This is a genomic window from Pedobacter foliorum, from assembly GCF_013266735.1.
Lineage (GTDB): Bacteria > Bacteroidota > Bacteroidia > Sphingobacteriales > Sphingobacteriaceae > Pedobacter > Pedobacter foliorum.
Map to the genome: position 1 here is coordinate 115,344 of NZ_JABSNU010000009.1, position 57,671 is coordinate 173,014.

At 37.5% G+C, this 57,671-nt stretch carries 41 protein-coding genes and 2 tRNA genes (2 of these 43 cut by a window edge); 18 read left to right on the forward strand and 25 right to left on the reverse strand.

All coding sequences use genetic code 11. From position 1 onward, the window contains the following. The 6 genes from HQN83_RS17630 to HQN83_RS17655 all read right to left on the reverse strand — a co-directional run. Nucleotides 1–1,264: the 5' portion of a glycoside hydrolase family 127 protein gene (locus HQN83_RS17630; RefSeq protein ID WP_246254538.1), read on the reverse strand. The gene continues 656 nt to the left of window position 1, outside the view; the window shows 1,264 of its 1,920 coding nt (coding positions 1–1,264); the start codon lies at nt 1,262–1,264; the stop codon falls past the left edge of the window. A gap of 96 nt (nt 1,265–1,360) precedes the next feature. After that, nucleotides 1,361–1,903, reverse strand: coding sequence for a carboxymuconolactone decarboxylase family protein (locus HQN83_RS17635; RefSeq protein ID WP_173091805.1), 543 nt, complete (start codon nt 1,901–1,903; stop codon nt 1,361–1,363). A gap of 6 nt (nt 1,904–1,909) precedes the next feature. Beyond that, complete coding sequence (locus tag HQN83_RS17640; protein ID WP_173091807.1) at nt 1,910–2,458, reverse strand: carboxymuconolactone decarboxylase family protein; 549 nt, start codon at nt 2,456–2,458, stop codon at nt 1,910–1,912. 25 nt (nt 2,459–2,483) lie between these two features. Beyond that, a complete protein-coding gene (locus HQN83_RS17645) occupies nt 2,484–3,734 on the reverse strand; it encodes an MFS transporter (protein WP_173091809.1) in 1,251 nt (416 codons plus the stop codon). Between the two features lie 28 nt (nt 3,735–3,762). After that, the gene (locus HQN83_RS17650) at nt 3,763–6,528 is read right to left on the reverse strand and encodes a TonB-dependent receptor (RefSeq protein ID WP_173091811.1); all 2,766 of its coding nucleotides are present in this window, start codon (nt 6,526–6,528) and stop codon (nt 3,763–3,765) included. 35 nt (nt 6,529–6,563) lie between these two features. After that, on the reverse strand, nt 6,564–7,124 hold the full coding sequence (locus HQN83_RS17655; RefSeq protein WP_173091812.1) for a carboxymuconolactone decarboxylase family protein: 561 nt from the start codon (nt 7,122–7,124) through the stop codon (nt 6,564–6,566). 372 nt (nt 7,125–7,496) lie between these two features. Between HQN83_RS17655 and HQN83_RS17660 the strand changes: the two genes are divergently transcribed. From HQN83_RS17660 to HQN83_RS17675, 4 genes are all read left to right on the forward strand, one after another. After that, a complete protein-coding gene (locus tag HQN83_RS17660) occupies nt 7,497–7,901 on the forward strand; it encodes a hypothetical protein (RefSeq protein WP_173091814.1) in 405 nt (134 codons plus the stop codon). Nucleotides 7,902–8,079: 178 nt separating this feature from the next. After that, nucleotides 8,080–9,165 (forward strand): efflux RND transporter periplasmic adaptor subunit, encoded by a 1,086-nt coding sequence (locus HQN83_RS17665; protein WP_173091816.1) that lies wholly within the window; start codon nt 8,080–8,082, stop codon nt 9,163–9,165. Nucleotides 9,166–9,192: 27 nt separating this feature from the next. Further along, the gene (locus tag HQN83_RS17670; RefSeq protein ID WP_173091818.1) at nt 9,193–12,360 is read left to right on the forward strand and encodes an efflux RND transporter permease subunit; all 3,168 of its coding nucleotides are present in this window, start codon (nt 9,193–9,195) and stop codon (nt 12,358–12,360) included. Further along, nucleotides 12,353–13,786 carry a TolC family protein gene (locus HQN83_RS17675; RefSeq protein ID WP_173091820.1) on the forward strand — a complete coding sequence of 478 codons (1,434 nt, stop codon included), beginning with the start codon at nt 12,353–12,355 and terminating at the stop codon, nt 13,784–13,786. The genes HQN83_RS17670 and HQN83_RS17675 overlap by 8 nt, the downstream gene beginning before the upstream one ends. Nucleotides 13,787–13,860: 74 nt before the next feature. Here the strand turns inward: HQN83_RS17675 and HQN83_RS17680 are convergent, their stop codons facing one another. The 9 genes from HQN83_RS17680 to HQN83_RS17720 all read right to left on the reverse strand — a co-directional run bounded on the left by HQN83_RS17680 (nt 13,861) and on the right by HQN83_RS17720 (nt 27,353). Next, nucleotides 13,861–15,171 (reverse strand): vanadium-dependent haloperoxidase, encoded by a 1,311-nt coding sequence (locus tag HQN83_RS17680; RefSeq protein ID WP_173091822.1) that lies wholly within the window; start codon nt 15,169–15,171, stop codon nt 13,861–13,863. Nucleotides 15,172–15,181: 10 nt separating this feature from the next. Further along, entirely contained in the window at nt 15,182–18,532 is a 3,351-nt protein-coding gene (locus tag HQN83_RS17685; RefSeq protein WP_217277420.1) for a VCBS repeat-containing protein, read from the reverse strand. A 54-nt stretch (nt 18,533–18,586) separates the two neighbouring features. After that, entirely contained in the window at nt 18,587–19,921 is a 1,335-nt protein-coding gene (locus HQN83_RS17690; protein WP_173091824.1) for a cytochrome c, read from the reverse strand. Further along, nucleotides 19,921–20,499 (reverse strand): redoxin domain-containing protein, encoded by a 579-nt coding sequence (locus tag HQN83_RS17695; protein WP_173091826.1) that lies wholly within the window; start codon nt 20,497–20,499, stop codon nt 19,921–19,923. Before HQN83_RS17695 ends, HQN83_RS17690 begins: the two co-directional genes overlap by 1 nt. 63 nt (nt 20,500–20,562) lie before the next feature. Next, nucleotides 20,563–22,164: a SusD/RagB family nutrient-binding outer membrane lipoprotein gene (locus HQN83_RS17700; RefSeq protein ID WP_173091828.1), complete on the reverse strand. Its 1,602-nt coding sequence runs from the start codon at nt 22,162–22,164 to the stop codon at nt 20,563–20,565. A gap of 19 nt (nt 22,165–22,183) precedes the next feature. Next, nucleotides 22,184–25,540: a SusC/RagA family TonB-linked outer membrane protein gene (locus HQN83_RS17705; RefSeq protein WP_217277421.1), complete on the reverse strand. Its 3,357-nt coding sequence runs from the start codon at nt 25,538–25,540 to the stop codon at nt 22,184–22,186. A 117-nt stretch (nt 25,541–25,657) separates the two neighbouring features. Further along, on the reverse strand, nt 25,658–26,845 hold the full coding sequence (locus HQN83_RS17710; RefSeq protein WP_173091830.1) for an ROK family protein: 1,188 nt from the start codon (nt 26,843–26,845) through the stop codon (nt 25,658–25,660). 256 nt (nt 26,846–27,101) lie between these two features. Beyond that, a tRNA-Tyr gene (locus tag HQN83_RS17715) sits at nt 27,102–27,184 on the reverse strand. A gap of 95 nt (nt 27,185–27,279) precedes the next feature. Further along, nucleotides 27,280–27,353: transfer RNA gene (locus HQN83_RS17720), tRNA-Ala, on the reverse strand. A 102-nt stretch (nt 27,354–27,455) separates the two neighbouring features. Here HQN83_RS17720 and HQN83_RS17725 point away from each other — a divergent pair. From HQN83_RS17725 to HQN83_RS17745, 5 genes are read left to right on the forward strand one after another with little or no spacing between them, the layout of a single operon-like run. Beyond that, nucleotides 27,456–27,677: a hypothetical protein gene (locus tag HQN83_RS17725; RefSeq protein ID WP_173091832.1), complete on the forward strand. Its 222-nt coding sequence runs from the start codon at nt 27,456–27,458 to the stop codon at nt 27,675–27,677. Nucleotides 27,678–27,721: 44 nt separating this feature from the next. Beyond that, the gene (locus HQN83_RS17730) at nt 27,722–28,429 is read left to right on the forward strand and encodes a DUF2490 domain-containing protein (RefSeq protein WP_173091834.1); all 708 of its coding nucleotides are present in this window, start codon (nt 27,722–27,724) and stop codon (nt 28,427–28,429) included. Between the two features lie 45 nt (nt 28,430–28,474). After that, nucleotides 28,475–29,215 carry a head GIN domain-containing protein gene (locus tag HQN83_RS17735; RefSeq protein ID WP_173091836.1) on the forward strand — a complete coding sequence of 247 codons (741 nt, stop codon included), beginning with the start codon at nt 28,475–28,477 and terminating at the stop codon, nt 29,213–29,215. After that, nucleotides 29,215–30,312: a serine hydrolase domain-containing protein gene (locus HQN83_RS17740; protein ID WP_173091838.1), complete on the forward strand. Its 1,098-nt coding sequence runs from the start codon at nt 29,215–29,217 to the stop codon at nt 30,310–30,312. The genes HQN83_RS17735 and HQN83_RS17740 overlap by 1 nt, the downstream gene beginning before the upstream one ends. Before the next feature lie 24 nt (nt 30,313–30,336). Then, a complete protein-coding gene (locus HQN83_RS17745) occupies nt 30,337–32,751 on the forward strand; it encodes an outer membrane beta-barrel family protein (RefSeq protein WP_173091840.1) in 2,415 nt (804 codons plus the stop codon). 13 nt (nt 32,752–32,764) lie between these two features. Here the strand turns inward: HQN83_RS17745 and HQN83_RS17750 are convergent, their stop codons facing one another. Then, on the reverse strand, nt 32,765–33,880 hold the full coding sequence (locus tag HQN83_RS17750) for a twin-arginine translocation signal domain-containing protein (protein WP_173091842.1): 1,116 nt from the start codon (nt 33,878–33,880) through the stop codon (nt 32,765–32,767). Between the two features lie 263 nt (nt 33,881–34,143). Here HQN83_RS17750 and HQN83_RS17755 point away from each other — a divergent pair, with 263 nt between their 5' ends. Then, nucleotides 34,144–35,334: an ROK family protein gene (locus HQN83_RS17755; protein ID WP_173091844.1), complete on the forward strand. Its 1,191-nt coding sequence runs from the start codon at nt 34,144–34,146 to the stop codon at nt 35,332–35,334. Between the two features lie 305 nt (nt 35,335–35,639). On the opposite strand, the gene HQN83_RS17760 is transcribed toward HQN83_RS17755, so the two are convergent. From HQN83_RS17760 to surE, 7 genes are all read right to left on the reverse strand, one after another. Then, nucleotides 35,640–37,055, reverse strand: a complete 1,416-nt coding sequence (locus tag HQN83_RS17760; protein WP_173091846.1) for a glycoside hydrolase family 125 protein — start codon at nt 37,053–37,055, stop codon at nt 35,640–35,642. Between the two features lie 4 nt (nt 37,056–37,059). Next, entirely contained in the window at nt 37,060–39,321 is a 2,262-nt protein-coding gene (locus HQN83_RS17765) for a GH92 family glycosyl hydrolase (RefSeq protein ID WP_173091848.1), read from the reverse strand. A gap of 166 nt (nt 39,322–39,487) precedes the next feature. Then, nucleotides 39,488–41,140 carry a RagB/SusD family nutrient uptake outer membrane protein gene (locus HQN83_RS17770; protein WP_173091850.1) on the reverse strand — a complete coding sequence of 551 codons (1,653 nt, stop codon included), beginning with the start codon at nt 41,138–41,140 and terminating at the stop codon, nt 39,488–39,490. A gap of 11 nt (nt 41,141–41,151) precedes the next feature. Next, the gene (locus HQN83_RS17775; RefSeq protein WP_246254539.1) at nt 41,152–44,214 is read right to left on the reverse strand and encodes a SusC/RagA family TonB-linked outer membrane protein; all 3,063 of its coding nucleotides are present in this window, start codon (nt 44,212–44,214) and stop codon (nt 41,152–41,154) included. A 608-nt stretch (nt 44,215–44,822) separates the two neighbouring features. Further along, nucleotides 44,823–45,935: a lipid-A-disaccharide synthase gene (lpxB, locus tag HQN83_RS17780; RefSeq protein WP_173091852.1), complete on the reverse strand. Its 1,113-nt coding sequence runs from the start codon at nt 45,933–45,935 to the stop codon at nt 44,823–44,825. Beyond that, nucleotides 45,935–46,201 (reverse strand): stationary phase survival protein SurE, encoded by a 267-nt coding sequence (locus HQN83_RS17785; RefSeq protein WP_173091854.1) that lies wholly within the window; start codon nt 46,199–46,201, stop codon nt 45,935–45,937. The genes lpxB and HQN83_RS17785 overlap by 1 nt, the downstream gene beginning before the upstream one ends. Further along, on the reverse strand, nt 46,194–46,973 hold the full coding sequence (gene surE, locus HQN83_RS17790) for a 5'/3'-nucleotidase SurE (protein WP_173091857.1): 780 nt from the start codon (nt 46,971–46,973) through the stop codon (nt 46,194–46,196). Before surE ends, HQN83_RS17785 begins: the two co-directional genes overlap by 8 nt. A 251-nt stretch (nt 46,974–47,224) precedes the next feature. On the opposite strand from surE, the gene HQN83_RS17795 reads away from it, so the two are divergent. After that, a complete protein-coding gene (locus HQN83_RS17795; protein ID WP_173091859.1) occupies nt 47,225–50,158 on the forward strand; it encodes a M16 family metallopeptidase in 2,934 nt (977 codons plus the stop codon). Between the two features lie 69 nt (nt 50,159–50,227). Here HQN83_RS17795 and HQN83_RS17800 read toward each other — a convergent pair whose 3' ends face one another. Then, a complete protein-coding gene (locus HQN83_RS17800; RefSeq protein WP_048903769.1) occupies nt 50,228–50,413 on the reverse strand; it encodes a CsbD family protein in 186 nt (61 codons plus the stop codon). A 67-nt stretch (nt 50,414–50,480) separates the two neighbouring features. Continuing rightward, nucleotides 50,481–52,373, reverse strand: coding sequence for an acetate--CoA ligase (gene acs / locus HQN83_RS17805; protein ID WP_173091861.1), 1,893 nt, complete (start codon nt 52,371–52,373; stop codon nt 50,481–50,483). 374 nt (nt 52,374–52,747) lie between these two features. Here acs and rpmB point away from each other — a divergent pair, with 374 nt between their 5' ends. The 7 genes from rpmB to HQN83_RS17840 all read left to right on the forward strand — a co-directional run. Beyond that, nucleotides 52,748–52,981, forward strand: a complete 234-nt coding sequence (rpmB, locus tag HQN83_RS17810; protein ID WP_039866682.1) for a 50S ribosomal protein L28 — start codon at nt 52,748–52,750, stop codon at nt 52,979–52,981. A 40-nt stretch (nt 52,982–53,021) separates the two neighbouring features. Further along, the gene (gene rpmG, locus HQN83_RS17815) at nt 53,022–53,204 is read left to right on the forward strand and encodes a 50S ribosomal protein L33 (protein ID WP_108207548.1); all 183 of its coding nucleotides are present in this window, start codon (nt 53,022–53,024) and stop codon (nt 53,202–53,204) included. Between the two features lie 38 nt (nt 53,205–53,242). Beyond that, nucleotides 53,243–53,401 carry a DUF4295 domain-containing protein gene (locus tag HQN83_RS17820; protein ID WP_108207550.1) on the forward strand — a complete coding sequence of 53 codons (159 nt, stop codon included), beginning with the start codon at nt 53,243–53,245 and terminating at the stop codon, nt 53,399–53,401. 72 nt (nt 53,402–53,473) lie between these two features. Next, on the forward strand, nt 53,474–54,436 hold the full coding sequence (ftsY, locus tag HQN83_RS17825; protein ID WP_108207552.1) for a signal recognition particle-docking protein FtsY: 963 nt from the start codon (nt 53,474–53,476) through the stop codon (nt 54,434–54,436). 127 nt (nt 54,437–54,563) lie between these two features. Next, nucleotides 54,564–55,898, forward strand: coding sequence for a 30S ribosomal protein S12 methylthiotransferase RimO (gene rimO / locus HQN83_RS17830; RefSeq protein WP_173091863.1), 1,335 nt, complete (start codon nt 54,564–54,566; stop codon nt 55,896–55,898). Nucleotides 55,899–55,944: 46 nt separating this feature from the next. Continuing rightward, nucleotides 55,945–57,531, forward strand: a complete 1,587-nt coding sequence (gene bshC, locus HQN83_RS17835) for a bacillithiol biosynthesis cysteine-adding enzyme BshC (RefSeq protein ID WP_173091865.1) — start codon at nt 55,945–55,947, stop codon at nt 57,529–57,531. Nucleotides 57,532–57,539: 8 nt separating this feature from the next. After that, nucleotides 57,540–57,671: the 5' end (the start) of an Ldh family oxidoreductase gene (locus HQN83_RS17840; RefSeq protein WP_173091867.1), read on the forward strand. Its footprint extends 951 nt past the window's final position; only the first 132 of its 1,083 coding nucleotides appear in the window; it begins with the start codon at nt 57,540–57,542; the stop codon falls past the right edge of the window.

Below are 57,671 nucleotides of genomic sequence, written 5' to 3' on the forward strand. Positions count from 1 at the left end.
TATAATTACCTAGCGATTCGACTAATCTGGCAATATTTGAAGGGCAACAAGCTGTTCCGAACCATTCACTGCGACCGTACCCTCCTTTTGATGCCAATGGATTACCGTAGAAAAATCTATCACCGCTAAGTGATAATCCAGCCAAGGCTCCATTGTATAAACTTCTTTCCAGCACATCTATGTATTTCGCGTCATTGGTTAATAAGTTCATACGTTCGTTCCACAGAACCATACCAACGGATGCACAAGTCTCACAATACGCATTTTCATTTGGGAGATCATAATCCACTGAAAAACCCTCGTTACTCCCAGATGAACCTATGCCGCCAGTGATGTACATATTCCTGTAAACTACATCTTCCCATACTGTTTTCATAGATTTCATATACCCGAGATCATTTTTTGCAGCACCTACATCGGCTGCGCCAGTATAAAGATACATGGCTCTTACAGCATGTCCTTCTATCTGTTTCTGCTCTTTAACAGGCACATCATCCTGACAATATTTCTTTCCCATATGAGGATTAGTCCAAATGGCACCTTTACCGTGGTCATGCCCACGTTGCTGTAAAAACCAATCGGCCAGATCCAAGTATTTTTCTTTACCTGTTGCTTTGTAGAGTTTTACTAGGGCAAGCTCTATTTCCTGATGTCCGGTTACCCAATTACGATTCTTAAGTCTAAATGTGTTATCTATATGATCAGCAAAACGGGTAGCGACATCAAGGAGTTTCTTTTTTCCCGTTGTATTATAGTATGCTACAGCAGCCTCCATTAAATGCCCGGCACAATAATCTTCGTGCTTTTCCATATCAGTCCACCTTTGATCGAGCCCAGTAAGTGTATAGTAGGTATTTACATAACCATCAGGTAACTGCGCCGCAGCTATTTTGTTAATCCAATCGTCAGCTTTTGCTTCTAGCTTCGAGTCAGGATGGTTTTTTAGTGAATAAGCTATGGCCTCGAGAGCTTTGTAAACATCAGAGTCATCATAATAAATTCCCTCATGCTTTTCACCCTGCTTACGAGCTACCTTTTCAAAATTTCTGATTCGAGGTGTTTTAACCTCTGTCTGATCGATACATACGGGAATGGTTACCTCACTTACAGTTTTAATTTTAGGTGCCCAAAAATTATCAGTGATATTAACCTTTGAAAAATTAACGGATGAGATTTTAGAACTTGATTGCTGAGCGAAAGTCGGCTCAGACAATAAGCCCAGCAAAACACAAAAACCAAAACCACATTTCATTAAATTTCTCATATTACTTTGATTAAAACAATTAACATCTTCTGCCTTTCGACAAATCGATTAAGTTAAATCTAGTGTTTAAAAGGAAAAGTTTAAGTAAAATGTTTATTATCTTAAAATAAGATAGCCATCTTCTGCCCGCTGTGGTGCCCGGTTTATGTAAAACTGTCGGTCTAATGGAGCAGTTGTTCCCAAACCGTCAACATAACGATTGAACATACAAAATGCCGCTGCAATTAGCACCGTATCATGAATTTCTTTGTCTGTAGCATCTTCTAATTTTGCTACCAAAATTTGCTCCTCACTTACCATTTTACCACCTTTTTGTACACTTGCAGCAATAGCAAGCAGACTTTTCATCTTAGATGAAAGGTCTGCTGTATTAAAATCATTTTTAATCTTATCTATCTGATTGATGTCACAGTTTAAATAATGTCCGGCCAATGCCCCATGTACATTCTGGCAAAAGAAACAATCATTTAGATACGAAACATAAGTTCCTATCAATTCACGTTCGCCGCGAGACAAAGTGTTATCAACATTTCTTAGTAGCATCTCTGCAAGTGCATTTAAAGGATTAGCCGTTTCAGGACGATACTCCATTAATCCCCTGATGCCGGGTAAGTCATTATTTAAATTAATATGTGCCATCTTATTTTATGATTGTTGTTGTACTGGTAAATTATATCCCTGAACCATTCTCTTTCCCATTTCCTTATACGCTTCAGGATCTGTTGGTGTAAAGCTGGCTAAGCCATCTACATAACGATTAAACATACAAAACGCAGCTGCAATGAGCACTGTATCATGCAGTTCTTTATCAGTAGCACCCTCATCTTTGGCCAGTTCTATATCTGCAGAGCTTACCTCTTTACCAAGAATCTGTACTTTACCTGCAATATTCAGAAGTGCTTTCATCTTGCTACTTATGTTAGCTGCCTCCATATCATTCAAAACATCATCTACAATTTCCTCATCATCATTGTACAAACATCTTGCTGCTGCTGCATGACTACTCATACAGAAAAAACAATCGTTTCGTTTTGAAACATATGCGGCAATCAATTCCCTTTCTGCTTGTGATAAGGGCGACTCTCCTCGCAACAATTCCTCAGCGAGGTCATAAAGGTATTTTCCTGTTTCAGGTCTGAACATAACCAGAGATCTTATTCCTGGAACTCCTTCAGGTACGTTAATATGCGCCATTTCTTATAAGTTTTAAAATTTCAAATTATCCGGCAGTAGACTCTAATGGAGTAACCGCTATTACTTCTTCTTTCTTTTCTTTTATAGATAACACGACTACAAAACCAACTACGAATACAGTTGAGAACATAAAAATTGCGTTACCATATCCGCCAAGTGATACTACAAGAACCCCTATAAACAAAACCGCAGTTGCGGTAAACAACCTACCAATATTAAAGCAGAACCCTGTAGCTGTGGCCCTTATACCGGTATGGAACAATTGCGGAATATAGGACGATAAAACACCCTGACTAGCCCCGAAGAACAAAGCCAGCACAGCAATTTCTATAAAAATCAAAGGAGAAAAAGTGGTATTCAGTTTAAACAGCACGAAGGACATAATGGAGCAAACGGCAAAACACAGCATCATTGATTTTTTTAAACCAAGTAGATTGACTAAGTAACCTGAGAAAAATCCTCCGACCAGTCCACCCATTCCCATGCACATCATACTCAGACCGCGTTCTTTTTGTCCGTCACCACTGATTAGACTTTGCACCCATGTAGGCAGCCATGAAAATATGGCCCATAATCCAATGAGCATAGTACCAAACATCAGGGAACCAACTATCAGTTCTCTACGGTTTTCGGCAGAATACCACAGGGATAGTTTTTGGGTTACCGCCTTTTGCTCCCGATGCTCCAGCCATTTATCCGACTCTTTAATCACAATGATCCCAATAAGTGCCAGGATAATAGGGATGGCTCCTACAAAAAAGGCTTCTCGCCAAGAGGAAACCACAAAGTTGATGAGGCCTGCTGAAAATATCCCTACGGGGAAAGCAATAGAAATAATCCCCGTAACTACAGCTTTACTTTTCTGAGGCCATACTTCACTAAGCAAGGTGAAGGAAACAACCAATACGCCCCCTACCCCAAATCCACTCATGAACCTGCATGCTACCAGACCAATCCATGTCGGCATGAGGCCTGTTAACAGGGTAAATATGCCATAACAGGCGATAGCAGACAATAAAGCTTTCCTACGTCCGATCCTGTCGCTAATTAGTCCCCAGGTAAAGCCGCCAAACGCCCAGCCAAAAATGAACAGCGCGTTGACAAAACCGCTTATAGAATTCAGTTCTTCAGCACCCAGATCTCCCTGCAGGTCTTTAACTACTACCGGGAGATACACTGACATGAGCGTAGAAACTGTTCCACCGAATGCGCTACTCAAAAAGCAGAGAATGAACAGTAAAGTCAGGTAGGTATTACTTAATTTTATTGCACTCATAATTTTTACTTTTAAGGGTGAATACCAATTATTTTAAAGGGTTATCAAATACCAATGATACATAATAAATTGCCCCTACAGCAGGAGAACCATATGATTGCGAAACGTATTTATTCAGGATGTTACTACCTCCCAGTTTAATCGTGGTGTTTACAGAAGGAATTTTTTTATTAATCTGAGCATCCACCATTGAATAAGCTTTGATGCGCCCTGGTCTTACTCCATTAAAAGTTCCATACCAGTCGAACGCACTCTGCCAGTGCCACGCAACATTAAATCCAAAATCACCACCTAGGTTTGCATTACCAAATGTTGCATTGGTACTGTACTTAGGTGTATTAAACTGGGCAATGTTATTGATGTTTGCACTGCCAAGGTTGAAATCGGACCAGGTTGCATTGCCTCCAAGGACATAACCACCGTTAAGCAGGTAGGTTAGACCAAAACTTACACCTTGTGCTGAAACCTTATCCTGTGCGTTGGTATACAATTGAAAGGCACTTACTGTGCGTGCTGCTACTTCAGCTGCTGCTGCAGGATTAATTTTACCATCGGCTCCAAGTACCGGGCTTGTTGGCCTTAATACTACGGTATTGAGTATAAAATCTGTGTATGAGCTATAATAATAGTTTAGGTCTACCAGTAGTTTTTCGTTAATCAAACCTTTATAGCCAACCTCAAATGCTTTTTGCTGCTCTGGTTTTATATAGGCAACATTAGACTTAACCAAAAGGTCTTTATTCTGGTTGATTGCAACTGGTGGAGGTGTTCCGCCACCAATAGCCGCACCTACAGCAGGGCCGAATACATTTACTGAAGCTGCAGTGAACGAATTCTCATATACATTTAATCCGGCGCTGTTATTTGGAGCTCCTCCCAATATGGTAATAGGGCCAACGTTGAGGTGGATAAACTGATCTACAGGGGTAGGATTTCTAAAGCCTGTCTGATAAGAAGCCCTGAAATTATGAGATTTCGCAACGGTATATACCCCTGAAAAACGAGGAGTAAAATTGCCGTCGAAATTTTCGTTCTTATCATATCTTACAGACGCGGTTAACTTCAGCTTTTCATCGAAGAATTTTTTACCTATCTGTGTAAATGCTCCGTATTCTTTGATCCCGATTTTATTTGTCTTGTCATCGAACAAGCTTCCATTGGTAAACATTTTATAATTACGGAAGCTACCCCCGGCAAGTAGTTCAAATACCTTTATTGCACTGGAGAAATCGTACTGACCATCAGTATGATAAAACTTACTGTTGCTAAAAACGCCGGCACCGCTTAAGCCATAATTATGAATAGAGGCATCCTTTGATTTGTCAAATGCTTCTGAACCCGGCAGGAATCTACCCTGATCAGCAAAAGTACGTGCGGCGGTATGACTATTTCCAGTAACACCAGCCTGGGTACCATTAAAAGCGGCTGCATATCTTGTGAACCAGGTATCATCAGCCACATTAGGCGCTACAACTTTTCCGCTAAGATCCTGTACCCAGTCTCTACTAATAAATTGAGCAAGGGAACGGGTATTGTAAGAATCGTGAGAATTTTCAGTTACCACATAACTGCGCAAAAAGAAATTGCTTCCTTTTAGTTCTGCACGGTGTGTCTGAAGCACAAAATTATTCAGATCAAAGCGGCTGCTTCCGGTATAGCTGGCAGTACCTACGCCATAATTGTATTGGTAAATGGCTTCAAGACCGTTCGTGATACGATAATGCAAAGCACCGTTCAATTTCAAACTATACACATCATAATTCATCAGGTTCTTTTCCTCATAACCAGTACGGGATACGACTCCAATACCCGTTAAGTTTCGGGAAACCTCATCACCATAAATATTTAAAGCATCGCGTGCCGGATTGTTGGGGCCACGCTGATCTAATGGAGTGCTGGCACTGACATCAGTATAATCGTTAGCATACCAATCGACCCCTTTTAAATAAGAAACATTGATTTTAAAGGCCAAACGGTCATTAAATGCATGGGCAAACCTGAGTGCAACATCATTCATTTCTTTTGAGCCTGTTGCCGGATCATTAATGTGATTTATTCCGGTTTTTACCTGAAAAGACAGACCCTGATAAGCGAATGGATCTTTGGAATGGATGTACAACAGGCCATTAAAAGCCACTGGTCCGTAGAGCGCCGACGCTGCTCCGGGGATAACCTCTGCCGATTCAACGTCCAGATCAGATGCACCAAACAAGTTACCTACTGCGAAGTTAAGGCCTGGTGTCTGATTGTCAACTCCGTCGACAAGTTGAAGGAAACGGGAGTTACCGGTGGTATTAAAGCCACGGGTGTTTACCTGTTTGTAAGTGATGCTGCTGGTAACAGCCTCCATTCCTTTCAAACTCTGGAGGCCATCATAAAAAGTATAAGATGGATTTTCCTTAATAGTTTTGAGCGACATTTTTTCAATACTGACAGGTGATTGCAGGATATTTTGACTTACCCGGGAGGCGGCAGTTACCACCTCATTAAGCATAATAGTTTTGGCAGAAAGTAAAACACGGATATCCTGACTTTCAGAGGTAACCTGAATTTCCTGGGACTCATATCCGATAGCGGAAACAACGATAACAATTGGTAATTTACCTTTATAATTTAAGGTGAAACTTCCTTTTACATTTGTTGTGGTGCCAGTGACCTTGTTTTTAATATTGACACTTGCATTGCTTAAGGCAAGATTGGTATCTGTGGCGGATACATCACCTCTTATTTTCAGTTCCTGTCCGAACAAGTTAACAGCATAGAGCAATAATACTATTAGTAAGTTTCTCTTCATTTTGGTTTGGTTTATTTTGGTTTATTTTGGTTGGTTTATTTCTTAAGGTGATCATACCCATTGGGGAGACGGGTATACCCATGGTTAACAAGTCTGTCGGCCAGGGTGAGGTAATACGCAGGGTTTTCAGGGAGTGCAGTTCCTAGTCCGTCCACATAACGATTATATAAACAGAATAAGGAGGCAATCAATACCGTATCATGAATCTCCACATCAGTTGCGCCAGCAACCTTTGCTTCTTCAATGTGTTCTGCCGTTACGCTTTTTCCACTTTGCCTGGTTAGGGCCGCAATGGTTAATAACGCTTTCATTTTTTGACTAACAGGAGCTGTACTAATATTTTCTTTTACTTTTTGCGCCGTTTGCGTTTCTCCGGCTAACAAATCCGCAGCAGCAGTATGCGCTGTTGTACAAAAAACACATTCATTTCCGTGTGACACAACAGTAGCAATTAATTCCCTTTCGGCTTCAGTTAAAGAAGATGGTCCACGGAGCAAAAACTGTGTTAGTTCCCGAATAGGCTGAGCTGTTTCTTTACTATACTCTAGTAATCCGGTAATTCCAGGCAAGTGGCTTTCTAATGAGATATGAGGCATTTAAATATTGTTTAAAATATAAAGTTCTAAGCCGCAAATTGTAACAATACTATATAAACAACTTCTATTCCAGAAGCCGACCGATCAGCAAGAAAACACACTTACCGCTATATATCAGTATTTAAATACAAAAAACAGCTATTAATTAAATATTACTCCTTTACCCACAGATAGAATGTAACTATAAGTTTACAAACTTTATTCGTTACAACAAAATAAAAATGCTAAAAGGTTTTAAAATAAATTTTTAAGCCCATTCAGATCTAAAACTGAAGTATTCCTTAAAGATCAAGAACTATTGACAATATTCTGACAGTTTAAAAAGATTAACCAGCGTTAACTCTCACAGCTAATACTATTTTTGTGGCGAATATGAAAGCGGTTATTCTATTCTTACTTTCTCTGTGTTTCCTTCTATTAGGCAGGTATGACCATGCTTATGCAGAAGCTAATCACAATCCCTCTTCCTATTCATCTACTCAGAATATTGAGAAACTGCAGCAAGCAAAACTCATCGGCACAAATCAAGAGCTGCCAGTAATTAAGAATAATTGCTTCAGTGAACAAAGGGAAGATTTCATCTCTGTTGAGAATGAGGATGAGGACTTTGTATCTGCAAGGAAATTGGCATTACCAGTTAAGTACATTATCACACTTGCCAATTCTTCCATTTTAAGTAATTCCAGTAATTATGTCAAAAACCGTTTGCCATGTTGCAAACATTTATCTTACACCTCCTCTTACAAATACATTCTACAAAGAGTTTTAAAAATATGATCAAAAATACGCTTCAGTTACCGAGCGTATGATCATCTGTGCCCAATAAGGGTGTACTAAGAACATCTTTCTTTCAGCATAATCATTCCGGTTCCATACCCGGCAACTGAGCTATTTCTCACTTCCAGGAATTTCTGATTCCTGATCATTACACCATTTTACAACCAATTAACACCAAATGAAGAGAATTGCAATGCTCGCGGGCTTGTGTGCCATATTGTGCCACACAAGCTGTACATCTGAAAAAAAAGAAGAAAAGGAAGAAGCCAGTAAATATACGGTTACTACCCCTTTAAAAATCGACACCTCCTTTACCAAGGAATACGTTTCGCAGGTAAAATCCGTGCGAAATATTGAAGTCCGGGCACTGGAAAAAGGTTATCTACAAACCATTTATGTAGATGAAGGCCAAACCGTAAAAGCCGGTCAGCTCTTATTTAAAATTATGCCTAAGGTATACGAGGCCGAATTACTGAAAGCTCAGGCCGAGACCAAAGCTGCAGAGATTGAGGTACAGAATACCAAAACCCTATCTGATAAAAATGTAGTTTCAAAAAATGAGTTGGCTATGGCTCAGGCAAAGCTTGATCAGGCAAGAGCCGAAACATCTATGGCTAAATTCCACCTTTCGGCTACTGAGATCAGAGCACCATTTGATGGAACCATAGACCGTATCCCATCAAAACAAGGAAGTCTTATTGATGAAGGGCAATTGCTAACCAGCCTATCGGATAACAGTCAGATGTTTGCCTACTTTAACGTTTCTGAACCTGAATACCTTGATTATCAAACCAACATAAAAGGTCGTGCCGACAATAAAGTAAGTCTACTTTTGGCAAACAATGAGCTTTTAAAATATAAAGGCCAAGTAGAAACCATTGAAAGCGAATTCAATAATGAAACCGGCAGTATCGCTTTCCGCGCAAGATTCCCCAACCCAGACCGTCTTTTAAAAAATGGCGAAACTGGTAAAATAAGAATGATTGTACCCCTAAAAAACGCACTTGTTATTCCTCAAAAAGCAACTTATGAGATTCAAGACAAAACTTATGTTTTTGTAGTTGATAAGAACGGTGTGGTAAAATCAAGAAATATTACCATAGCTGGTGAAATGCCTGATTTGTATGTGGTTGGCGCTAACCTTTCTCAAGATGACAAGATCTTGCTTGAAGGCGTTCAGAAGGTAAAAGATGATGACAAAATCAAATTTGAATACACTGCTCCTGCTGAAGTTATTGCCCATTTGAGATTAAAAGCAGAATAGTGATTCACTCCTTAAACAAGAAAATTAATGTTTAATAAATTTATACAGAGGCCCGTCCTCTCGATAGTAATATCACTCATCATTGTGTTCCTTGGGGTTTTGGCCATGACCCATATGCCGGTAACACAGTTCCCTTCGATTTCGCCCCCAAAGGTGAACATCACAGCAGAATATCCGGGAGCGAATGGTGAGCTCATGATCAAATCAGTAATCATTCCACTTGAAAGGGCCATCAACGGTGTTCCTGGAATGAAATACATGGCGTCCGATGCCGGTAACGATGGAGAGGCCAGCATACAAGTAGTATTTAACCTGGGAACAGACCCAAATCAAGCTTCCGTAAATATCCAGAACAGGGTGGCCTCGGTAGTTAACAAGCTTCCACCACTAGTGGTTCGTGAGGGTGTAAAGATTACCCGTGAGGAATCTAACATGCTTATGTACATCAACCTTTACAGTAAGGATCCTAAAATGGATCAGAAATTCCTATTTAATTTCGCTGATATCAACGTATTATCGGAATTAAAACGCGTGGATGGTGTTGGGGTTGCGGATATTCTTGGTAACAGGGAATACGCCATGAGGATCTGGCTAAAACCAGACCGCATGTTGGCTCACAAGATCTCTGCGGACGAAGTATTGGAAGCGCTGAATCAACAAAGCTTGGAGGCTTCACCAGGTAAAACTGGCGAAAGTTCAGGTAAACGTTCTCAAACATTTGAATATGTATTGAAATATCCGGGTAGATTTACCACTAAAGAAGGATACGAAAATATCATCTTAAGGTCTAGTCAGAATGGTGAAATCCTTAGGCTAAAAGATGTTGCCAATATAGAGTTCGGAAGTTCAATGTACGATATCTACTCTAACCTGAATGGTAAACCATCTGCTGCGATTACCGTTAAGCAATCCTACGGAAGTAATGCCAGCCAGGTAATTAAAGATATAAAGGCCAAAATGGAGGAGATCAAAAAGAGTTCCTTCCCTAAAGGAATGGATTATGAGATCAGTTATGACGTTTCCAAATTCTTGGATGCATCTATTGACAAAGTAATACATACCTTGATAGAAGCATTTATTCTAGTAGGATTGGTTGTATTCCTGTTCCTTGGCGACTGGCGTTCTACCTTGATCCCTGCCATTGCCGTACCAGTATCGCTCATCGGAACATTTGTGTTCATGCAATTCTTTGGTATTACGCTAAATCTAATCACCCTGTTTGCACTCGTACTCGCCATTGGTGTGGTAGTTGATGATGCCATTGTGGTGATAGAAGCCGTCCATACCAAAATGGAAGAGGAACATCTTTCGCCCCTTAAGGCTACTAAAAAAGCAATTCACGAAATCAGCGGTGCAATTATTGCCATCACCTTTTTAATGGCAGCGGTGTTTATCCCTGTTGCATTTATGTCCGGGCCCGTCGGTATATTCTACCGGCAGTTTTCTATTACAATGGCAACTGCTATCATTTTATCAGGTATAGTAGCGCTAACACTTACCCCGGCACTTTGCGCCATGATTTTAAAGAATAACCATGGAAAACCGCAAAGAAAAACCGCTGTAGACAGATTCCTGAGAGGCTTTAATAATGGATTTAACAAACTTTCCGACAAGTATCAGAGAATACTGGGTGCGATAGTGAACCGTAGAATGGTTACCTTCCTGATGCTACTAGCTTTTTGTGCCGGAACTTATTTCATTAATAACACATTGCCTTCAGGCTTTATCCCTAACGAAGATCAGGGGATGTTTTATGCTATTATCCAAACTCCACCGGGTTCATCTCTGGAAAGAACCAATGAGGTAGCTGAAAAGCTACAGAAAATAGCAGAGAAGGTTGATGGCGTACAATCAGTTTCTTCTCTTGCAGGCTATGAAATTCTTACTGAAGGAACAGGTTCCAATTCAGGAACATGTCTGATCAACCTGAAAAGCTGGGAGGATCGGAAACACTCTGTTCAGGAAATCATGACTGACCTGGAGGAGAAATCCAAAGACATACAAGGTGCCACAATCGAATTCTTCCAGCCTCCTGCTGTGCCAGGATATGGAGCTGCCGGCGGTTTCGAATTGCGCTTGCTGGACAAAGCAGGGTCAGGCGACTTTAAGAAAATGGAAACAGTGAGTAGAGACTTTGTAAAAGAACTTAGCAAACGCCCTGAGTTGTCATCAGTGTTTACCTTTTACAGTGCCAGTTTCCCTCAATACATGTTACGCGTTGACAATGACATTGCCCAACAAAAAGGGATTACTATTGAAAATGCAATGAACACGCTTTCTACATTGGTAGGTAGTAACTACGAAACCAACTTCATTAAGTACGACCGACAGTACAAAGTTATGGTGCAGGCACTACCGGAATATAGGGCATTGCCTGAAGATATCCTGAAACTTTATGTAAAGAATGACCATGATGAAATGGTGCCGTTCTCTGCCTTTATGAAGATGGAAAAAGTATATGGATTGTCAGAAATAACACGCCATAATATGTACAATGCATCAGAGATCAGCGGTTCATCCGCACCTGGTTACAGTAGTGGTGCGGCAATTAACGCCATCAATGAGGTAGCTCAAAAAACCTTACCAAGAGGATTTGGGATAGACTGGGCGGGTATTTCTAAAGATGAGGTCTCACGTGGAAACGAAGCCATTTACATCTTCCTGATCTGTCTGGGATTTGTATACCTAATCCTTGCTGCTCAGTACGAGAGCTTTATTCTGCCACTAACCGTAATCCTTTCACTACCTGCAGGTATTTTCGGAGCCTTTTTATTATTAAAATTATTAGGTCTTGAAAACAACATCTATGCACAGGTAGCCATGGTGATGTTGATTGGTTTACTCGGCAAAAATGCGGTGTTGATTGTGGAGTTTGCAGCCCAGAAACATCGCGAAGGAGCTACTGTACTCCAAGCAGCTCTTGAAGGCTCGAAAGTTAGGTTTCGCCCTATTTTGATGACCTCGTTTGCATTTATCGCAGGGTTAATCCCATTGGTTATGGCAAATGGCCCGGGTAAAATTGGCAACAGAACTATAGGTACTGCCGCTGCTGGAGGTATGCTTTTTGGAACTATTTTCGGGGTTCTTATTATACCCGGACTATACTACATATTTGCCAAAATATCCGAAAAACATATTCTTGTTAAGAATGAAAACGAAAATCCGTTAACAGAAGAAATTGATCATAATGTATAAACACAAGATATATAAATGCATTGGCCTGGTGAGTATTTCACTGGCCATCGCAAGCTGTAAGATCCCTGCGTTCGTACAGTCTGTTGAAAATAAATCAGTTCCTGAATCCTATACTAATAGTAAGGATACCGCCAATATGGCAACGCTTGAATGGAAGAGCTTTTTTACCGACCCCAAACTGGTAAATCTGATCGACACAGCCATCAAGCGTAATCAGGAGCTGATGATAACACTTCAGGAAGTTCAAATAGCAAAGAACGACATCAAATTTAAACAGGGTGCCCTCTTGCCTACCGTAACTGGAAAACTTGGTATAGGTGTTGAAAAAGTAGGGAGATACACCAGCCAAGGGGCTGGTGATGCTTCAACAGACATCACTCCCGGCAAAGAAACTCCAGACCCTCTAATGGACTATACCGCTGCAGTATCTGCAAACTGGGAAGTGGACATTTGGAAAAAACTGCGTAACTCCAAAAAAGCAGCCATCAACAGGTATTTATCTTCTGTAGAGGGTAAAAACTTTGTACTCACCAATCTAATTTCTGAGGTTGCCAATTCGTACTATGAGCTACTTGCTTTGGATAATCAGCTGGAGATTGTTAAACAAAACATCCAGCTTCAAAAGAATGCACTGGAGATTGTGAAGATTCAAAAAGAAGCGACAAGAGTAACCGAATTAGCTGTTCAGAAATTTAAAGCTGAGGTGCTAAACTCTCAAAGCATGGAGTTTGAAATTCTTCAAAAGATCAAAGAAAGCGAGAATAAGATCAACTTTTTACTTGGCCGATTCCCTCAGGAAATCCCGAGAGATAAAGGCAATTTTTTAAATCTGGTGCCCGCAGCTGTTCACACTGGTATTCCTTCGCAGTTGTTGGCCAACAGGCCGGATATCAAACAAGCTGAGCTGGAACTGGCTGCTGCAAAACTGGATGTAAAGGTGGCTAAAGCAGAATTCTATCCTTCTCTGGATATTTCCGCAGCATTCGGGTTTCAGGCATTCAATCCAACTTATCTGGTTAAATCTCCGGAATCGATGCTATACTCCCTTGCCGGAGATCTTGCAGGGCCGCTGATTAACAGAAACGGGATAAAAGCGGAGTTTAAAAACGCAAACCTACGTCAGCTTCAGGCCATGTACAACTACGAGAAAACCATTTTAAATGGATATTTAGAGGTATCTACTCAATTGTCGAATATAGATAATTTGGAAAAGGGTTATCGTTTGAAGTCTGAACAAGTAGATGCATTAAACAAATCCATTGAAATCTCTAATGATTTATTTAAATCGGCAAGAGCAGATTATTTAGAAGTTTTAATGACGCAGAGGGATGCTTTAGAATCCAAGCTGGAACTTATAGAGACAAAAAGAAACCAGCTCAATGCTGTGATCAACATCTACCAGGAGCTTGGTGGAGGTTGGAAATAACTTTCCATTTTCAGGGCCTTATTAAGGGGAGGTGCTACAGCTGAAGCACCTCCCCTTAATAAGGCCCTTTTAAATTATTTTCTTTTCATTTTAATTTTTTCTATTTGGTACTCACCAATACTCCTTCCCTGAATTTGACCATTTTCAATAGCTGGTCTATAATGAATACCTCCATAAAGCCTACTAATGGACGCCTCTTTAGCAGCCTGATCAAAAGAAGTAAAGCCTCTTATTGGCAACCCATAATCAACCTCCGTATCATCTTGAAATTTAAAATTATCTCCAAATATTTTAGTTAAAATATAGGCTGCTGATGTTGAAGCAACACTATGCCCACTTGGATATTCTGGGAATGGTGGTGTTTGCAAAATTGGCTGCCAGTTTTCATCGATATTAGAATTTATGAATGTTTCTGGCCTGATATAATTGCTCCTGTATTTTTCATCCCAACAACTAATAAAGGCATCAAATATCGCAATGCAGGTAGATGTGTATGCAAAACTACTTTGAACATAATTAAAGTCTTTTAGTTTGCAGGCAATGCCAGTAATTGAAATCCAGTGTGCACCGGGTGATATTTTTTTCGTTGCATAATTCATATGCCCATTTACATTTAAAAAGAAAGGGTTACAATCCCAAAATTTAGCAATGTCTAGTTGTTCTCCATTTAAATTTTTACCGGTTAAATAAACTTCATTTGCATTTGCGTAAAACTCACTATTCTTATCCTTACTATAAGGCGGAGGAGGAGAAGGTTTAAACTGATCGGCTGTTTTCATAAATAGTGGTCTAATTTTATCCCAATAAGGTTCCACAGCCGCCATATAACCAGGAGGAGTAGGTGCCCAGTTACCTTCTTTTTTTACAATACTATAGCGTCTTAATTTACGTGTTTCCTTATATTGGTCTTGATCAACCCATTTTAAAACAGAATCTGACACCTTTTTACCATATACAATTGAGTTTTGAACTACGGTATCTGGATATCCTTTTACTTTATACCATAACAGTATACTATTTAAACTATCTAAAGCTACCTGATCGGAGAATACAAGGCGTTTTGCAACCTGCCAATATGCATAGGTAGCAGCTAGTGAATAGCTAATTTGCTTTTTATCAGCTTTTGGAATTCCATTAAAGCTATTCAATTGTCCTTTTAAAGATTGAAACTGATTATTACTCTTAACCTGAATTTCATATGCAGCAATGTTTGCATAAACAAATATTCTACTTGCAACAGGTGGAGAAAATATATCGCTTACAATAATATCAGAAAGTGCTTTCTGCGATCTGTGCAAAGGCGATGGATCATTTTCATTTTTACGCCATTGGGCATTGACATGGACTGATATACAGAAAACAACTAAAAACAAATATATTTTCATGATGTTCGTTTTAATTAACAACCTTTAAAAGCTGAACTTTATCATTATTTTTAACAACAACAATTTTTTTGGTTTCTCCTTTAATCTCAATGATATTTCTAACATCGCCATCTATATACAATCCAGAATCGTAGGGAGGCACTGGTTTAAAGTTACCTTTACCATCTCCAACTAAAAGTAAGCCCAAACCGGCATCTTCTTGACCAAGCTGAACCCGGTAGGGATAAAAATTTCCAGACAAAAGGATGTCACCATGTCCATCCTTATTAAAATCATCCACAACTATACCCCATGTCCTCGAAAATTGCGCTTCTATTGGAAGAGGTTTAATCGTAAATTTCCCGGTTCCATCATTTAATAAAATAGATGTTTCGAGTTGTTTGCAGTAAAATTTTTGACTTTTGCTCAACTGCTCTGGTGTAAATAACTTATCTATTGTTATATCCGAGTAGGAGCTATAGTTTAAAAAACGTTTTTTTAATTGGACCATCTGATCAAGCAGCTCATCTCTAGATGCCATTGGATAGTTTTCTCCCTGAATGTAATAACACATAATCGGATCCAATGCACCATCATTATTAAAATCTGAAGCATAAATGGTCATTGGCTGCTTACTACTCGCTTTAAATTGATTGTTTAAGCCACAGTTCCCTACAACAAAATCAATTGCCCCGTCATTATTCACATCCATAGGCACGATTTTACTCCACATACCGTCCGAATTTTCTAAACCCGAGTCTTTATCATATTTCAAAACTCCTTTTTCATTATTAAACTTCTTTAATGGCATCCAATCTCCACCAATTAATAACTCTGGATACCCATCTTTATTCAAATCTAGCCAAGAAGCTGTTACAACCATACCTGCGTACTCCAAATCAGGAGAAAGTTGGCTGGTTACATCGCTAAACTTTACTTCTCCTCCTTTTGATTCATTTCGCAATAAGTAGCTCTTACTGCATAATGGGAAAGACCCCGCTTTACTCATTCCGCCAACAAAAACATCTAAATCTCCGTCCTTATCAAAGTCACCAACACTAATAGCCTGTTTACTACTCCACATTTTTGGCAATGCATCTTTGGCCTTACTAAAACCACCCTTCCCATCATTTATATACAATCGATCCTGATATTCAGGAGCATTTTCATCGTATTCATTTCCACCGCTTACAACCCATAGATCTGGTGCCCCATCTCCATTTACGTCAAAAAAAACTGCATTTACATCTTCACTCACTTTGTCTTCATCCCAGGGCTGACTTGATGAAGGGTTAAAATTCCCTTCTTTATTACCTAAAAATAACTGACCAGCCTGGCCAATTGCCCCTCCTATAAAAACATCTTCTATTCCATCTTTGTTAACATCGGCCTTGGCTAAGGCCGGGCCAAATTTTGATAATTGATATGGCAAAAGGGTTTCTACTTTAAAATCTATAAAATCGTTTTCGTTATGTTTAAATTTTAGCCCCGACTCTAACGTATTATCTACAAAAAGAGGTTTTATTTTAGCAATATTCTCCTTTTTAATTACTGCCTCTTTCTGATTAAAAGTTAATGTCTGATTCGATTGTACATTTTCAATAAAACTCTCTTTTCCATCCGGCCAAATTACTTTAACCGAATTTATTTTAGTGTATTTACCTACACCAAAACAATTGACTTGACTTACACTAGATTGATAACCACGTACCACATACTTCTCCTGATACTGTAGGTTATCGTTTGTTTTAACATAAATTTTAGCACCTATTGCAGCCGTATTTAATCCTTCCCCGATAAGCTCAATTTTTAAATAATTTGATTTTAGTAATTCTGAATTATTCCTGTACACCATTACAGGTGCGTTTATGTTACAAACAATTAAATCCAGATCACCATCATTATCTAAATCGGCATAAGCAGCACCATTTGAAACGGAAGGTGCTGAAACTCCCCACTCTACCGTTTTGTTGGTAAAGGTTAAATCATGATTGTTGGAAAAAATATAATTTGAGATTTTGTTTGAGGGCATTTTTTTCACCAAATCAAAGGTTTGAAAGTTTAAATTTCCCTGTTTAAGTGATTCCTTTTGTGCATTGGCAACAGTATATTTTAAGAAATCCATGTCGGTAAAATCTCTTAAGTAGCCATTGGATATAAATAAATCTTTCCAACCGTCGTTGTCAAAATCAGCAAATAAAGATGCCCAACTCCAATCTGTATTAGAAATGCCCGCTAACTGGCCTATTTCACTAAAACGCAAACTACCATCCTCAGCAACACCTTGATTTAAGTGTAACATATTTCTCATTTGCTGGTTATAATATCCACTGTCTATTAATAGGTGATATTGATCGTATTCATCCGGTCCTTTAAGCAGTTTTTGTCTATGGTTATCCTCTGGCAGCATATCAAGAGTGACAATATCAGGTCGACCATCGTTATTGTAATCGGCAATATCCGAACCCATTGAATATTTTGAGATATGCTTAATTGATTTCCGGATACTTTCGGAAAAAGTCCCATTCTTATTGTTAATGTAAAGGCAATCTTGCTCGGTATAATCACTAGTGGTATAAATATCAGGCCAGCCATCATTATTTAAATCACTTACCGATACGCTTAGGCCAAAATTTAATGCATTGTTTATAATCCCCGAGGTTAAGGTAACATCAACAAAATGAGGTTGATTGTTTTTAGAATCATTTCTAAATAAACGATTCCCATATTTCATATTTGGGGTAGATCGTACTTTTTTAGTATTTAAAAAAGGTTTATAAGTTTGGTTAGAATGATTTAGCAAAAACATATCTAAATCACCATCATTGTCATAATCAAAAAAAACTGCCTGTGTAGATTGAGTTCCTATTGCATCAAGGCCATAAACTTCAGCCATGTTTTTAAAAGTGGGTATCCCTCCTTTTATTCCCTGATTAATAAACAATTCATTTTTGAGTTTATCATCTGGAAATTTCCCTGAATGACAAACATATATGTCAGGCAGTCCATCTCCGTTTACATCAGCTATACTAACTCCTGTTCCCCAAGTACCATTCCCTCTTACACCTGCTTTATTGGTAATGTCTTCAAATTTTAAATCACCCTTATTAAGGTATAATTTATGATCTGCTCCATTTGCTGAAAAAAAAATGTCAGGCAGACCATCGCCATTAAAATCGGCTACACCAACTCCTGATCCGTTATACAGATATTCGTAGTTCATAACATGTAACGAATCAGTTTCGATTACTCTATTTACAAAACTGATATTTGTTTCTTTTGCAGGCAGTAAGGTAAATAAAGGCTGTTGTCCATTAGCATTATTAACAACAACAGTTAGCATTAAGAAAAAAAGTGCAGATAGCCATATCCTTATTTTCATGGTACTTATTATTAAATCAAGCCAAAATTGAATTAAATGGGTAGTGGAAAGCCTTTATTTCAACACTATTTTTTCATCATTTTCTTTATAAGGTAAAAACACCAGCAACATGGTCATCATCTCATCGGTAGACTTCATATCATTGGCCGAATAAACATTTCGAGGCGGATTACTGGGATTGTTGGGATTACTCTTTGTATTGTCGTAAGTACCCTCTATTGTTAACACAGAGCCCTTAGGGATTTTCACTAAACTTTTAAATTGATAAATTTCTTGCCATCTAAAATCCCAAGAGGGGATTGAGACAAGCTGTATTGTATCCTTCTGAGGTGTTACTGCATATGATTTGAATATTTTACCCAAGTAATGCATATGTGGCCAAATGTATAATAACGATTGATCTTGTGGTGTCGTGATTTTTAGTTCGAACTTTCTTATTGAATCAGCAGGAATGAAAAAATAAGGCTCAATAGAATTTTCGCCTACGCCGGCAGAACCTAAGCTAATGACCTCAACTTTTCGCTCTATTGGTGTTTTTTTGAAAAAGAAATTTATTCCGGAAATACATTCTTCATCTTTTGAAACCGGAGCATAATGTATAGTTAATAAAATGACACCCCTTTTAGGCATAACCCATCCAAAATTATTTGGATAAGATTCATAAGATGTTCCTGGAATCCATCCTCCATAATAGGTCATTGTTTTTTTAAAAGGAAAATACTGCGAGTATTTGGTCCTATCATCCTCTGTTAAGTTTAAATAATCGGCACCCTGGTTAATTTCAATATCGTCTGCTACAGGGTGAATGGCAAAGTTGGCGTGATGTATTACCTTTTTATTGGATGAAAAAAACTCCATTGCTTCCACGTTGTTTTCAGCACCAATATCAAAAGGAATTTTAAAAACAATAAACCGTTCCTTATTATCACCTATAACTTTAAATGGTTTAATTGTTTGTAAAACAAGATCAGGCTTCCTGGAATACTGGGTACCCTCTATAAATGTTTTAGCCGCTGTTTTGGGCATTTCGCTGATATCGCCCATCGGCATTTTTGCATCAACCCATTTAGATATAGTTAGTTTTTCTTCATTCGTTAATGATCTATCATTCTTAAATAATCTATAGTGATTATCTGGTTTCCATGGCGGCATATAACCAGATTGTGTTACTTTTTTAATAAAAGAGCCTCTTTTCGCAACGTCTTCATAAGTTAATAAAGAAAATGGAGCAGATTCTCCAGGCCTATGGCAGGACTGACACTTATTCTGAATAATGAGTGCAACATCTTTATAGTAAGTTATTTTTTGGGCATTTACGTTGTTTGTGCAAATGAATACCCCAATTACAATGGTAATAATTTTTGATAGCAGTAAAGATTTTGAGCTCATTATATATCGTTAATTAGACAGCCTACAGGAATAGTTTTTTTAAATGTTTGTTTACCATCTAAGAGGTCTTTTATAGCTTGCTCAAGATATTTTTCGGTAATTACCAAGCGTTTTTGCCCTAACGCCGAAGACCAATTATCAATTAGTCCGCTATAAGTTACTGCCCCCATTTTATTGATTAAAAAAACCTCAGGTGTAGTCGTTGCTCCTAAATATTTTGACAATCGTTTTTCCTTGTCAGTTAATAAATCGAAGTTGATACCATATTCATTTTTAAGTTCATTTATTTCTTTTAATGAATAACTGGTACCTGGGATTATACCGTAAAAATTGATGTCTTTATTAGCATTGTGAAGTTTTACCAAACCGGGTAAATAGTTTTTACATAATGGGCATTCGGGGCTTAAAAACACAAAGACTACTGCTTTACTTAAATTGATTCGACTTTCCTTACCAGCTAAATCAATTAATTTAATCGAATTTATTTTTGCAGGAGAGATCATTTTTTCCTGAGCTTTTATAAAAACAGGAAGAACGGCTATTGAGAGCAAAAAACTTAAGCGAATAACAATAAACAATCTCATGGTTTTTGATTAAAAAAAGCCCTTAATAAAATTATTAAGGGCTTTTTAATTTAACAATTATTTTTTATCCCACCAAACACGACCAAAAGCATCATTTGGACCACTGCCAAAATCTGGATTCTTAGCCATTTCTGCCAATGCAGTTTGTTGATTTGCATAGTTTAAGTTAGTTGTGCTTAACAAGTCTATACCTGCTCTACGCGCTAAAATAAGTGGTGTTCCATTCGCTTTTAGTTCAGACCATGCCAAAACTGATGTAGTATTAGGGAAACCAGTTCTTTTCCACCAAGCCCAAGCTTCTAACGGCTGTCTGTAAAAATCCAGATAAGCTTGACATGCGATTTGATCAGTAGCTTTAGCTGCATCAAATTTAACTCCAACTTTATTATAATAAGCATCAATTGCAGGACCAGTTACAGCGGTAAAACCTGTTACATTCGCATCAACTGCTCTATCACTGTAAAATTTAATAGATGCATATACGCCATTTTTATACCATGTTTCAGCCACATCTGTAGTCACGTTACGGGCTGCAAGATCAGCACGGAGAAAGCAATATTCGGCATAAGTTAGTACAGGAAAAAATCCTTTGCCTTTACCAGCACCCTCGCCGTCAAGCTCATTATAATTAGGTGTAAACAACCTGTGTTGCAATTGCGAAAAATTATCTAATGAAGCATACAACGGTGCATTAGCAGGCAATTTTGCTTCATCAGGACTGGTAAAACTTCCCACATAATTTCCTGCCGCATTTGGACGATAATAGATAGCCAATCTAGGATCTCCTTTTGCTACAAGAAAATCTAAAACAGGTTTACCTGCAGCAAAATTTCCAGGGTTAAAGTTTCCACCACCATCTGCATAGGAAGGTCCAACCTTAAGCATCCACGAATCGTTAACATCAGCCATTTGCATAGGATCAGCTAGTACTTCCGTTGCAATTGTTTTCATTTTAGCCGGATCAACTTTCATTAAGCGAATAGCTATTTTCAAGCGCAAAGCATTTGCTGCTTTAGCCCAATTCGCTACAACTCCATTGAAATACGGATCATTTGCACCAAGACTGATTTGGCCTCCTGGCGTAGTCTCCAAAGTAGCTACCGCTGCTTTCAACTCTTCATCCACTTTTGCAAATATTTGCTGTTGTGTATCATAAACCGGGGTTATGGTACCACCATACCTTGCTTGAAAAGCCTGGGTATAAGGTATACTTCCATTGATATCACTCACATAAAATGCATAATACGACAAGAGTATTTGTGAAATTGCTTTCATATGCACTCTAGCATTTTTATCAGCATCAGGCATTGATTCTATGTTTTTTATCCCATCAATTAAAGCTGGGCCCAATCTACCATAGAATATTTTACCGTAACGCGTATTAAATTGCGAGCCTACATTGTTAAAATTCAATCCATTTCCAGTGCTTGGAGTACTGTATTGCATCCAAAGATTTGCAGCGCGGTACACGTCAGCAAAGTACTCGAAATCATCTTGAGAGCCTACTGCAGCTCTAAGAAATTGATCTTCGGGTTTAACTTCGTACAGTGTATTAGGGTTTAAATTTGCCTTTACAAAGCTATCCTTTTTACAACCATTCATTGCAAGCAAGGTTGAACCCATCAGGAAAAAATATTTTGCTTTATTTATAATTTTCATATCTGTATTATTTAAATAATTAAAACGACGCTTTGACATTAAAACCTAAGCTTCTTACCAAAGGCCAACCGCCATACTCCGCAAAAGCACCTGCTCTATTGCTAAAAATGCTTTCAGGATTTATACCATCTTTAGCTGTCTTATATAGATAAGCTATATTTCTACCGGTTAAATTCAGGCTTAAAGTATTTATTTTTAATTTAGTTAAATATTTACTTGGTACTGAGTAGCCTACCGTTACTTCGCGAAGTGCTACCCAAGAATTTTCAAATACAGAATACTCTCTTATACCACTAGACCATTGACTTAAATTTTCATAATACGCATAAGCTGGTATTGGTTTTAACAAGCCTTGTTTAACTGCATCGGCATAGGTCATTCCGCCTAAATCTACTCCATTAGCTTTTAACCCATCGTTCAATACCCCATCCGGAATGATACCATCATGTTGTACTACGCCATTTGCATCGGTATAACTTACTCCTCCTGAACCTTCATCTCTACCAAATAGTGAATTTTTAAATGAACCATTTGCTGATCCATATTGATGGGTTCCTGAAGCCATTAACCCGCCAATTTTGGCGTCAATTTGAAAACTTAAATTAAAGTTTTTGTAAGATAGCTCTTGTCTTGTACTGGCAAGGTAATTTTCCATCATGGTTCCTAAATTTTTCTTAGTACCATCATAATCTTGTGATCTAACAAAAGTGTAATAACCACCGGTAGTTCCGTAACCAGTGTTACCTATTACTTTTTTACCATTACTTGGGCTGGCAATTGGATTACCGCTCGCATCTTTCTTTTGATAATATGAAAAGGCAGAACCTGTAATCAACGATCCATATTGTTCACCTACTCTGGCAACAGAAGTAATATCGTTACCAAAAGCTAAATCTAAGTCATAATTATCAACTCCAGGGGCCAATTTTATTATCTTGTTTCTGTTACGTGTAAAAGTAACCGACGCATTCCAATTAAAATCTGCTGATTGGATTGGCTTACCGGTTATCAATACCTCAACACCTTGATTTTGGATATTACCTGCATTTAAAGCTTGTGAACTAACTCCTGATTCCTGTGGTAAAGAGAAGCTTAAGATTTGATTGTAAGAGTTTTTCTTGTAATAAGCAACATCAAAACTCAAACGGTTTTTGAAGAATCCTAAATTGGTACCAATTTCAAGTTCTTTGGTTAGCTCATTCTTTAAATTGTTATTTTTAAGAATATTATCACTAAATCCATAAACTGGTTGATTACCGCCATTAGCATTATTAAAAGTACCATCTTGTAGTTTAAAGTAACCATCGCTATTAGTACTCTGTGGTCTAGCTGATAATCCCGTATAAGAGTATGATGCTCTTAACTTACCAAAAGACAATATTGAATTATCTTTGAACACCGGTAATTCAGTAAATATCCATGACAAACCAACGCTTGGATAAAAGTATGAGTAATTACCATGACCATCTCTATACGTAAGTGTAGACGACCAATCATTTCTTGCACTAAAATTTAAGGTTAGCATGTTTTTCCAGGTAATATCTCCATACGCATAAACTGCATCCGTACGTTCACCAAGATTTGGATAAGCAGTTGTTGATGCTGGGTTTAAAGAATTTGAAATGGAATAAAGATCAGGAATTTTAAGTCCGCCATTAGTATACGATCTGTTATAAAATGCAGAGTTATTAAGGTTTTTTTGATAAGTTTCCCCTCCTATTGAGGCATTCAATTCAAAATCACTTGAAAGTTGTTTAGTTGCGTTTAACAAGCCTTGAACACGATAGGATTTATTCGTATTTTGCAATACTTCATAATCTCCACCTGCAAATGCAACACCAGCTCCTCTGTTTTTTCTTTCGTAAGCAATATTGTAAAAGTTAGTATTTGTTCTTACCAAAGCCGAAAGCCAAGGAAGAATTTTAATATTTACATCAATATTTGCTAATAAATTATTTTCCTTTTGAGTCCTATTGTCATTATCAAGTGCATAAGCAAATGATCCTATCCCGTAAGGATCGTAGTGATTTCTATCACTCGAACCCAGCGCTCCCCCGGTTACAGGATTGATATTGTTGTATAAATAGGCTGCTAAATCAACGTTTCTAGGTTTATAGTATGTCAGTGCAAACAAGGGATTACTAGCGCTTCCTTGTCTTGCCGGATTAAATGAATTCGACATCGTGTAGTTTACACTCGCATCAACTGAAACTGATTTTGATATTTCTCTGGTCAATCTTAATGCAAATGCATCTCTTTTTAAGCTATTTCCAGGTGAAACACTTGAATTATTTAAATTGGTATAGGCTAAACGATAGGTTGTATTGTCAACAGCACCTTCAACCGATAGGCTTGTATTGATAAACTTTCCAGTCTCAAAATAATCTAAAGGGTTATTGGCTACCCAAGGTCTCATTACGCCGTCTAAATCCTTTACCATTCTACCATCTAACTTAGGACCAAAAGAATAACCACCTACGTAGTAACCCGCAGATGGATCAACAATATCTACCCCGTTAGCATCTTTAGCAAATACCGGAGAAATTCCACCTCCATATTCATTCTGCAGGTCTACAAATTTATAGGCATGATCAAAAGAACTAGTTTGAGATATGGTTACCCCCAAACCTTTCGTAGATTTACCCTTTTTTGAAGTAATTAGTAATACTCCACCAGCAGCTCTGGAACCATACAATGATGATGCAGCGGCTCCTTTTAATACAGTAATACTCTCAATATCATCAGAGTTAATATTTTTCATAATATTACCGAAATCTGCAGCGTCACCCCATGAGTCGGCTCCTGAAGTACCTTGATCCAACAGTATTCCATCATAAACGATTAAAGGCTGCGTATTTGTACCCAACGACGTATTACCCCTTATTCTAATTCTAGAAGAAGAGGTAGGGCCGCTCGCACCTTGATTAATCATAACACCAGCTACTTTACCTTGTAAAGCGTTTACCACGTTGGCGTTATTTGCTTGAGTTAATTCGGCACCACCTACAGCTGTTGCTGAATAACTTAGTCTTTTTACTTCCTTTTTAACACCAAAGCCAGTAACAATTACTTCAGAAAGCGATTCGGTATCATCAACCATCACAATGGTTTGATTGGATGTCGCCGCAACTTCCTGACTAACTAAACCAATAGATTTAAAGATCAATTTGGCGCCGTCTTTTACCGATAGCACAAATTTACCTTCCGCGTTGGTTGAAGTTCCATTTTGAGTTCCCTTTTCGAGAACACTTACCCCAGGGATGGGATTACCAGCCGAGTCTTTTACTGTGCCAGTAATATTCTTTTGTGCAAAAGCTGTTATTGTTAAGAAACATAACAACAGCAGACTAAAGCACTTTAAGTACATTTTTTTCATAATTTTAATTTGTTTAGTTTAACATTAGTTTAGGATAATTAGGGATAGTTCATGAATCTTCTTTTATTTCTGCATATACTATTGGTTTTGGTTAAACATTTATATTAATTAGATTTTTCAATTGAATAAACTATTTTCCACCATTAAACTGGCAGCTGCTAATAACTCAGCCTCATCATTTAAAGTAGAGAAGATTATTTCGGTTTGCTCAGCTATTCGAGGTATACAAAATTCGTTAAGTGCTTGTTGTATAGGAGGAAGAAGCATTTTTCCCGCTTTGGCACCCCGTCCACTTAATACAATTCGTTCAGGATTTAAAATATGAATTAGAGTGGCCAAACCTTTACCAATCTGAAATGCTGCATCAGCTAAAATAGAAATGGCAAGAGGATCTTGCTTTATGACTGCATTTAAGAAATGATCCGCATGGCTTTTACTTTTATCTTCAAAAAGAGTTTTCAAACTGGTTTCTTCACCATTTTTTACTGCTTTTTCCGCTTTCTGAACCATTATCAAAAGAGATGTTTCAACCTCAAGACATCCCCGCTTACCACAAGAACATAAAGTATTCGAATTAGACAAGGGTATATGGCTGAATTCTCCTGCGTAACCGCTACTGCCCCGATATAATTTACCATTAACAATCATACCCAAGCCTGTACCCCAACCAATATTAACCACTAGCACATCTTTTAAATTTCTTGCTTCCCCAAAATTTAATTCAGCCAAGGCTATCAAACTTGAATCGTTATCTATATAAACCGGTAAACCTATTTTTTTAGAGAGATAAGCTTGCAGACTTATATCATTTTCAACTTGCATAAAGGAATAGTTCATCCCTTTTTCTGCATTAATAAAGCCAGGCATTCCAATACCAATACCTAAAAAATGTTCCTTATCAATTGATGATTTCTTTATGCATTCATCAATAAATGCAATCAAAGCATCTGCGCTTTTACTCATAGTCATGTCCAAATCGATCACCTGAGTTGGCAAAACCTGCTGGTTCGACAAATCATATATTGTTAACTGAGTAGTTAATTGATCCATGGCTACAGCTATTATATACCGTTTATAATTGGGGTTTAATAAAAAAATTAAAGGACGACGCCCCCCCGTAGATGGCGCTAACCCCTGTTCGATAATTAAACCCTCCCCCATCAAAGCATTTACAGCTGATGTTATTAAAGGCAAACTCTTTTTAGTCCGTTTACTTAAATCAATGAGCGACGATTTCTTTTTATAATAAAGCTGCTTGATTATGTCAGCCCTTAATTGCTGCGCTTTCTTAATTGTTGCTGACATTTTTTAGTTTAGTTTCCATAAAACTAGAAAAAAAATAAAAGAAATGCAAACTTTTTAAAAAATTTAATTACATCGCCTGTTTTGGATAAATAATTAATCAGAAACCACAATTATCTCACTTAGCGCTACAGCTTACCATCAAAAAAAGAAAAAAAGCAATTAAAAAGGATAAAGCCTCCATCAAAATCACCGAGATGAGAGACGTCTTAAAACGAAAAAGCCTTCCAGTTTTCACTGAAAGGCTTTTCTATTTGAGTGGGGGGAGAAGGATTCGAACCTTCGAAGTCTTGCGACAACAGAGTTACAGTCTGTCCCATTTGGCCACTCTGGTATCCCCCCAACTTATCTTTTCAGTTCTCGACTGAGAACGTTTTCCAGCAAAGTTAAGCTGGTTAAAAAAGAAAGCTTCAGGAAAACCTGAAGCTTTCAATGGGTGGAGAATATCGGATTCGAACCGATCACCTCTTCACTGCCAGCGAAGCGCTCTAGCCAAATGAGCTAATCCCCCTTGGTTAACGGTAATTAAAATTACCTGAGCGGCAAAAGTAATTAAATTTAGAAACCCTGCAAATTAAATATGTAAATAGATATCAGAAGATTCTTAACGCCTTTGAAAAAACCATTATACATTATTAACACCGGCAACGCTATGCTTAGTCCACTTAAAGCAATTTATCCCGACCAGATTTCCTCGATCGAAGTTATTAAAAACAAAGCTGCCATACAATTACATGGTGAGAAAGCAAAGGACGGGGTAGTTATTATCACAATAAAGGAACAGGATCTAGATAAGGTTCTTAAAAAACTAAAAGAAGACCACATGATAGAATAAAATTGTTCTTACTTTAGCAACACACACAAACAGAACAATAATTTATGCGTCTTTCAATATTCCTGGTAACAGCATTATGCTTCCTTTGCACTACAGGCTTTGCCCAAACTATAAAACAAAATAGCGCATGGCTATTCTTAATGAATACTACCAAAATAAACGATAAATGGGGTGCCCACCTTGATGTCCAGTTAAGATCAATTAACTATATGGATAAGCTAAGGAATTTCATGTTCAGACCCGGAGTAACCTATTACATAAATAATAAAAATGAAGTAACATTAGGATACTTATTAAACGAAACTTTTATAGAAAAAAATGAATTCGGCGACAATAAATTAACTGAGCACAGAATATGGCAGCAATACATTTATAAACATAAAATAAGCACCATACTTACCACTCACAGGTTCAGAACAGAACAGCGCTTTATAGAAAGATATCGCACAGATGAGTTATTTTCACAACGCTTCAGATATTTCTTAAGATTTATTCTTCCACTAAAAAAGGGACAGCAGGACTTTCAAAAAGGCCCATTTGTTGCCTTACAAAATGAAGTTTTTTTAAACCTTCAAAATAAAGAAGAACTTAACGGTCATGTATTTGATCAAAATCGTGCCTATGGTGCAGCAGGATATAGATTCAACAAAAAATTCGATTTAGAAGCTGGATATTTAAACCAAACTTCCAAAGGGCTCAATAATTCTACAATGAATCACGCTATTCAGCTTGCTGTTTACACAAGGTTTTAGATATTATTTCGTTATTTAGAAAAATAAAAATTATTTAAGATAAAGATGAAGAAGACATTTCTGTTTGCCGCCTTACTATGTACAGTTGGGTTCAATGCAATTTCTAAAAATACTGTTTCAACCATACCTCATATCGATAAAATTACTCGTCCTTCTTCTGATGACAGAGATGTAAAAAACTTTACCGGTATAGCTGCCGGTGGGCCAATTCATGTCGTCATTAAAATGGGCAATACCGAAAGCTTAAAATTTGAAGGTGATGCCGAAGCTATTTCTACTTTAGTAAGTGAAGTTAAAGGCAACATCCTTGTAATCCGCCCGAAAACAAGCTGGACAAGCTGGGCAAAAAAATATGAAGGCAAAACCATTACTGCCTACGTAACAGCAAAAGACATTACCAGTTTAACTATGAGCGGCAATGGCAGCATAACTGTAACAGGAGCTTTGACCAGTGGTGAATTTACAACGACCCTAAGTGGCTCAGGAAGCATAAAAGCGAGTATTAATGCAGATAAGCTAACCGGAGTTATTAGTGGCTCAGGCGATCTAAACATAAGCGGTAAAACAGATGTTGTACAAATTACCATCAGCGGATCAGGACATCTAAATGGAAAAGAATTAGTTACCAACAGATTGTCGACAAGAATCAGCGGTTCAGGCACAGTTAGCATTAAAACAGACGGCACAATTAAAGCATTCATTAGTGGTTCGGGTAATGTTTATTACAAAGGAAATCCAACTATCGAAAAAACTGTGATAGGCTCTGGAGGAGTAAGCGAGCTATAATGAAACAGGCTTTATTCCTTTTAACTTTTCTGCTTGTTTTTTCTTCTGCCAAAAGTCAGGATTTGGCTCATTTTGCAGATAGCATTAGAGTTAAAAGTGAAATACCGGAGCTAAGTTACGCCGCGCTTACCGCCGATAGTGTGTTGATAAAAAACACCTTAGGCTTTAGAAGATCCGATCTTCAAAATGCAGAGACAAAAGCTAATGCTAACGATTACTTTCACCTGGGATCAAATACAAAAGCAATAACCGGCTTTATTGCCGGTTACTTGGTTGAAAACAAAAAAATTAGCTGGACAACAAAGTTTTTTACGCTATTCCCTGAGTGGAAAAAAGATGCCAACCCTGCTTTTTATGAAATTACACTGCTCGACTTATTGTCGCACCGAGCACACGTTAAACCATATAACAGTGGTGTAGAGTTTCAATCATTACCTAAATTTACAGGCACCAAGGCTGAACAACGTAGATTGTTTGTAAAATACCTGATCGAAAATGATGCATTGGAAAAGAACAATGAAACCTACAACTATTCAAATGCAGGATATAGTGTTGCTACTACTATGCTCGAAAAGGCAAGTGGAAAAACCTGGGAACAATTATTAGATGAGGTTCTTTCAAAAAAACTTCATCTCAATTATAAATTAGAATGGCCCAACCGAACTGATGTGAACCAGCCATGGGGACATTGGATTGAGAACAACAAGCTAACTCCCCTATCCCCTCACACAGATTATAATTTAAACCTTATTGAGCCTGCCGGAGATATCAGCATGCCAATAGCAGATTACATTAAATTTGTTCAGATGAACTTAGCCGGTTTAAGAGGTAAAAACAATCTTATAAAACCAGAAACTTATAATTTCCTCCATTATGGATTAAAGGACTATGCTATAGGCTGGCTTAATGTAAATAAACCAGACAACCACTCATCTGAACATGCTGGCTCTGCAGGCACTTTTTATTGCTATACATTAATTAACAAGGATAAGAATGTTGCCTACATCATTATGGCCAATTCTGCAACTGAGGATACCTTGAAAGGAATATTTAAGCTCCTTGAAAAACTGATAAAAACCGTTGAAACAAAAATATAACTATATAACCTTAACCGCTCTAACTTGAAACTTTTCATTACTGCCATTTTCCTCTTAGTTATTAATGCAACCCTTTCGGCTCAAATCAAATTAACAGGAACCGTAAATGACGCCGTCCAACTTCCACTACCACACTCCGGGGTAACTATTATAAACTTAAGTACCAACCAAAAGCAATCTTTAACTACAGATAACAATGGATCATTTACTTTCAGTAACCTAACTACTGGCAATTATTTAGTAAGTGCATCTTTTACCGGTTACCATAAAAACGAGGTAAACATTAAAATATCAAGAGACACCACATTAAAGATTATTTTAAAACAGACTAGCACCTCATTGAACGAGGTTAATGTTGTTGTTAACAAATCGACTTTGGAAAACAATGCTGAAAAGCTAACCTATAACCTTTCGAATAGTATTACTGCAACAGGAGCTGATGGACTAACAGCTGTAAGTCAAATACCTGGTGTGAAGGTTAATAATGATGAGATATCGAGTGCAGGAAAAGGCCAGCTTAAAGTAATGGTTAATGGGCAATTAGTTCAATTGACAGGAATAGATTTAATGAGGTATTTAAAGTCTATGTCGGCAAACCAGATCTCTAAAATTGAGCTTATAAAAAATCCTTCAGCCAGTTTTGATGCTGACGGAAATGCCGGTATCATAAATATTGTGACCAAGCAAAGCAAAAAGCAAGGCTATTCTGGAAATGTACAAGCAAGTGGTAAACACTGGATTCATGACCAAAGATCCATTTACGGAATCAATAATTTTTATGCCCTTAATGGTAGTGCAAACCTAAATTACAACTCGAAAAAAGTATCGGTTTACGGGAACTTAAACCTTGACAAGGATCATCACCTTGAAGGGTTTCAGACCGACCTGTATTATCCGAAGCAAACATGGATGCAAACTGATACCGGAGTTTATTCTTATCGCAACATTAACCTAATTGCCGGAGCAGACTTTATTGTAAGTAAAAATGCATCATTAGGCTTTTCTTACCAAGGCGGCAGAAATGTCTATGATGGGTATGACCGAGTAAATAATCCCATCTATAATAATTCGACGGGTGGTTTAGATTCGACGCTAAAAACCTTTGCTACCTATCGCCCTATTGCACGAAGCAATTCTATCAACATGCATACCCTTATTAACTTTGATACTACAGGGAAAAAGCTCTTGTTAAATGCCGATTATTACAAATATTACCGCACAGATGTATCCGATTTTGAAAGCAAAACCTTTTTACCTAACTCATCTGTTCCAGACGGAAATACACGCTACTACGACACCAATAAACAAAGCATAAATATTTATACTTTTAAAGCTGATGCCGAAATACCTACATTCATGGGAACCTTGGCATTTGGTGGTAAACTAAGTTTTATTGACAATTACAGTAATGCATTTTATTATAAAAAGATTAGTAATGAACTTATTTACGATACCAATTTGAGTAATGAGTTTGATTACAAAGAGAACACTCAGGCCGTGTATACAAATTTTAATGGCGAAAAAGGTAAGTGGAAATATCAGGCCGGTTTAAGAGCAGAACTTACACAAACTAAAGGATATTCTTACACTGCTAAACAAACTACAGCGGTAGATTACATTAGGCTTTTCCCTTCGTTATTGGTCTCTTATCAATCGGACGCAGACAACAGTCTATCTTTTTCTTTTGGCAGACGTATTAACAGGCCTTCTTTCTGGAACCTGAATCCTTTTAAATCGTTGTACACGGCATATACTTACGGTCAGGGCAATCCTTATCTGCAACCTGAGTACAATAGTAATTTCGAGTTGACGCATGCTTATAAAAGTGTACTCACCTCTTCTGTTTTCTTAAACATTACCAATAACGGGTTTAATTATGTTACAATAGCCAGACCAGATACAAATCTTGTTTATACCACACCTATAAATTTCCTAAAAACGTATAGATATGGCATATCTGAAAGTTTTTCTTTAACTGCTTTTAGCTGGTTACAAAACAACAATCAGTTTACATTTTACCGTACCAACTCCTATTCAAACAATAGCAGTTTTGTAGATATTAAAGGATTTGGCGCATACCTGGCTACCAATAATACCATTTACTTTAATGCAAACAAAACCTTCGCCGCAGCAGCTAATTTCTGGTATCAGTTCCCAGAGATTAATCACATCGGAAGTTCAGATGCCTACTACAAATTAGACTTAGGGCTAACTGCTTTAGCTTTTAAAAAGGATCTTAATATTACTTTAAATGTGAATGACGTATTTAGAAGCAGCGCTATGGCAACAACAACCGTTGTAAATGGCATTAAACAAAAATTCACCAACTTTCAGATTAATAGATTTGCCCAGTTGAGCCTTAGCTATCGTTTTGGCAATAAGGAGTCGAAAAGCAAAGACCGTCAGACAGGAAATGAAGATGAAAGGAAAAGAAATTAAATATGGTTATCCACTATTTTAGCGGGATAACCATATTCCAAGATCTTTCTAACTGATAAGGTCTGCTTCCTGCTCCTGTAGCTGCGAATAAATGTGTTGGTTTTCCATCTTCAAACAGTAGGAATGGTCTTTCAAAATTACCTTGTTTGGTTGTTGTACCGTCCTCCCATTTAACAGTTCTAGAGTAGGCCTTTACAGGGTTAGCAAGATCCCATTTTATCCCGTCTTTAGATAAAGCATGGATACCTCCGCCCTCCTCGCCACAAATATGACCAAAACGATCTTTCATGATTAGCTCAAAATGATCCTTGGCCCACCATACAAATGGATCCTCTACATCATTATCCATTTGTCCGGCAGTGTGAAATTCAAAGAGAGGCTTGTCTGATAACCGCTCATATGGACCTCGAAATGATTTAGCTCCCGCAGCTCCAAGCAACAAAGGTGGATCATAATTCTTAGGAGAAGATTTGTACATTAAATAAACTTTCCCTCCTGGTAGCACCACCGGTGACGGATTAGAAGTTATAGATGCATCCCAATGTCCTGGTCTTGGTTCAATGATAGGCTTTTCGCTTCTGGTCCATGGCCCGTAAACTGATTTAGACCACGCCATCCCTACGCGCTTATTCATCCATGATCTCTTGGCTACTCCGTTATCCCAAACATCATCGCCCGGTTTTGGAGCGGGATCAGAATAGTGAGTACCAAAATAATATAGCACAAAGTACTTTCCATTTTTCACTATACGTGCATTATGCGTTGCACAACCATCAAAAAACTGCTTACCTCTTGCAGGTAAAACAACTTCTGCAAATTGATAAGGTCCGGCCGGGGTTTTAGATACAGCTCTAACGATTTGCGAATTGGTTACCCAATTACCAAAACCATATTCTTTACTCCACCTTGATGCAAACATATGATAAAGACCATCCTCTCCCTTTACCACCGAAGGATCCCATACCCAATAATCATCCATAGCAAAACCACCATTTAAGGGGGCTGGCAACATTCTGTCGGGGAAAGAGAGCTCTGTATTTTCCTGACCGAGTAAATTATCGCTAAGTAGCAGGCCTGCAGTTAACCCTGCAGCCCCTTTAAGAAAGGTTCGTCTTGTAAAGTGGTTCATGTAATTAAATGGTAGTGCGTTTAGGTTCCCAATTTCGGGTGATTTTATAAATATACTAACAATAATCCCATGAGAAAATAATTTTCAGTAAATTAGACACGCAAAGTGCTTGAACGATTGAGCTGTTCTAAATCGCACAATGCATGTTCATTTTTGAACAGAAATAACCCAATAATAAATTAAACGGCTACTCGTAGTCTTATGCGCATTAATATTTTAACTGGCATACTGTTGGCTCTACCAGCCTATGGAAAATATACATCATGACTGCAACAATTAGAAAGTATCAACTCTTAAGAAAAGAGGTGATAAAACAGCTGTACTACAGCAAAATGCTCACTTTAACTGAATTGAGCACCCTTAGTCATAAAAGCTTACCATTAATTACCAGTGCGGTTAATGATTTGGTAAACGATGGTTATGTTCTTGAGCATGGTCTTGCACCATCAAGTGGAGGACGCAGACCACTGACTTTTTCTTTAAACCCTCAAAAACAGATGTACATCGTAGCTATCGCGATGGATCAGTTGGTTACCCGGATGGTTATTTATGATTTATTAAACAGACCACAAAACATAACATATACCCTCTCTCTCAATTTGACGGATGATGCTAACGCTTTAACAAAACTAATTGAGTTTATTAAATCAAATATTGCGAATTCAGGAATTGCCGCTCAACAGATTCTTGGCGTGGGAATCGGGATGCCCGGTTTTGTAAATACGAACCAGGGAATTAACCATTCTTTCCTTAAATCACCCAATGACAAAAGCCTAAAAGAGTACCTGAAAAAATCAATAGGCTTACCTGTATTTATAGAGAATGATTCCAGCTTGGTTGCTTTTGCTGAATTGAAATTTGGAATAGGTAAAGGTTATGATGACATTATGGTTGTAAACATAGGCTGGGGTACAGGTTTAGGTATGATCATTAATGGCAATCTGTTTAAAGGCCACAATGGCTATGCTGGTGAATTTAGCCACATACCTTTATCTCAAAGCAACAAATTATGTTCCTGCGGAAAAAGAGGCTGCCTAGAGGTTGATACTTCTTTACTGGTTTTAGTTGAAAAAGCACGCATTCAAATGGCTGAAGGCATTAGCTCAAGTCTGGAGAATTTATTTAAAGACGAATCAAAGTTACCGGGTGATCATTTCCTTGATGCTGCAAAAGCGGGGGATCCTGTAGCGATTTCTATACTTTCTGATGCGTCATTTTTAATAGGAAAAGGGCTTGCCACATTAATCCACATTATGAATCCGGAACTTATAGTTTTAAGTGGAAGAGGAGCCATAGCAGGTAAATTCTTAATGGCCCCAATACAACAAGCTATCAATGAATTCTGTATCCCAAGGTTGGCTGAACATACCGAAATAAAAGTTTCAGATCTCGCTTCAGAATCAGAGCTTTTGGGTGCAGCAACACTCGTTGTAGAAAACTGCGATTTTGCTTAATCAATTATTTTATCTAAATTCATTTATTGACATCTATAGAGCCTAACTTAGGTTGAAATTAAATCGGAATTGGATCTGATTGACAACCTATAATATAGTCGTCCCTGTTACCACGTTTATAGGGACTTTGTTCGGACCTCGTTCGAGCAGAGCCGAACAAACCCCGAATAAGATCCGTTCAAATACCGCCCCATCTTTCGAACCCAAAAAAAATTACAATAAAAGGGGTAATGAAAAATATCATTACCCCTTTTATATGTTTTTTCTAATGGCACATATTTAAAATGACCACAGTATAAAAACTATTACACTAAAAGATGTGGTTTTTCTTTGTAAATTTTCCAAAGTAACTCTCCGAAAATTGTGTTCGACCAAGCAAACCATGATCTTGTAAAGTCTTTAGCATTGTCTTTATTGAAAGATTCATGCATAAAGCCTGTTCCACCATGGCAGCTTTGCAATGTTTGTAAACACTGTTTAATTTCTGCGTCGTTGTTACTGGTTAAACCTCTCATTACAACACTGATTGGCCAAATTTTATCTAATCCTGTATGTGGACTGCCTATTCCTTTTCCGGCCTTACCTTCAAAATAGAAAGGATTTTCTAGCGAAAGAATCAGTTTACGCGTGTTGATGTATACCGGATCATTAGGTTTTACCGCACCAAGATAAGGTAAAGCCAGTAAACTTGGAACGTTAGCATCATCCATAATATTGAAACTACCGTAACCATTTACTTCAAACGCATAAACTTTACCAAACTGAGGATGTGTTACAATCGCATATTTCTGTAATGCATTTTCTACCTCAGTAGCCAAAGCACGACATTCTTTTGCCAAAGCAGCATCTTTGTTTACAGCCTCTAATATTTCAGCTGCTTGTCTTAAACTGATAACAGCAAAGAAATTTGATGGAACCAGGAAGTTATAAATCGTTGCATCATCACTTGGACGGAAAGAAGAACAGATTAACCCAACCGGTTTTACTGGATATCCATATCCGCTTAAAGGCACACCATCAGTTGCCCAAGATGTTTTACGCTGAAAATGATATGGCCCCTGACCATTCTTTCTTTGTTGCTCTTTAAAGGTCTTAACAATTAAAGCAATTGCATCTCTCCAGTAAGTATCAAATGGAGCTGTATCTTTTGTTAATTTCCAGTATTGATAGCTTAAACGGATTGGGTAACATAATGAATCAATTTCCCATTTACGCTCATGAATACCAGGTTTCATGTCTGTTAAATCCGTCATCCACTCCCCTTGTTTTGTTTCATCACCATAAAAGGCATTAGCATAAGGATCTTTATGGATACATTTCATCTGATGATTAATTACACCAGCAATCATATCATGCAGTTTTTTATCATCTTTTACCAATGATAAATATGGAGTTACCTGTGCAGTACTATCGCGCAGCCACATCGCATCAATATCACCAGTGATTACGTAAGAATCAGGTTTACCATTTTGTTCTGTATAAGTTACTGTAGTATCTAAAGTATTAGGGAAACAGTTTTCGAACAGCCATCCTAATTCTTTGTTTTTTACATTCTTTTTAAATTCAGCAATTGCACTTTCTACAGCTTTACTTTGAAAGTGTCTTTTTGATTCCGGTATTCTAACAACAGGGAAATCAGGTGCCGCAGCAAATGATACTTTGTCTACCATAAGTCCGGCTGCCAATAACCCGGTGTTTTGTAAAAAGATTCTTCGTTTCATTGTTTTATTTTGATAAAGAAAAAGGCTTATCATCAACAGAAAGGCCTCTTTGCAGATTTGGTTTATTACTCATTTCAAATTTCAGTATACCTCCGTTGGTGATATCGCTATGTGTGATAAAATTTTTGGTATATATTTTCCCGTTCAGCGTTGCTGTACTAATGTAAACGTTTTCTTTGTTATTGTTAGTCGCATCTATGATAAATTTCTTGCCATTTTCGAGACTGATTGTCATCTTTTTGAACATCGGACTACCGATAACATATTGATCTGTACCCGGGCAAACGCTATAAAAACCCATAGCACTTAATACATACCATGAAGAAGTTTGTCCCTGATCTTCATCACCCGGATATCCATCTTCAGTAGAATTGTAAAGCTTATGCATTACGTTACGTGCGTGGAATTGTGATTTCCATGGTTGTCCGGCATAATTGTATAAGTAAATCATATGCTGTATTGGTTGGTTACCATGTGCGTACTGCCCAAGATTGGCCATAACCATCTCTGTCATTTCGTGGATTAAGCCACCATAGGTTCCAACTTTAACAGTATTAGGTTCTGAAAATACGGAGTCTAGTTTAGCAGTAAAGTTCTGCTCCCCTTTCATCAGGTTTATTAACCCCTTAATATCTTGAAATACCGACCACTGATAATGCCATGCATTACCTTCTGTAAAAGGGCCTCCCCACTCAATAGGGTCAAAATTTGGCACCCATTTACCATCCTTTTGTTTACCGCGCATAAAACGGGTACCAGGATCGTAAACATTTTTATAGTTATACATTTGTCTGCTAAATACATCTGCATAGAAATCGTTGCCGGTCATTTTTGCTAAATTATAGCCACAAAAATCATCGTACGCATATTCTAGTGTTTTTGCCGTAGCCTCTCTGTATTCAGGATATGGAACATAACCTAATTCGTAATATTCTTTCCATCCGTGACGACCGTTAGCTGGCCCCCAAGGACCTTTGTTGGTTGCCTCATGAAGATATGCCTTTAAAGCTTGCTCCGGATTAAATGTTCTGATTCCTTTTGCCCAGGCATCTGCCAATAACGAAATGGCATGATTGCCAATCATACTTCCTGCTTCGCCAGGGAATGACCAAGATGGAAGCCATCCGCATTGCTCCTGTGCATCTAGCATTGCCTGCATATAACGACCATGCATTGTAGGCTGCATAATTGTATTTAGTGGGAATTGTGCTCGGAAAGTATCCCAGAAACCGGTATCGGTAAACATATATCCTTGGTGGACTTTGCCATCATAAGGACTAAAATAATATGGTTTACCATCCTTGTCATACTCAAAAAACTGTCTTGAGAACAAACTTGCTCTAAAATAGCAAGAATAGAATGTTGCCTTATCTTCATCTGAGCCTCCTTCTACAAGGATTTTACCTAAATGATCATTCCATACTTTAGCAGCTGCAGCTTTTGTTTGCTCTAAGGTTTTAAATTTCCCTAGTTCAGTTTTTAAAGTTAAACTAGCCTGCTCTTCGCTGATGTAAGATGATGCTGTTTTTGCTTGTACTGTTTCACCTTGTTTAAACTCGATATAAGCACCCTTACCTTTTCCTTGGGCTGTTAGTGTACCTTCTTCAACCGTATTACTTGTATTGTCCCAGGTGCCGTACTTTACAAATGGTTTGTCAAATACAATTTCGAAATAGCTCTTAAGATCTTCTCTTATGCGGCCGTTGTGAACATATCCTGTGATTTTTCTTTCTTTTGGATAAATCTTTACTTCACTTAAGCCTGTGTATCCATCCAGAACAAGGTAACTTTTGCCGTTCTTAGGAAAGGTAAAACGCAAATGTGCTCCTCTATCTGTCGGGGCCATTTCAGTTACAATATTATTATCAAGTTTTACTTTGTAATAATTTGGTTTGGCTACTTCATTTTTATGATCAAAACCAGCTTGTCTGTCGTTTTCATTTACGGTAAGTTTTCCGGTAACGGGCATTAAAGAAAATACGCAGTAGTCATTTGACCACGAACTACATTGATGCGCTTGCTGAAAACCACGAATGGTTTTCTTAAAATACTGGTACTTCCATCCGTCTCCATTATTTCCTGTTTGAGGAGTCCAGGTATGCATTCCGAAAGGCAAAGCTGTTGTGGGATATGTATTACCCCTGGTAAGTTCATGTTTGGAATTGGTACCCTGAAGGGTATTTACGTATTGCACCAGATCTGGTTGTTGTGCCAATGCTACATTGGCGAGCAATACAAATGCGATTAAAATAGATTTTAGTTTCATGTGTGTAGTTCACCCTTATTACCTATATAAGGGGGCTGATATTTGGTTTAAAACGATTTAGTATCCCAATAATATGAAAATAAAATTACTTTTAAAAACAGAACGGGTGATTGTTGTTAACAATCACCCGTTCTGAATACTCAGGAGAATCCTAAGGAATTATTATTTAATTATAACCTGGGTTTTGGCTCAAGTTTTTATTTAAATTACGTTGCTGTTGTGGAATTGGATACAATGCACGGGTAGCCGCGGTAGGACTATGATCCCACCATGATCCTGTAGCAAATTTACCAAAACGAATCAAGTCATCTCTTCTATAACCTTCAAAGATAAACTCACGTCCGCGTTCAGCCAACAATTCATCCATTGTAAGTGTTGATGTAGTATATGCATTAGCAGCCCAATCAGCATCAGCAAATGCACGTTTTTTACAATCGTTAATTAACTGTACAGCTTCTGCATTTGCAACACCACCATTTTTACGCATAATCGCTTCTGCTTTTGCAAAATAAATCCCTGTTAAACGATAGATGTTCCAATCAGTGTTGTTGTAATTAGGATCAATTTCAGGCTTTCCGCCTGGTCCCGGTACTTGGTTACCCAATTTGTACTTATTGAAACGTACGCCACTGTTCTCCTCACCTTCACTCATGTTAGAAAGAGTAGATCCAGATTTAGCTTTACGAATATAATCTACAAACTCTAATTGTTCATCTTTATATTCTTCTGAAGCCAAAACCGGGGTTTTACCATCAGAAAACTTAACCATTTTTCCGATAAGCAACCAATCTGATTTACGCTTATCAGCATCTTTATAGTTTGTATAAACACCAGGAATAACTACGATACCATCGTTACCATTACGGCCACCTCCATAGATTTCCTGTTGTTTGAAGTGATAAAATTCTGAGGGAAATCCTGTAGCAAAATTAGCAATTTTGTAATCGTAAGCGATTGAAAAAATTACTTCTTTAGATAAGTCATTCGTGCTCTTAAATTGATCTGAGATATTCGGATCTAAAGCCATATTACCATTTTGACCTCCAGCTTCACCGCTGATTATTTTATCACTTGCAGCGATACAATCATCCCATCTAGGAGTACCTATCCATGCCTCAGCATTTAGATAAAGTTCTGCTAACATTGCATAACCAGCTGCTTGATTCATTCGGCCAAGCGTAGCTCTAGATGCTTTAGGGGCTTTGTTTATATTCTCTTGAATCTCCCTCTCAATAAATGCGAATACTTCAGCTCTACTAGATGTAGGAGGAAGTGGTGCTGATGCGCCCTCTGGGATCTTTGTTGAAATCGGAATGTTACCAAATAGGTCCATTAATTTTAAATAATGGAAAGCACGAAGCAATTTCAATTCAGCAATATATGCATCTTTCTCTATTTGCGTGATGCCCATTTTTGCAATATCACGGCTCTCAATATTTGTAATAGCGCTATTACAAAGTCCCATACCCCAATACATCAATACCCATGCTTGGTTAATTCCGCCTTCGTCAACAGTCCAGGTATGGTAATGTAATCTTTTCCATTTACCTCCGTCTTCACCATGGCGACCTTTAGTAGGCCAAGCCAATTGATCTCCGGATAACTCTGCGAGTCTCCACCAGCCATCTTGGCCCGAAGGTGAGACCCATGCATTCGCATGAGTATATGGTCTTAAAACAGCAGATATTACTTCAGTTTTATTGTTATAGAAATCATCTGCAGCGAACTTGTCATATGCATTTTCATCAAGTTTGGTACAAGCACTTGTCAAACACAATGCACCAACCAATGCGGTATATATAAGTGATTTACTTTTCATTTTTTTATTAATTAAAATCCAACATTTAGACCTACTAAGAAAGAACGTGTACTTGGATAAGGGCCTCTTGTATCAATTCCTAAAAATCTACCATTGTCCTCATTACCAATTCCTGTATCCAACACAAAATCTGGATCATTACCTGAGTAGCCAGTAATTGTTGCTAAGTTCTGACCAGTAACATATACCCTCATGTTTCTCAACCCTTTAACTTTCAAATTAAAGTTGTACCCTAAAGTAATCTCATCAATTTTCACAAAGCTTCCACTTTCTAAATAATAATCAGAATACATGTAAGTGTCGTTGATTTGGCTGTATTTTGTGAATGCATCCTTCAACACATTCCCACTCCAAGCTGATTTATTACCATAGCTAAGCGCTGTAGTATTTAAAATATCAAAATCAAACTTTCCTCTTAAGAATATACTTAAATCAAAGTTTTTGTATTTGAAATTGTTACCCCATGATGCGTAATACTTAGGCACTGCATTTCCAATTGGAGCAAGATCTGTTGCATTTAAATCATCTCTTGAGTTATTGATCTGATCGTTAAGTACCTTTTCCCCTTTTCTGTTGTAAAACAACCATTTTCCTTCAGGTGTAAAACCGGCGAATCTCTTTCCGTAGAATATACCAATTTCTTTACCCTCATAAGTAGTAAAAGCTTGTCCTAAGTCACCTGCTCCCTGTATATCTCCTTTTTGAATAAAGTTAACAACGTATTGAGAATTAGAATAACTATCCATAACATTCTTAGTTGTACTTGCGGTTAAATTGGTATTCCAAGAAAAATCAGTCGTAGTAATTGCTTTAAAGCCTAATGCCAACTCAATTCCTTTTGACGAAATTGTACCCACGTTTGTCCAAATTCTCTCTACTACGAAAGGTGGCTGAGGTGACCTATATCTATCAAGAAGGTCTTTAGTTTTACGATTGAATACATCTAGTGATCCAGTTAATCTATTGTCAAACATGGTGAAATCGACACCAATATTTAGTTCTCTTTTAGTTTCCCACTTCAAATCAGGGTTATAGTTGGTAGTTGGACCATAAGTTTCATAATAGTTACCATCAGGGAATAGATATTTACCACCTCCACCAAGCATAACTCTTGAAACATTGTTGTCATTAGGAGCATTACCGGTAACGCCATAACCAGCTCTAAATTTCAAATAATTGACAAATTTAACATCCTTCATGAAATCTTCCTGAGACACATTCCAACCAAGTGACACTGCAGGAAAATTACCCCATCTGTTATTTCTACCAAATTTCGAAGATCCTTCATGACGTAAAATAAATTGCGCCATGTATTTATTGTTATAAGCATAATTGATCCTTCCAAAAAAGGCAATTAATCTATTATCAGCTTTAGAGCTAGACATCCCAGCTTTCCCTACGCCTAATGCTGCACCACTGCCTAAATTATCCTCATGGCTTAAATCATTGATAAACCCTCTATTTTCTGCACCAGATGCTTCATTAATGTCGTATCTAAAACTATAACCACCTATCGCAGTTAATTTATGACTATCTGCAAAAGTGTTTTCGTAGGAAAGGGTTGGCTCAAAAGCATATTTCTGCTCTAAGAAATCACCTTTATAGGCATATCCCCCACCTGGAAAATCGGTATTTTCCATCGAGTCTTCACTAGCTTTAAAACGATACTGTCCGTCTGTATAGCTATTGCGCTGAACTGATCCGAAAAGTGATGCTTTTAAACCAGTTACAATCTCTAAATCCACTTTAGCATCAGCAGAACTAGTTTGTTGTTTCCTATAAGAAGTTTGTTGTGCTAATCGAGCGAATTCATTTGTACTCGTTAAATCAAAACGATAAGTTCCATCATCATTAAAATTAGATAATGTTGGGTTTTTAGTTGATTCACTTTCCCAACCACCACCACCTAGCAGGTTTGCTTTGTTGATATTGGTAGCTAAATTGATCTGTGCATTTAATCTATCATTTAATCCTTTTTGATTTATATTTAAACGCAATCCATATTCTTCACGACCATTTTCACGAGAAATACCTTCAAGATTTCTGTAATTTAAACTAGCGCGGTAGCTGGTATTCTTGGAACCACCAGTTAAGGCTAGGTTATGATTCTGAGAAAAATTGTTGTGATTGATCAGGTCATCAAAAAAATCAGTACTATGACCGAAATCCTTTTGTTTAAGTTCACCCGTAGCAATTTTCTGTCTGTACTCATCAGCAGTTAAGAAATCTGGTCTTTTTTGAATATACTCTTTTCTAAAGTATGAAGAGTAATCAAATGTAGCAGGGCCTTCCTTACCTTTTTTAGTAGTGATTAGGATTACCCCAGCGTTGGCACTTGTACCGTAAATTGCAGCACCTGATCCATCCTTTAAGATATCAATTGAGGCAATATCATCTTGCTGCAAAAGATCAGGATTACCACCTGGAATACCATCAATTACATACAAGGGACTTCCATTACCAGTAGAAGTTACTATACCCCTTAGCTGAATACTAACTCCTGAGTTTGGATTAGATCCTCCAGGACGTGAAATCTGAAGTCCAGCAACCTTACCCTGGATCAAATCTAAAGGATTTCTTGAACCACTCTGTCTGAACTCTTCTCTACCCACGTGAGCTACTGCAGAAGTAATCTCTTTCGTTTTCAAAGTTCCATAACCAACGCTTACGATAACAACATCATCAAGGTTTACACCTGAATCAAGCGCCATTTTAATAGTTAATGGAGCAGTACCATTTCCTGCAGCTTTACTTTGAGTAGTATAACCTAAATATGAGAATGAAATTAATTCTGTAGCGCTTTCAGCTTCGATGCTGAACTTACCATTAGAATCTGTTACCGTAGATTTGTTTGATGCAGTTTTAATCCCTACACCAGGAATAGGTTGAGAGTTCTCATCTAGAACTACCCCAGTAATTACCATTTTACGTGCAACGGCTTGCTTACCCGCAATAGATAAATTAGCCCGACTTAAATTCTTCGCTTCCAGGTAGCCTTCTGTAGCAGAATAGCTTCGGAAACTCATGGAACAGAGTAGACATACCCCTGTGCCAATTAGTAGCTTAATGTTCATTGGTTTTTGAGTTAAATTATATTTAGTGTTTATTAATAGTGTTTAAAAATTTCAAATCCTGTTACGGATGCGCATAAAAAACCCATACTTATCTCAGAGCATAAAAACGAATGACAAAAAAGTCAATGGTCATGCTTCAGAAAAAGCTTGAGAAAGAGAGAAAATTAGATTTATTGAGAGAGGGGGTAGATTATACCCTGAAGCGATTATTGATTAAAAGAAAATACTTATTTAACGAAATCACTTGATTGTCTTTTGAGAGAGCAGCGGCTAAAAATAATTGTTGAGTTTTCATGAATATTTGGTATACGTAGTTTTCAGTTAGTAGTTTTCAGTAAAACGTTTTATCAACGCCAATATTAAAGAAAATTGTTTAAACCCACCTGCTTTTTTTATTTTTTTTGAGAACAATTCTGTTACATTTCAAACTCAAGAAAAGTTAAAACCACAGCTAAGTACACTTAAAACAAAGCAATTACTAGAGGAATTTAAGACAAAAAAAGATGCTTTCAGGAAGCTGTAAATACTGGGATTTGACCTGGATTTTACAGAGATCTGACAGAGGGATGAAGGGAAATTACCCTTCATCCCTATTTTAGGTCTTTAGTTTAATGGTGATTTCCCTTAAGGTAAGAAGTTATGAGCTTAGCAGTACGCTCCGACGCTCCTGCTGTTCCCATTTTTGAGGACAGTTCTTTATAGTCGGTCAGCATTTTTTGTCTACCTTCTCCATCTACAACAAGATCAAGCTCATTAGCAATATTTTGAGTATTGCAATCTTGCTGAATCAATTCTTTTACCACTTTCCTATCCATAATTAAGTTCACTAAAGAAATGAATCTTATTTTAACCAGCATTCTGGCAATAGCAACGGAGATTGCTCCTCCGCGATAAACCACAACTTGAGGCACATGAAACAGCGCAGTTTCAAGTGTTGCCGTACCCGATGCTACAATAGCGGCGGTGGCAACATTCAGCAAATCATAGGTTCTTTCAAAAACCAGGGTTACATTTTCTGAAGAGATGAATTGCCTGTAATAACTTTCATCAAAAGTAGGGGCCGCCGCAACGACAAACTGATAGTCTGGAAAACGACCTGTAACACTTAACATATCAGGCAGTAAACGTTCTATTTCTTGCTTCCTGCTCCCTGGAAGCAAGGCTATAATCTTATCATTTAAACCGTAAGTACTTTTGAAAGAAGAATCGGGTTTGAACTGAGCAATTGCATCTAATAGAGGGTTACCAACATAGTCTACCTCCATGCCCCAGCCTTTATAAAAATCAACTTCAAAAGGCAAAATACAGAACAACTTATCAACTATTCTTTTAATTTTTAAAACCCGCTTTTGGTTCCATGCCCAAACCTTTGGAGATATATAATAACACACACGAATTCCATTCTCTTTTGCAAATTCTGCAATCTTTAAATTGAAACCCGGAAAATCTATCAGAATCAATGTATCAGGATTATACTCCAATACATCTGCCTTGCAGGCTTTCATATTTTTAAGGATGGTTCTGAGATTTAACAACACCTCAGTAAACCCCATAAAAGCCATTTCAGCATAATGCTTTTTAAGCACACCTCCTTCAGCCTTCATTTTATCGCCTCCATAAAATCTGAACTCAGCATCAGGATCCTGAACCTTTAGCGCTTTCATCAAGTTGGCGCCATGTAAATCTCCGGATGCTTCTCCGGCTACTAAATAATATCTCATTATTTGGAAACTTTATAAAAAAAGAAGACGAATGCCCAGAGAAAGGTAGCACTGATGATCCCCCTCCCTACATTTTCCTTATCCTGCTTAAAAAAATAATGCATTAGAATAGCATTAACTGCAATACAACCGATTAGCAACAAATCTGCTTTAGCTAAAAAGGCAAATTTATGCATCAGGTACCATACTCCTACTATCAATACTCCAGGTACCGAGACCCCGATACCCAAGCCTATTAGCACAGAATTCTTAACATTTTTAAACATCAAATGTCCAGGTGTTTAGAACAGGAATAGCATGATGAGCTGTTAAATCAAACTGAACTGGAACTACAGAAACAAAGCCATTTTCCAATGCCCAAACATCAGTATCTTCACCTTTGTCATTGTTTTGAAAAACACCGGTTAACCAATAATATGGACGCTCATATGGATCTTTTCTTTCATCGAACTCTTCTGCCCATTTAGCATTGGCTTGTCTGCATACCTTAATACCTTTTAACCCATCCCCTTTTGGGAAATTAACATTCAACAATGTCGCTTGTGGCAAGCCATGCTCCAGTACTTGTAAAGAAATAGCTTTAATAAACTTTTTACAATGACTAAAGTCAGCTTCTTGTGAGAAATCATCAAGCGAGAAACCAATTGACGGAATCCCCTCTATTGCTCCTTCTACTGCGGCAGACATAGTCCCTGAATAGATAACATTGATTGAATTATTTAATCCATGATTAACACCCGAAACACACAAATCAGGTTTTTGACCTTTAAATATCTTATTTACGGCAAGCTTTACACAATCAACAGGTGTACCAGAGCACTTATACATCTCCACACCCGGATACAAATCAACCCGATCAAAACGTAATGGCTTACCAATTGTAATTGCATGTCCCATTCCGGATTGAGGCCCATCAGGTGCAACCACAACTACATTCCCTATTTCCTGAACAACCTCAATTAGATTTTTAATTCCCGGAGCGGTTATACCGTCGTCATTTACCACTAAAATGTTTGGTCTGGATTGTTGCTTTTTCATTGTAAGATATATCTGTTTTTATTATGAGAATCAAAGCCTGTCGGGATGTCAAAATCACCTATTTAAGCAAAACTGATATGCCTACAGTCATTGTTGATGTAAAAGTACAAGAATTCGGTCTAAAGTTCAGGACTTAATGTACAATCCACATATATTTGATGTATAACTTAAAAGTTACGGAGCAGTTTTGAGGTTTTTTAGATAGCGCATCTGGACTGCTTTGTAACACATAAAAAATCAATTTTAAACATATGAAGAACAAACTATTAGCATTGTCCCTTTTCCTTTTAATCGGATCTGGGGTTTTAGCTCAATCTGGCTATCAATGGAAAACAGCCACCACTGATGGATACACCTATAAATATGTAACAAACGACCCAACCAAGTCGCGTTTTTACACATTAAAGAATGGATTAACAGTTATTTTATCTCAAAACACAAAAGAACCAACAATTGAGTTCAGATTGTCTGTAAGAGCCGGAAGTAATACAGATCCCCGTACAGCTACTGGTTTAGCTCACTACTTGGAGCATCTTCTGTTTAAAGGCACCGATAAATTCGGCACGATGGATTATGCAAAAGAAAAGCCTTTTTTGGATAAAATTGATGGCCTTTATGAGCAGTACAACAAAACCAAAGACCCTGTTAAACGTAAAGAAATTTATGCAGAAATAGACAAAACATCAGGACTTGCATCTAATTATTCTATTGCAAATGAATACGACAAGATGATGAAAGCCATAGGTGGTCAATCAACCAATGCCCATACATGGTATGAGGAAACCGTTTACAATGAGGATTTCCCAGCTAATGCAACTGACAAATTTTTAGCTCTACAGGCCGAAAGATTTCGCAACCCTGTATTCCGCATCTTCCATACAGAATTAGAGGCTGTTTATGAGGAGAAAAACCGCGGACTAGATAATGATGCTTGGAAGATGAACGAGAAAATGTCAGCGCTTTTATTCCCTACTCACAATTATGGTCAGCAAACTACAATTGGCACCATTGAGCATCTTAAAAATCCATCTTTAGTAGAGATCAGAAAATATTACAACAAATACTATGTGCCCAACAATATGGCAATAGCTATGTCTGGAGATTTTGATCCTGATGAAATGATTAAAAAGGTAGATAAATCATTTGCCTATATGCAACCAAAGCCTGTAGCGCTTTATAATCCTGCACCTGAAAAACCTTTAACTAAAATCCAAAAGGTAGACATATATGGCCCCAGTGCTGAAAGTATAGAGATTTCTTACAGAGGCTATGCAGAAAACACAAAACAAAGTATGCTATTGGATTTGATATCCAGCATTTTATCAAACGGAAAAGCGGGTTTATTCGACATCAACTTAAATAAACAGCAAAAAGTTCTCCGTTCAAATGCCGGCTATCAACAAATGAAAGATTACGGAGTTTTCAACATGACTGGACAACCTAAACAAGGACAAAGCTTAGAGGAAGTTCAAAAACTTCTAATGGAGCAAATTGAGATCTTAAAAAAAGGTGATTTTGATGAACGCCTTATTAAAGCAACCGTTGCCAATAGTAAATTAGGTTTGCTACAAGCATTTGACAACAATAGTTTCCGCGTTGAGTCGGTAACTAATGATTTCATTTTAAACCGTGGAACTAAATGGGATAAATCATTAAGCAATCCTGATGAGATGGCTAAAATTACTAAAAGTCAAATCACTCAATTTGCTAAGCAGTTTTTTATAAATAACTATGTAATTGCATTTAAGCACAAAGGCGAAGACAAAAATATAGCTAAAGTTGAAAAACCAACCATCACCCCTGTAAATACAAATGCTTCTGAAACATCTGCTTTCACAAAGAATTTACTTGCAGCACCAACAAATCCGATAGAGCCTAAATTTCTGGATTACAAAAAAGACCTGAATTTTGGAAAAGCTGGCATAGCTGATGTGATTACTGTTCAGAATAAAGAAAACAGTATTTTCCGTTTGTCTTACCGTTTTGATATGGGTACACTGAACAATATGCTGCAGCCATATGCATCGCAATATTTAACATTTTTAGCTACAGATAAATATACTGCCGAAGAAATCAGTAAAGAATTTTACAACATTGCCTGTAACTACAGCATTAATGTTGGCAATGAAGTTACTACCATTAATATTAGTGGCTTGCAGGAGAATTTTGATAAAGCAGTAAGTCTGGTTGAGCATATTTTAGCCAACTGTAAACCTAATGAGCAAGCACTAGTAGAACTTAAAAGCCGCATTCTTAAATCAAGAGAAAACAATAAACTGAATAAGAGTGCGATTCTTGGTGGGTTGATGAATTACGCTCAATATGGTTCAGCTAATCCATTTAATACAACTTTGAGCAATGAGGAAGTAAAAAACATTACTTCAGGTCAATTGATAGACATCCTACACAACATCGATAACTTTAAGCACACCATTACCTATTATGGGCCACAAACACTAGAGGCGTTTACAGAAAGCATTGGTAAACTTCATAAACTGCCTTCGGCATTTAGCGCGGAAAATCCAGCTAAAAAATTCACTTATACCAACAACGCAACAAATCAGGTTTATTTTGCCGATTATGACATGGTTCAATCTGAGATTCGTTGGGTAAGAAATGGTGGCGTTTTTAATCCGGATCTAACTTCCAAAATAAATTTATTCAATAGCTATTTTGGTGGTGGTATGGGATCTATAGTTTTCCAAACGATCCGTGAATCTAAGGCTCTGGCTTACTCAACATTTGCAGTTTATTCATCACCTGATAGAAAAGATAAAGAATATGCAATGGTAGCTTATGTTGGCAGTCAGGCAGATAAAATGAATGATGCTGTAGCAGGAATGAATGAGCTGCTTAATGATTTGCCACAAGCAGACAAATCATTCGATGCTTCGAAATACAATGCATTAAATGCGCTTGAAACGAGTCGTGTTACCAAGGATGATATTATACAAAGCTATTTTGCAGATCAGAAACTTGGAATTGATCATGATTCGAGAATTGATGAGTATAATGGCTTAAAACCTTTAACGTTTGCTGACATCAAAGAATTTCATGCTAACAATGTTGCCAATAAACCTTACAACTATTGTATTGTTGCCTCTGAGAAAAAAGTAAAATTAGAGGATATGCAGAAGTTTGGAACAGTTACCAAACTAACATTAGAGCAGATATTTGGGTACTAATATTCAAAAATGCGCATAAATAAGAAGCCCCTGATCAATATATTGATCAGGGGCTTCTTATTTATAGTTTTAAAGGGACTTTATCCACGTTACCAGTTCATCTCTGGTTTTTCCAGTTTTCTGCTGTAACTTACCTAGCAACTCATCATCTTTACCTTCTTCGTGTTTCAAGTCATCCTCGGTTAAGTCAGCATATGCTTGTTTCACTTTCCCCTTAATTTCATTCCATTTTCCTTTTAATTCTAACTTATCCATGATAGTTTTATTTTATGTTTTACAATAAATAGATACTATACGAACAGGATTAAGGAATAATTGTTTGTTACTTTTTTGCTTTTTCAATAATCTCATCAACTACTGCCGGATCTAGAAGCGTTGTAATATCTCCTAAGTTACTAGTATCTCCTTCAGCAATTTTCCTTAAAATACGGCGCATGATTTTGCCGGATCTTGTTTTAGGTAATCCTGAAACGAAAAGTATTTTATCCGGTTTAGCTATCGCCCCAATAACACGGGTAACGGTCTGAAGAATATCCTTACGTGTTAAGTCCTCGTCTGAGTGTACATTAGGATTGATCACAAAAGCATATATACCCTGGCCTTTTACCTCATGAGGAAAACCTACAACAGCGCTTTCTACAACACCAGCATGCATGTTAATTGCGTTTTCAACTTCAGCTGTTCCAATTCTATGTCCAGATACGTTGATTACATCATCTACCCTACCGGTAATTCTGTAATAACCATCCTCGTCTCTTAAGCAACCATCACCTGTAAAGTACATATTCTCATAAGTAGAGAAATAAGTTTGCTTACAACGTTCATGATCTCCATAAGTTGTGCGCAACATACCAGGCCAAGGGAATTTAATACAAAGGTTACCACTTACTCCATTACCTTCAATTTCATTGCCTTGCTCATCAACTAAAACCGGCTGTATACCCGGCAAAGGAAGTGTTGCAAAACTTGGTTTAGTTGGTGTTACAAAAGCTATTGGAGAAATCATAATACCACCGGTTTCTGTTTGCCACCAGGTATCAACAATTGGGCAATTGCTTTTGCCTATATTTTCATCAAACCAATGCCATGCTTCTTCGTTTATAGGTTCTCCTACCGATCCTAAAACTCTTAGCGAACTTAAGTCGACCCCTTCAAGAGGCTGTAGTCCAAAACTCATTAGAGAACGGATTGCAGTTGGCGCAGTATATAAAATGTTTACTTTATGTTTTTCTACTACCTGCCACATTCTAGAAGCGTCAGGATAGGTAGGAATACCTTCGAATATTACAGTTGTTGCTCCTTGCGAAAGTGGACCATAAACAATATAAGAATGCCCTGTAATCCAGCCAATATCTGCTGTACAGAAGAACACTTCATCAGGCTGATAATTAAACACATTAGAAAACGTGTATCCGGCATAAACCATATATCCACCAACAGTATGCACTACACCTTTTGGCTTACCTGTAGAGCCTGAAGTATATAATATAAATAACAAATCTTCGGCATCCATTTCTTCGGCCGGACAATTTGTATCTACCAGTTTTATCTCATCTTCCCACCAAATGTCACGTCCCTTTAACATAGAAACAGGAGTTCTGGTATGGGTTAAAACGATAACTTTTGCAACCGAAGGGCAACCAATAAGTGCATCATCAATTACTTCTTTTAACTGAATTTGTTTATTCCCTCTAAATGCACCATCGGCAGTAATTACTACTCTACATTGTGCATCATTAATACGATCTGCAATAGATTTTGCAGAGAATCCGCCAAATACAACAGAATGGACAGCGCCTATACGTGCACAGGCAAGTACGGCAACAGCCAACTCCGGAACCATTGGCATATAAATACAAACGCGATCTCCTTTTTGTACTCCGTTCTTTTTTAGAACGTTGGCAAATCGGCAAACCTGTTCGTGTAATATTTTATAACTTAAAGTGATACTATCTTTACTCGGATCATTGGGTTCCCAGATGATAGCAGGTTTATCCCCATTTTCAGCCAGATGGCGGTCGAGGCAATTTTCAGTGATGTTCAGTTTGGCGCCTTCGAACCACTTGATATTAGGTTCAGAGAAATTCCAGGAAAGTACTTTATCCCATTTCTTTTTCCAAAGAAAATTATCGGCTATACCTGCCCAGAATTGTTCAGGTTGATCTACGCTTAACTGATAAGTCCTTTGATATTCTTCAAATGAATTAATTTGCATATTTGGTTTATTTCAACAACTAAAATCCAAACTTAGATAAAATTGTGCTTTATAAAAACAATTTTATTTATCTATATTATAGTGGTAAAAAAGAGTGTTCAGAAAGATACTTGGCTTCGGCTTTCTGCACAGCTTCTCCATACCTTCTGCGCACCTGATACACAAAAAGGTACTTTTTCTCGCAGAAGCTGCGCAGAACGTACGCAAGAGGTACGTTAAAAGTAATAACGAGGTCTTTATATTTACCACGGCTACTGCTAACAAATAATAAATGAAATTATTTTTGACTCTTACTTGATGATTACAAATATTTTACTGATATTTGCACACTCTTAAAAAATAAAGAAGAACAATTAATAAATATATTTAAAGGCATGTCTAGAGTTTGTGATTTAACCGGAAAAATGGCAATGACAGGTTTTAATGTTTCTCACTCAAACGTTAAAACCAAGCGTAAGTTTTATCCCAACTTACAACTTCAGAAATTTTATATTCCTGATGAGGATCGTTGGATAACACTGAAAGTATCTACTTCAGCTATCAAAACCATCAATAAAATTGGTATTACAGAAGCGATTAACCGCTTCATGAAAAAAGGATATTTGTAGAAACATTGGTTGATGTGAAATCAACCTTAATATTAATAAAATGGCAAAAAAAGGTAACAGAGTACAAGTTATTCTAGAGTGTACAGAACATAGAACCAGTGGCATGCCTGGTGCTTCTAGATATATCACTACTAAAAACCGTAAAAACACTACTGAGAGATTAGAGTTGAAAAAATTCAATCCAGTGTTGAGAAAAGTAACTGTACACAAAGAAATTAAGTAATACATTTAGTATTTAACTAAATACAATCTATTTAGATCATGGCAAAAAAGGTAGTTGCTACCCTGAAAACGGGTAAAGGAAAAGAATATTCGAAAGTTATTACAATGACTAAGTCGCCAAAATCTGGTGCTTATTCTTTCAAAGAAGTTATTGTTCACAACGATCACGTTCAAGATGCTATTGCATCTAAAAAATAATTTTAATATTTTATAATATTAAAGCCGTCCCTTTATACTGGGAGGGCTTTTTTTGTTTTTCTATACATTCTTATGGGTTTATTTGATTTTTTTAAGAAAAAAGAGACCGCGCCTGAAGCGCAGGAAGCTCTCGACAAGGGATTAGAGAAAACTAAAGAGGGTTTTTTAAGTAAAATCACTAAAGCTGTAGCAGGTAAATCTACTGTCGATGATGATGTACTTGATAACCTGGAAGAAGTTTTGGTAACCTCCGATGTTGGTGTAACTACCACATTGAAGATTATCGATCGCATACAGAAACGTGTAGCAAAGGACAAATACTTATCTACCTCCGAGCTAAACAATCTTCTGCGTGATGAGATCCAGTTGTTACTGGCAGAAAATAACAGCAACGATTTCAGAAGCTTTGAATATGGTAATCATAAGCCATATGTAATTATGGTAGTTGGTGTAAATGGTGTGGGTAAAACCACAACCATAGGTAAACTTGCACATAAACTTAAAGCAGAAAACCTTAAAGTTGTTTTAGGTGCCGCCGATACTTTTAGAGCCGCAGCGGTTGAGCAAATTAAACTTTGGGGTGAACGTGTTGGAGTGCGTGTTGTAGCTCAGGCAATGGGTTCCGATCCAGCCTCTGTAGCATTCGACACTTTACAGTCGGCCGTTGCCAATGGCGAAGACGTGGTAATTATAGATACTGCCGGTCGTTTGCACAACAAGGTTGGTTTAATGAACGAATTGGGTAAAATTAAAAATGTGATGCAAAAGGTAATACCTGGTGCACCACACGAAATATTATTGGTGCTTGATGGTTCAACTGGTCAAAATGCTTTTGAACAGTGCAAACAGTTTACTGAAGCAACTGATGTTAATGCCCTTGCTATTACGAAATTAGATGGAACTGCTAAAGGTGGTGTTGTTATCGGCATCTCTGACCAGTTTAAAATACCTGTAAAATACATAGGCGTTGGCGAAAGCATGAACGACCTGCAATTATTTGATAAAAAGGCTTTCGTTGATAGCTTGTTTAAATAAAACAATCGTCATCCTGACCTCGAAAGAGAAAAGCTATCATGCATGTCCAAGATCCTGAAATAAATTCAGGATGACGTGAAATACAGACAAGCATAAAAGAAATAAAAAATATACTGACTTACAAAACATGAATACAAAAACTTCCACAAAAATAATCCCTGTCAAAAAACCAAAGATCAACGTAATCACACTGGGCTGCTCCAAAAACACTTACGACTCTGAAGTTTTGATGGGTCAGTTGCGCGGAAACAGTTTAGATGTTGTTCATGAATCGAATAAGATTGGCAAAGACGATATCGTAGTAATCAATACTTGCGGTTTTATCGACAATGCAAAACAGGAATCAATTGATACCATACTGCAATACAGTCAACTAAAAGATGAAGGTAAAGTAGGAAAAGTAATTGTAACAGGATGCTTATCGGAACGTTACAAACCTGAATTAGAATCAGAAATCACCAATGTTGATGCCTTCTTTGGTACCAACGATTTAAATAATTTATTGCACTCTTTAGGTGCAAATTACAAACATGAGCTAATTGGTGAACGCTTGTTAACCACTCCTTCTCATTACGCTTATTTCAAAATTGCAGAAGGCTGTAACAGACCTTGTTCTTTTTGTGCTATCCCACTGATGCGTGGTAAACACGTATCTCGTGATATGGAAGAATTAGTAAATGAAGCTAAAATATTAGCAGCTAATGGCACCAAAGAGCTGATCTTAATTGCTCAGGATCTTACTTATTATGGTCTGGACATTTATGGAAAACGTAATCTTGATGAGTTATTACGCAGATTATCTGACGTAAAAGGAATCGAGTGGATCAGACTTCAATACGCCTACCCTTCTGGTTTCCCAATGGAAATTCTAGATGCCATGAACGAGCGTGAGAACATCTGCAAGTATTTAGATATGCCTTTACAGCACATTACAGATAACATGCTGAAATCTATGCGTCGTGGTATTACTAAACAAAAAACCATCGACATCGTAAACGAGATTAGAGCTAAAGTACCTGGTATCGCTATGCGTACTACTTTAATTTGCGGATACCCTGGAGAAACTGAGCAGGATTTTGAAGAGATGCTTAGCTGGGTTGAGGAAACTCGTTTCGACAGATTAGGATGTTTCACCTATTCTCATGAAGAAAAAACACATGCACATAATTTAGTTGATGATGTCCCTGATGAAGTAAAACAGGAACGTGTTGATGCTATTATGGAATTACAACAAGGTATCTCTTTCGACATAAACCAAGATAAAGTAGGTAAAACCTATAAAGTTTTGATAGATAGAAAAGAGGGTGATTTCTTTATTGGCCGTACTGAATTTGATTCTCCGGAAGTTGATAATGAAGTTCTAATTGATGCTGCAACAGGTTATGCAGCCAATGGAACCTTTGTAAATGTTAAGATTGATCGCGCCGAAGATTTCGATCTATATGGACAGATTGTAAAATAAAGGCTTCATATTTAGATTTATAGTTTATTAGCTTAAATTCGTAACAATGCAAGCTAAATACATCTCTTATCAGGAAACTAATGCGTTCTCTTCCACCGTACTAGATTACATTGGAAAAAATGAGAAACTGAGCTCTTTTTATAAGTATAAACCGGATTTTTCTGGTTTTGCTAAAGCTATTGCTGAACGAAATTTTAGTGCTGACAGAGCAACTCTGGTCAGCACTTTACAAAAGCAGTATTCATCAATTAGCCTTTCGCCTCTAGTAAAAGCCAACATTGAGCTATTAGCTGACAAAAAAACTTTTACCATTACTACCGGCCATCAGCTAAATATATTTACCGGTCCCTTATATTTTATCTATAAAATAGTTACAGCAATTAACCTTGCTATTGATTTAAAACAGCAATTCCCTGATTACAATTTTGTGCCTGTTTATTGGATGGCAACAGAAGATCATGATTTTGAGGAAATCAATCATACAAAGGTTGAGGATAAAATGCTTACCTGGAATAAAAATGCTAGTGGCGCAACCGGAAGGTTAGGCACTGCTGATATTGCTGAAGTGCTTACCGCTTACAAAGGATACCTTGGTATAAGCGAAAATGGCATCAAGTTTTCTAAAATAGTTGATCAGGCTTATGCAAAAAACGAAAAACTCAGTGATGCTACCCGCGAACTAGTAGATTCACTTTTCAGTAAGTATGGTTTAGTTTGTGTAGATGCAGATGATCATAATCTTAAAAGTCAATTTGCCGAGATTATCTATAAAGACATAACTGAAGAAAACAGTTTCAAATACATCAGTAAAACTAATGCTGATCTGGAAGCTCTTGGTTACAAAACTCAGGTTAATCCCAGGGAAATCAATTTCTTTTACATGATTGATGGCTTAAGAGAGCGTATTGTTGAAGAAAACGGCCTCTATCAAGTGATGAATTCTTCTATCGAATTCACTAAAGAAGAACTTCAAAAAGAAATAAATACTTATCCTGAAAGATTTAGCCCTAACGTAGTAATGAGGCCGGTTTACCAGGAAGTAATACTTCCAAATCTGGCTTATATCGGAGGAGGTGCTGAAGTAACTTACTGGCTACAGCTAAAAGCAAACTTTGATCATTATAAGGTAGATTTCCCTGTCTTGCTATTGCGTAATTCCGCTATGGTTATCGACAAAAGAAGCGAGGCCAGAATGGAAATCTTAGGAATCAGTCATAGAAATTTATTTAGCGAAACTGAAACCTTAAAAAACGAATGGGTTAAATCTCACGTTAATTTTGAATTCTCTCTTGATAACGAAGAACGATCAGTAGCAGCTATTTTTGATCAAATAAAGCTTAATGCTTACAAAATAGATAAAAGTCTTTCTCAGTCCGCAGATGCGGCCAAAACCAGGGCTTTAAAACTAATCTCTACTCTGGAGAAAAAAATGTTAAGAGCCGAAAAGCGAAAGCATGTTACTTCATTCGCTCAAATAGAAAATCTTAAAGAAAAATTATTCCCTACAGGGGTGTTACAGGAAAGGGTGCTTAATATTGCTCCAATGGTGGTGCTTTATGGTGATGATTTTATTGATTCATTAGTTGCCACCTTTAAACCTTTAGACCACCAATTTACAGTTCTTTTTGCTTAAAAAATCCAATGACCTTTTACACTTTTACAGAAAACAAATTACGCCAGTTTACAGAGAACGTATTTCTAAAAATGGGATGTCCGCTAGTAGATGCTCAATTGGCGGCTGACGTACTATTAAAATCTGATTTAAGGGGCATT

Coding starts and splice junctions, on each gene's coding strand:
- HQN83_RS17635 (WP_173091805.1), bottom strand. CDS start 1,903: ATGGCACATATTAATTTAAATAATGACTTACCCGGCATCAGGGGATTA.
- HQN83_RS17640 (WP_173091807.1), bottom strand. CDS start 2,458: ATGGCGCATATTAACGTACCTGAAGGAGTTCCAGGAATAAGATCTCTG.
- HQN83_RS17645 (WP_173091809.1), bottom strand. CDS start 3,734: ATGAGTGCAATAAAATTAAGTAATACCTACCTGACTTTACTGTTCATT.
- HQN83_RS17650 (WP_173091811.1), bottom strand. CDS start 6,528: ATGAAGAGAAACTTACTAATAGTATTATTGCTCTATGCTGTTAACTTG.
- HQN83_RS17655 (WP_173091812.1), bottom strand. CDS start 7,124: ATGCCTCATATCTCATTAGAAAGCCACTTGCCTGGAATTACCGGATTA.
- HQN83_RS17660 (WP_173091814.1), top strand. CDS start 7,497: ATGAAAGCGGTTATTCTATTCTTACTTTCTCTGTGTTTCCTTCTATTA.
- HQN83_RS17665 (WP_173091816.1), top strand. CDS start 8,080: ATGAAGAGAATTGCAATGCTCGCGGGCTTGTGTGCCATATTGTGCCAC.
- HQN83_RS17670 (WP_173091818.1), top strand. CDS start 9,193: ATGTTTAATAAATTTATACAGAGGCCCGTCCTCTCGATAGTAATATCA.
- HQN83_RS17675 (WP_173091820.1), top strand. CDS start 12,353: ATGTATAAACACAAGATATATAAATGCATTGGCCTGGTGAGTATTTCA.
- HQN83_RS17680 (WP_173091822.1), bottom strand. CDS start 15,171: ATGAAAATATATTTGTTTTTAGTTGTTTTCTGTATATCAGTCCATGTC.
- HQN83_RS17685 (WP_217277420.1), bottom strand. CDS start 18,532: ATGAAAATAAGGATATGGCTATCTGCACTTTTTTTCTTAATGCTAACT.
- HQN83_RS17690 (WP_173091824.1), bottom strand. CDS start 19,921: ATGAGCTCAAAATCTTTACTGCTATCAAAAATTATTACCATTGTAATT.
- HQN83_RS17700 (WP_173091828.1), bottom strand. CDS start 22,164: ATGAAAATTATAAATAAAGCAAAATATTTTTTCCTGATGGGTTCAACC.
- HQN83_RS17705 (WP_217277421.1), bottom strand. CDS start 25,540: ATGAAAAAAATGTACTTAAAGTGCTTTAGTCTGCTGTTGTTATGTTTC.
- HQN83_RS17710 (WP_173091830.1), bottom strand. CDS start 26,845: ATGTCAGCAACAATTAAGAAAGCGCAGCAATTAAGGGCTGACATAATC.
- HQN83_RS17730 (WP_173091834.1), top strand. CDS start 27,722: ATGCGTCTTTCAATATTCCTGGTAACAGCATTATGCTTCCTTTGCACT.
- HQN83_RS17735 (WP_173091836.1), top strand. CDS start 28,475: ATGAAGAAGACATTTCTGTTTGCCGCCTTACTATGTACAGTTGGGTTC.
- HQN83_RS17740 (WP_173091838.1), top strand. CDS start 29,215: ATGAAACAGGCTTTATTCCTTTTAACTTTTCTGCTTGTTTTTTCTTCT.
- HQN83_RS17750 (WP_173091842.1), bottom strand. CDS start 33,880: ATGAACCACTTTACAAGACGAACCTTTCTTAAAGGGGCTGCAGGGTTA.
- HQN83_RS17755 (WP_173091844.1), top strand. CDS start 34,144: ATGACTGCAACAATTAGAAAGTATCAACTCTTAAGAAAAGAGGTGATA.
- HQN83_RS17760 (WP_173091846.1), bottom strand. CDS start 37,055: ATGAAACGAAGAATCTTTTTACAAAACACCGGGTTATTGGCAGCCGGA.
- HQN83_RS17765 (WP_173091848.1), bottom strand. CDS start 39,321: ATGAAACTAAAATCTATTTTAATCGCATTTGTATTGCTCGCCAATGTA.
- HQN83_RS17770 (WP_173091850.1), bottom strand. CDS start 41,140: ATGAAAAGTAAATCACTTATATATACCGCATTGGTTGGTGCATTGTGT.
- HQN83_RS17775 (WP_246254539.1), bottom strand. CDS start 44,214: ATGAACATTAAGCTACTAATTGGCACAGGGGTATGTCTACTCTGTTCC.
- lpxB (WP_173091852.1), bottom strand. CDS start 45,935: ATGAGATATTATTTAGTAGCCGGAGAAGCATCCGGAGATTTACATGGC.
- HQN83_RS17785 (WP_173091854.1), bottom strand. CDS start 46,201: ATGTTTAAAAATGTTAAGAATTCTGTGCTAATAGGCTTGGGTATCGGG.
- surE (WP_173091857.1), bottom strand. CDS start 46,973: ATGAAAAAGCAACAATCCAGACCAAACATTTTAGTGGTAAATGACGAC.
- HQN83_RS17795 (WP_173091859.1), top strand. CDS start 47,225: ATGAAGAACAAACTATTAGCATTGTCCCTTTTCCTTTTAATCGGATCT.
- HQN83_RS17800 (WP_048903769.1), bottom strand. CDS start 50,413: ATGGATAAGTTAGAATTAAAAGGAAAATGGAATGAAATTAAGGGGAAA.
- acs (WP_173091861.1), bottom strand. CDS start 52,373: ATGCAAATTAATTCATTTGAAGAATATCAAAGGACTTATCAGTTAAGC.
- rpmB (WP_039866682.1), top strand. CDS start 52,748: ATGTCTAGAGTTTGTGATTTAACCGGAAAAATGGCAATGACAGGTTTT.
- rpmG (WP_108207548.1), top strand. CDS start 53,022: ATGGCAAAAAAAGGTAACAGAGTACAAGTTATTCTAGAGTGTACAGAA.
- HQN83_RS17820 (WP_108207550.1), top strand. CDS start 53,243: ATGGCAAAAAAGGTAGTTGCTACCCTGAAAACGGGTAAAGGAAAAGAA.
- ftsY (WP_108207552.1), top strand. CDS start 53,474: ATGGGTTTATTTGATTTTTTTAAGAAAAAAGAGACCGCGCCTGAAGCG.
- rimO (WP_173091863.1), top strand. CDS start 54,564: ATGAATACAAAAACTTCCACAAAAATAATCCCTGTCAAAAAACCAAAG.
- bshC (WP_173091865.1), top strand. CDS start 55,945: ATGCAAGCTAAATACATCTCTTATCAGGAAACTAATGCGTTCTCTTCC.